Raw genomic sequence first — 57,259 nt, forward strand, 5'->3', positions numbered from 1 at the left:
CGCACCCCCTGACGGGGATGCGGGCCCTCGGCCGTACTCGCGTTCGCCGCTGCTCGCTGCAGTGCGGTGCGTTCGCCGTGCGCCTGCCTACTGGGCGCCGGAGGTCGCCGACAGCAGCTGCTCCAGCTCCTCCTCGCGCTCCTGCGCGGCCACGAAGAGCAGCTCGTCGCCGCCCTCCAGGGTGTCGTCCTTGGCGGGCACCAGCACCCGGCCCTCGCGGATGATGCTCACCAGCGCGGTGTCCGGCGGCCAGGTGACGTCGCCCACCCGGGTGCCGACCAGCTCGGCCTCGCCGGCCAGGGTCAGCTCGACCAGGTTGGCGTTGCCCTGGCTGAACCGCATCAGGCGGACCAGGTCGCCGACGCTGACGGCCTCCTCGACCAGTGCGGACATCAGGCGCGGGGTGGAGACGGCCACGTCCACGCCCCAGGACTCGTTGAAGAGCCACTCGTTCTTCGGGTTGTTCACCCGGGCGACCACCCGCGGCACCGCGTACTCGGTCTTGGCGAGCAGCGAGACGACCAGGTTGACCTTGTCGTCACCGGTCGCGGCGATCACCACGTGGCAGCGCTGCAGCGCCGCCTCGTCCAGCGAGGTGATCTCGCAGGCGTCGGCCAGCAGCCACTCCGCCATGGGCACCCGCTCCACCGAGATGGCGTTCGGGTTCTTGTCGATCAGAAGGACCTCGTGACCGTTCTCCAGCAGCTCGCCCGCGATCGAGCGACCCACGGCACCGGCCCCGGCAATGGCGACCCGCATCAGTGACCCTCCTCCTTCGGCCCCTGCGCGAACGCGGCCTCGACCGCCGTCAGGTCGGCCCGGCGCAGCATCACGTGCACTAGGTCGCCCTCCTGCACCACCATCTGCGGCGAGGGGAGCATCCCTTCGCCGAGCCGGGTGACGAACGACACCCGGGCGCCGGACGCCTCCTCCAGGCGGCCGATCCGCTGCCCCACCCAGTCCGGGTGGTACGCGACCTCGGCCAGCTGCACGCTGCCGCTCGGGTCCTGCCACAGCGGCTCGGCGCCGCTCGGCAGCAGTCGGCGCAGCATCTGGTCGGCGGTCCAGCGGACCGTCGCCACGGTCGGGATGCCCAGGCGCTGGTACACCTCGGCGCGGCGGGGGTCGTAGATCCGGGCCGCGACGTTCTCGACGCCGAAGGTCTCCCGGGCGACCCGGGCAGCGATGATGTTGGAGTTGTCGCCGCTGGAGACGGCGGCGAAGGCGCCGGCCTCCTCGATGCCCGCCTCGCGCAGGGTGTCCTGGTCGAAACCGACCCCGGTCACCCGGCGCCCGTTGAACCCGGCGCCCAGCCGGCGGAATGCGGTCGGATCCTGGTCGACCACGGCCACCGAGTGGCCCTGTTTCTCCAGCGTTCTCGCGAGGGCCGAGCCCACGCGGCCGCAGCCCATGATGACGATGTGCACCGGCGCTACCTCACCCGTCCCGAAGGGGTCTTGACCTGCGCAAACACCGTTCATCTCCCTTTCCCGCCCGGACGTTCCGGGGCGAGGGTTCTCGTGGGGCGTCGGCCGGACTCCGCTCGACAACCAGAGTGTTGCCCACCGACTCGTATCCGACACGCTAGCCGGTCCACCGAACACAGTCGCGACGAAGGGGGGGATAAACGGCGCAAGCCGCGTCGGGATACCCCTACGATTCCTTAACGTGCCTATGCCGACTGACCTTCCGAAACGCCTTCTGATCGGGCGCGCCCTGCGCAGTGACAAGTTGGGGGAGACGCTCCTCCCCAAGCGGATCGCGCTGCCCGTCTTCGCCTCGGACGCGCTCTCCTCGGTCGCGTACGCCCCTGAGGAGATCCTGCTCACGCTCTCCATCGCGGGCGTCTCGGCGATCCACTTCTCCTGGCAGATCGGCCTCGTGGTGGCGGTCGTGATGCTCGCCGTCGTCGCCTCCTACCGGCAGAACGTGCACGCCTACCCCAGCGGGGGCGGCGACTACGAGGTGGCGACCGTCAACCACGGCCCGGCGGCCGGACTGGTCGTCGCCGCGGCCCTGATGGTCGACTACGTGCTCACCGTCGCCGTGTCCACCACCTCCGGCGTCGCCAACGTGGTCTCCGCCGTCCCGGCGCTGCGCGGCCACGAGATGATCGTCTCGGTGGTCGTGGTCGTGGTGCTGATGGGCATGAACCTGCGAGGGGTGCGCGAATCCGGCTCCGCCTTCGCGGTGCCCACCTACGCCTTCATGGCGGGCGTGATCGGCATGGTCGGCTACGGGGTCTTCCGGCACTTCGTGCTCGGCCAGTCCATGCCCGCCGAGAGCTCCGGCTTCCACCTCGCCGCCATCCCCGGCAACGACTCGCTCGGCGGGATCGCGCTGGTCTTCCTGCTGCTCAAGTCCTTCTCCTCCGGCTGCGCCGCGCTCACCGGCGTGGAGGCGATCTCCAACGGCGTGCCCGCCTTCCGCAAGCCGAAGAGCAAGAACGCGGCCACCACGCTGCTGATGATGGCGAGCATCGCCGTGGTGATGTTCATGGGCATCATCTGGCTGGCCCGGCTCACCGGCGTGCAGATGGCCGAGAACCCGGCCGAGCAGCTGGTCGGCTCCGGCCCCGACTACCACCAGAAGACCGCGCTGGCGCAGATCAGCGAGGCCGTCTTCAACAACTTCACGCCCGGCTTCTACTTCGTCGCCGCCGTCACCGGCCTGATCCTGGTGCTGGCCGCCAACACCGCCTTCAACGGCTTCCCGGTGCTCGGCTCGATCCTCGCCCAGGACCGCTACCTGCCCCGCCAGCTGCACACCCGCGGCGACCGGCTGGCCTTCTCCAACGGCATCATCCTGCTGGCCATCGCCGCCATCCTGCTGATCATCGCCTTCGACGCGGACCCGACCCGGCTGATCCAGCTCTACATCGTCGGCGTCTTCGTCTCCTTCAACATGAGCCAGTCCGGCATGATCCGGCACTGGACCCGGCTGCTGCGCACCGAGACCGATCCGGCGAAGCGGCGCCACATGCAGCGCAGCCGGGCGATCAACGGCTTCGGCCTGGTGATGACGATGGCCGTGCTGATCGTCGTCCTGGTCACCAAGATCGGCCACGCCTGGATCGCGATCGCCGCGATGGCGGTGCTGTTCGTGATGATGAAGGGGATCCGGCGCCACTACGACCGGGTCTCCGCGGAGCTCATCGCGGCCGAGGAGCCGGACGACGTGGTGCTGCCCACCCGGGTGCACGCCATCGTGCTGGTCTCCAAGCTGCACAAGCCCGCGCTGCGCGCCCTCGCGTACGCCCGGCTGGCCCACGCCCACACCCTGGAGGCCGTCACCGTCAACGTCGACCCGGCGGACACGGCGGCGCTGCGGCGGGAGTGGGACGAGCGCGGCATCGAGGTGCCGCTCAAGGTGCTGGACTCGCCGTACCGCGAGATCACCGGGCCGGTCCTGGACTACGTGAAGAACCTGCGGCGCAGCAGCCCGCGGGACGTGGTCGCGGTCTACATCCCGGAGTACGTGGTCGGCCACTGGTACGAGCACCTGCTGCACAACCAGAGCGCGCTGCGGCTCAAGGGGCGGCTGCTGTTCAAGCCCGGGGTGATGGTCACCTCGGTGCCGTGGCAGCTGGAGTCCTCGGAGCGGCGCAGGCCGCAGAAGGCCTGGTCGGCGCCCGGATCCGTCCGTCGTGGCGAGCCGAGGGCGCCGAAGGCCGTAAAGTCGAAGGATTCCGCCCGTACCGGTGCCGACACCGGTGCCACTCCCGACCGCAGCAAGGACTCCTCCCAGTGACGCGCAACACTCCGCCCCGCTCCTCCGGCGCCTCCGGCAAGGGCAAGGGCGCCCGTCGGGGCGGCTCCCAGCCCGGGCAGGTGGCCCGGCCGCGCTGGGGCAAGCCGCACCGGCCGGAAGCCACCGACCGCGAGGGGCTGACGGCGCGCACCGCGCCGGTCGTGCCGGGGGAGGCCCCGGAGGAGAAGCCCGTGCGGGCCGCCAAGCCGGCCCAGGGTGAGAAGCCCGCCCGGGGTGAGAAGCCCGTCCGCGACGGGAAGCCCGCCCGGGGTGAGAAGCCGGCCCGCGACGGGAAGGGCGCCCAGGACGGGAAGGGCGCGGACGGGGCCGCCCGGAAGGCGCCGCGCAAGCAGGCGGTGCGGCCGCCGAAGGCGCTGCGCGGCGCGGCCGCGGCGCGACCGCAGCGGGCGCAGGCCCCGTCCGGGGACCCGCTGGTCGGTGAGCGCTACGAGGTCGAGGTCGGCCCGGTCGCGCACGGCGGCGGGCACTGCGTGGCCCGGCACGAGGGGCGGGTGCTGTTCGTCCGGCACGCGCTGCCCGGCGAGAAGGTGGTCGCGCAGGTGACCGAGGGCACCACCACCTCGCGCTTCCTGCGCGCGGACGCCGTGGAGGTGCTGGAGCCCGCCAAGGACCGGATCGAGGCCCCCTGCCCGTTCGCCGGTCCGGGCAAGTGCGGTGGCTGCGACTGGCAGCACGTCACCCCCGGCGGGCAGCGCAAGCTCAAGGCCGCGGTGCTGACCGAGCAGCTGGCGAAGCTCGCCGGGCTGACCCCGGCCGAGGCCGGCTGGGACGGCAGCGTCGAGCCGGTCGGCGGCAAGCTGCCGCCCGGGCAGGTGCCGGCCTGGCGCACCCGGGTGCAGTACACGGTGGACGCGGAGAGCGACAAGGTCGGTCTGCGCAAGCACCGCTCGCACGACGTCCAGGTGATCGACCGCTGCCTGATCGCCGCTGAGGGCGTCACCGAGCTCGGCATCGAGTCCCGGGACTGGCCGGGGGTGGCGAGCGTCGAGGCGATCGCCGCGAGCGGCTCCTCGGACCGCCAGGTGGTGCTGACCCCGCGCGACGGCGCCCAGCTGCCGCTGGTCGAGCTGGACAAGCCGGTGTCGATCGCCCGGATCGACGACCAGGGTGACGCGCACAAGGTCCACGGGCGCGGCTTCGTCCGCGAGCGGGCCGCCGGGCGCACCTGGCGGATCAGCAACGGCGGCTTCTGGCAGATCCACCCGGAGGCGCCGGACACCCTGGTCGACGCGGTGCTGGACGGTCTTGACCCGCAGTGGGGCGAGAGCGCGCTCGACCTGTACTGCGGCGTCGGGCTGTTCGCCGGCGCCTTGGCCGACCGGGTCGGCGAGGACGGCGCGGTGCTCGGCATCGAGTCGGCCAAGCAGGCCGTCGTCGACGCCCGGCACAACCTGGCCGCGCTGGACAACGTGCGGATCGAGTGCGACCGGGTCGAGACGCTGCTGCCGCGCACCGGCATCACCGCCACCGACCTGATCGTGCTGGACCCGCCGCGGGCCGGCGCCGGACGCGAGACCGTCGCGCACCTGGTCGGCCTGGAGGCCCGCCGGATCGCGTACGTCGCCTGCGACCCGGCGGCGCTCGCCCGGGACCTCGAGTTCTTCCGCGAGGGCGGCTACCGGCCGGTCTCGCTGCGGGCCTTCGATCTGTTCCCGATGACCCACCACTTCGAGTGCGTGGCCATCCTGGAGCCGGCCGGGGCCTGAGTCCGAGCCTGCCGTAACGACCGAGGAGGCGGCACCCCGTGACGCACGGGGTGCCGCCTCCTCGGCGTTGGGCGGGGCGGGCGGGTGGTGCCCCCGGGGCCGCTGCGGCGGCTGCTTCCGCGCCTGCGTCCGGGGCGCGCGCTACTCGTTGTGCTCCTCCTCGTCGGCGCTGTGCGGAAGGTCGATGCCGTGCTGGGCGGCGAGCCGTAGGAGCGAGGCGATCCGGCCCTCGTACGCCTGGACGCCGTCGGCGTCCCCTTCGGCCCGGGCCGCCGCGAGGTCCTGCCGGGCCTGGGCGAGCTGCTCGCGCAGCTCCTGGTCGAACATGGCTGTCATTGCCGGCCTCCACAAAACCGGTCGGTGCCGCTCGGGGAACGCTCAGGAGAGTTCAGAGTCCCGGATGGTGCAGGACTCTTCAAGTCAGGCCCGGTCGGGTCGGGGGTCCGTGCCGGGCCCGTGCGGGGGCGGGGTCTCTCGGCGGCGGGCACGGACGGGGCCGGGTGGCGGAGGGCGTGACGGGGTAGGGAGCGGATGGGTGAGCGGCTCGGCGGCCTCCGCCGGGCGGTTCGGTCGGTGGTCCGGGTGGCGCTTCGGTTGGCGCTTCGGTGACGGAGGGGTTGCGTGGGGGCGTGCGGCAGGTGTGCGGGCGGTGTGCGTGCGCCCTTGTTGTGCTAGCACTTCGGCGCTAGCTTGAACGGCATGGGCAAGAAGCAGCTGAACGTCCGAGTGGACGCCACGACCGCGGAGATGGCCCGGGAACGGGCGGAGCAGCAGGGGATCAGCATGAACCAGTACATCGAACGCCTGGTCCAGCAGGACATGGGTGAATCGGGACGGGCCTTCATCGACGCCGCCGCACAGTTCATGAAGGAGTACGAGACGGCGTTCCTCGCCGAGTTCGGGGAGTCGGGCGAGCTCCAGGACGTGCGCCGTTGAAACTGGAGGTCGACCTCTCGTGGCTGCTCATGACCGCCGAGCAGTACACGCCCGGTGACCCGCAGGTCACCGACTACGGCTCGCTGCTCGCGGCCGTCACCCGGCACCAGGCCGAGATCTTCGACATCTCCGTCTACCCCGAACCCCAGGACCGCGCGGCCGCGTTGATGCACCAGCTGATCCGGGTGCCGGCCCTGGAGAAGACCAACGAGCTCTTCGCGACCGCCGTCGCCTACGCCTACCTCGTCGCCAGCGGCTGCACCGTCGCCACCACCGCCCGCGAGGTGCGCAGCCTCTCCCGGGCCATCCGGGAAGGGCGGCTGGGGGTGTCCGGGGTCGCCGAACGGCTGTCGGCCTGGGTGGTCGACGAGGCCGAGGGGGAGGGCGTCACGGGGGCGGAGGAGGAGGACGAGGACGACGACTGAGCCGCGTCCCCGTCCGGTGCCGGTGCCGGTGCCTGGGCGGGTGCCTGGGCTGGTGCCGCGCGGGTCTAGGCCTGGGGGTCCGCGGCGACGGGCTCCGCGATGAGGGCCGTCGCGAACGGGCGGAAGCCGGCCCGGCGGTAGATCCGGGCGACGTCCTCGTCGGCGGCGGACAGGAACACCGTCCGCACGCCGTTGGCGCGGGCGTGCGCCACCAGGGCCGCGGTGACCGCCAGGGCCAGCCCGCGGCGCCGGGCGGAGGGCAGCGTCCCGACCCCGACCACCTCGGTGACCGAGCCCACCGGGTTGTGCTGGCCCGCGCAGAGCACGTCGCCGCCCTCCAGTGCGGCCGCCAGCACGCTGACCCCGTCGGTGATCCGCTGCGCGATCCGCGCCACCCCGCCCTCGGACGTCAACGTCGCGGCGCTCACGGCCAGTTCGGCCGCGCCCGCGCTGCCGGTGGCGGTGCCCGGGGCGCCGAAGGCCACGTGCGGGACGGCCACCGCGTCGGCCAGCTCGGGAGCGTCCGCGGCCAGCACCCGCACCTCCACCCGCTCCGGGAGCGCCGGCGCCGGGGCCGTCCCGTCCTGCGGGCCGAGCACCAGCAGCGGGTGCTCGTGCACCGCCAGGCCGGCCGCCTCCACCGCCGCGCGCAGCTCGGGGTTCTGCTCGGCCACCCACTCGAAGGCCTCCGGCAGGCCCAGCTCCCGCTGCCGCTCCAGCACCCGGCGGACGTCCTCGGCGGTGGCGGCCGGGCCGCCGTGGCCGGGGGTCGGGCGGGCGTAGTAGTGCCAGCCGGTCTCGCCGCGGCGGACGAAGAGGGTCAGCGGGCCGAAGTCCTCCGCGGTGGCGGCGCTGCGGGGCACGGCGTCGTAGTAACGCTCGATGCCGTCGAGCAGGGCGGGGTCCGGAACATGATCAGCAGAAGTCACGGCGTGCATCCAAGCAGGGGCCGGAGTGGAGCGCCACCGGTTTGTGCGGCGGACCGGCGTTCGATTGTTGCCGAACGCTTACCCGCTCGCGGCGATCTTGTGCGTGTACGCCGGGCAAGCTGATGCCTTCACAGCTCTGCCGAGGGGGACGGCGGACATCCGCACTCGGCGAGGCAAGGGGGAAGTCAGGCCCATGAGGCTCTGCTTTCTGGTGGAGGAGCACTACCGGCGGGACGGCATGCCGCTGGACGTCGCGCGTCAACTCACCTCCTGGGGGCACCGGGTGGACGTGCTGCGCCCCGGCGACTCGCTGCTGGCGATCTCCGAGGCGGTCCGGGCCGGCAGCCACGACGCCTGGGTGCTCAAGACCGTCTCCGGCGGCCCAGGGCTCACCCTGCTGGAGGCGGCCGCCGCGGTCGGCCTCACCACCGTCAACGACGTCCGCTCGATCCGCGGCGTCCGGGACAAGGCGCTCGCCTCGGTGATCGCCCGCACCCGCGGCCTGCCCGCCCCGGTCACCTACGCCGCAGCCCGCTGGGAGCGGCTCGCCGAGATCCCGGCCGCCGAGTACCCGCTGGTCGTCAAACCCGCGGACGGCAGCTCCGGTCGGGGCGTACGGCTGGTGGCCGGACCCGACGACCTGATCGGCCTCGGCCCCGAACTCGCCGGGGAGGGGCTGCTGATCGCGCAGCCGTACGTGCCCAACAACGGCACGGACCTCAAGGTGTACTGCGTCGACGGCGAGCTCTTTGCGACCGAACGGGAATCGCCGCTGCACCCGGGGCAGGGCGTGCGCGAGCGGCCGGTACCGCTGCCCGCGAGCGTCGCACGGATAGCCGCGCAGGTCGGCGAGGTGTTCGGCCTCGACCTGTACGGCGTCGACGTGCTGCTCGGGCCGGACGGGCCGGTGGTGGTGGACGTCAACGACTTCCCGAGCTTCCGGCAGGTGCCCGACGCGGTGGAGCGGGTCGCCCGGGCGGTGCTGCGGCTCGCGCGCAGCGGTACGGCCGTGTCGGTGCCCGCGCTGGTTCCGGCCGGTGGCGAGGAGTACGGCCGGGTCGGACTGGTGGACGGTGGGCTGCGGTGAGGGCCGGACCGGAGGGCGAGTTGAGGGGCGAATTGAGGGATGAGTTGAAGGGCGGGTCGAGGGGCGGACCGATGGGCGAGTTGAGGGTCGGGCTGATCACGGGCAATCCGGGGCACCCGCTGCTCGCGGCGGCCGCCGGAGTGCTGGAGCGGCGCGGCTGCCGGGTGGAGACCGTCCCGCTCGACGGTGGTGTTCCTCGGGGGGCGCTCGCCGATGTCTACCTGCTCAAGGCACGCACGCCGCAAGCGCTGGCGCTGGCCGGGGAGTTGGAGCGGCTCGGGGCCGCGGTGGTCAACTCGGCCACGGCGACCGGGCTTTGCCAGGACCGGGTGCGGATGGCCTCGCTCGCCCGGGGCGCCGGACTGCCGTTCGCGGCGACGGTCACGGCCGGCCCGCTGGGCGAACTCGCCGACCAGGTGTACCCGTTCGTGGTGAAGAGCCGGCACAGCCGGCGCCACGACCTGGTTGCGCTGGTCGACGGCGCGGAACGGCTGCGGGAACTCGCCGAACGTTGGCCGCAGGAGGAGGTCGTCACCCAGCCGTACCTCCGGAGCAGTGGCTGGGACCAGAAGCTCTGGGTGGTCGACGGGCAGGTCTTCGCGGCTCGGCGGCGGTCCGAACTCTCCGTCGGCGATGACGGGGTGGGGGCGGCGCAGGAGTGGGAGCCGTCCGCCCGGCGGGCCGCGCTCGCCCTGCGGGTGGGCGAGGTGTTCGGGCTGGAGGTGTACGGGGTCGACCTGCTGGACGGGGCCGACGAGCCGGTGATCGTCGACGTCAACGCCTTCCCCGGGGCGCGCGGGCGGGCCGGGGCGCCGGAGGCGCTCGCGGGGCTCGCCCTGCGGGTGGCGGCGGAGCGGGGGCGGGTTCCGGTGTAGGGCGGGTCGGGGCTGGGCTGGGTCCGGGCTTCGGTGTGGCTGGGCCGGTGTCGCTCCGGCGCGGCGGCCGACCACCGGCCCGGGTGGTTAGGCTGGCTGGCGCCCCCGACCGGCCGGGGCCGAACGGCGAGAGAAGACGGAACGTTGCTGCAGGACATCGAGCCCTACCTGGCCTGCCCCCACTGCGCGCAGGACCTCACCCGGCACGAGCGCAGCCTGCGCTGCCCCGCCGGGCACAGCTTCGACCTCGCCAAGCAGGGCTACGTCAGCCTCCTCGCCGGTGACGCCCACACCGGCACCGGCGACACGGCCGAGATGGTCGCCGCCCGCGCCGACTTCCTCGCCGCCGGCCACTACCGGCCGATCGCCGACGCCCTGGCTGCGGCGGCCGCCGCAGCCGTGGGCGATGGGGCGGACGCCGGGGCGGGCGGGGGAGCGGACGGCCCGGGGGGCCTCGTCGCCGACCTCGGCGCCGGCACCGGCCACTACCTCGCCCACGTCCTGGACACCCTGCCCGGCCGGGTCGGCGCCGCCCTCGACATCTCCAAGTACGCGCTGCGCCGCGCCGCCAAGGCCCACCCCCGGATCGGCGCGGTGGTCTGCGACGCCTGGCGCCCGCTGCCGCTGCGCGACGCCTGCGCCGACCTGGTCCTCAACGTCTTCGCCCCGCGCAACGGACCCGAGATCCGCCGCGTGCTGCGCCCCGGCGGCACCCTGCTGCTGGTCTCGCCCACCGCCCGCCACCTGCGCGAACTCGTCGCCGCCCTCGGCCTGCTGTCGGTCGACGAGGAGAAGCAGCGCCGGATCGACGAGAAGCTCGGCCCCTACCTCACGCCGGCCGGCCGGCAACCGGTCGAGTTCACCCTGCGGCTCTCCGCCCAGGACGTGCGGACCGTCGTCGGCATGGGGCCGAGCGCCTGGCACACCGACCCCGACCGGCTCGCCGCCGCCCTGGAGGAACTGCCCGACCCGGTCGAGGTGACCGCCTCGGTGACGGTGGCCGCGTACCGGCGGCCGTAACGTAGCTGCGGACCGCCGCGGGTCAGCGGCGCGGGACGGGCCCGCCCCGTAGGGATGAATCTGGCGAGCAGGGACGTTTCGCCCCGCCGGGCTGCGGCTAACGTCCGACGGGTGAACCGCGACGCCGCCGCGCCCGCCGGGCCGGCCCAACTGCGCCCGGGCGCCCCGGGCCCCGACCGGCCGCCAGTGCCACGCCCCACCGTCGAGGAGCTGCGGCTCACCGCCTTCAAGTCCTACCGGCGGGCCGTCCTGCAGCTCGCGCCGCTCACCGTGCTGCACGGGCCGGCCGGGGTCGGCAAGTCCAACGCCCTCGACGCGCTCGCCGTGCTGTCCCGGCTCGCCCTCGGCGAGGAGATCCCCGAATCCCTGGACGGGCTGCCCGACCGCACCGGCCCGCTCGCCACGCCCGTACGCGGCGGCCTCGGCGGATGCGTGCCGCACGGACGGGACGCCGTCATCCTCGGCTGCACCGTCCGCTCACCGCGCGGCCGGATCCGGCTCGACCTGGTGATCCGCACCGACGGCGCGGTCCGGATCGCCCGCGAGTCGCTCACCCTCGACGGCCGGACCCTGGTCGACACCGGCGAACAGGACGTCCGCAACGGGCGCGTCAACGTCTGCTGGCACAACGACACCCGGCAGGGGGACATCCGGGCGCCGTTCCCCAGCAGCACCATGATCACCGCCCAGCTGCCGCTCCGGGTGGCCGGCTCCTCCACCGGCGAACGGCTCGTCCTCGCCGCCGCCGAGGACCTGCTCACCGCACTGCGCGAGGTCTTCCCGCTGCACCCCGTCCCCGCCCTGATGCGCGGCTGGGCCAAGGCCGACCCGCAGGCCCGGCTGCGCAGCAACGCCGCCAACATCTCGGCCCTGATCAACCGGCTCGCCCACGAGTGCCCGCGCCGGTACGGGCAACTGCTGCGGGCCGTCCAGGAGGCCGCGCCCCACCCGCTGCTCGGCCTCACCCTCGCCGAGCGCGAGAGCCGGACCGGGCGCCGGGTACTGGCCGTCTTCGACGAAGGCGTGCTCGGGCGCACCGGCGCCGACCAGGCCTCCGACGGGATGCTGCGCCACCTCGCCTTCGCGGCGGTGCTGCTGACCGGGGCGGGGGTGCTCGACCTCGACGTGGCCGCCGAGGTGCCATGGGCGCACCGGCAGCTCACCGTGCTGGCCGAGGACCTCGGGGCCGGGCTCGCGACCGAGCAGACCGCCTCGCTGCTGCGGCTCGCGCGGGACATGGCGGGGCGCAACCAGCTGCGGGTGGTGGCCGCGCTCCAGGAGCCGGCGGCGGCGCGGGCGGCGTTCGGGGCGGGCGAGGAGCGGACGGGGGCGGTGGCGCTGGTGGAGTGCCGACGGGACCCGGCGACGGGGTCGACGGTGCTGCGGCCGGAGACGGCCAGGGTGCCGGTGCAGTACGGGCGCGGGCAGGGGGATCGGGAGGAGGGCTCGGCGGGTGCGGGGGGAGGCTCCGCTGTGACCGGGGGAGCGGATGCGGTAGACCTGGGGGCGTGAACGAACGAGTGACGAGGTCGGGGGAGTCGGCGGCGGACCTGGCGGCCGGGGCGGCAGGGGCGGCCGGGGCGGCCGGGGCCGATGTGGTGCCCGGGGTCGACGTGGTGTCCGGAGGTCCGGCGGAGCAGCCCGGGGAGCCGACGCTGGAGGGGCTGCGGCAGCGGCTGGTGGAGTTCGCGGCGGCCCGGCGGTGGGAGCCGTACCACACGCCGAAGAACCTGGCAGCGGCGCTGAGCGTGGAGGCCGGGGAACTGCTGGAGATCTTCCAGTGGCTCACGCCGGAGCAGGCCGCCGCGGTGATGACGGACCCGGAACGGGCCCACCGGGTACGCGACGAGGTCGCGGACGTGCTGGCGTACCTGGTGCAGTTCTGCACGGCGGTCGGGGTGGACCCGCTGGAGGCGCTCGCGGCCAAGATCGAGCGCAACGAGCACCGCTTCCCGGTGCCGGGCGAAAGGGCTGACGTCAATCCGAACAAGGGCTGATCACCCTTGTGAGGGACGGAAGTTATCCACAACCCCCGGGTTTTCCACAGCTTTCGAAAGGGCGGATGCGTCCCACCCCGCCCTCCCCGCACGCTCTCCCCGTGACCACCCCACCGCCCCGGCGGCGGTGCTGGTCGACGGCGACGACGAGCGGAAGGAGCGGGGGCCATGGAGGCACTGCGACTGATCAAGACGGCCCGGCACGCCCTGGCCGAGGCCAGGCACGTACCCGACGTGCTGGCCGAGGCGCGGCAGGCGGCGCTGCTCACCGAGGCGGTGGGTGCCCGGCTGGCGGAGTCGGACGGGGACGAGCTGACGGGCCTCGGCCAGCAGCTCTCCGAGGCGGGCGCCCACGCGGCGGTCTGCCTGGAGCGGTCCGTCGCCACGAACGCCCTGGTGAGCGGCGGTAGGGCCGGGCGGCTCACCGAACTCGGCGAAACGGCGGCGACGTTGGGGGCGCTGGAGGAACTCCTGCGGGAGGTCGGGGAGACGCTCGTGGTGCTGGCCTGCGGGGCGGACACCGAGAGCCTGTACTGGACGTGCATCGACGGGGTCGACGCGGTGTCGGAGTGCAAGGACGTGGCCGCGCGGTTGCGCGCGGCGAACGGGCGGGGCGAAGCGGTGGAGCGGTCGGTGCTCGGTGGCGCGGAACCGGAGCCGGAGCTGGGCGGTCAAGGGGCGCCGTTACTGGTGGTCCGGCTCGGCCCGCCGGGTGCGGGCGGGCCGACGGAGGAGGAGCGGGCGCCGGACTACCGGGTGCCGGACACGGAGTCGGAGGTGTCGTTGACGGCGGGATAGGCGGAAGCCGGGGCGATGTCCCGGGTGTCGGACTGGAGCGCGGCGAGGTCCGCGGTCACCGAGGCGAGCAGTTCCTGCATCTGCTCGAGCAGGGTCTTGGGGGTCGCGGGTCCGGCCGAGTCACCGGTGGCCGAGCCGGTGGGGCTGCTCGGGAACGGCGGCGTGGCAGAGGGTTCGGACATGACGGGGACCTCTTCGGATCGGTGGTGCGGTGTGCCGCACCGACCAACGAACCGTTCCCGCAGCCGGTCACCGCGCACCACCCGATGCGGTCCAACTCCGGTACGCCGTAAGCCTCTCGGGTGATCCGGGGTTGCCGCTGCAACACGGCCTCGGCTAGGGGCGCGAATTGAGGAGGGTGGAGGACGCCGGAGGCGGTGGGCGGTGGGCGGTGGGCGGGTGGAGGTGGGTGGGAGGGAGGGGGAGGGGGGAGGGGGCGGGCCCCAGAGAACCGGTAAGGAACAGGAGCAGGGCGCCCGGCGCGGCGCCGACGCCGCGCAGGGCGCCCGAAGAGCAACAGAGGGCCGCCGCGAGCGCCCGGAGAAGAGAGCGGAAGGGGGAGAACCCACCCCTTGCCACTCTCAACATATAGCGCAAGGGGGGTCTTGCGGCAAGGCCCCCTGGATGGCGCACAATCGCAGGCCTCAGATCGGAGCTGATGCCATGAACCCCCCGACCACCAGCGCTTTCGACCTCCCCGAGCGGTTGTCCGCCAAGGCCGACCCGGCGCTCGTCGCGGCCGACGAGCGGCACTTCGCGGCGATCGCGGAGAGCCTGGAACGGGTGATCGCCGAACTCTCCGACCAGCTCGACGTCGTGCGGCGCGCCCCGGGGGGCGCCGGGCAGGCGGCGATGGACCGCGACATCGAGGTGTACCGGCTGAGCGGCCGGCTGCGCGCCCTGCGCCGCTACGGTCTGGACCTGTGCCTGGGGCGCATCGTCGCCGAGGAGGGTGCCGAGCCGCTGTACATCGGCCGGCTCGGGCTGACCGACAGCGAGGGCCGGCGGCTGCTGGTCGACTGGCGCTCGCCCGCCGCCGAGCCGTTCTTCGCGGCGACCCACGCGGACCCGATGGGCCTGGCGAGCCGCCGTCGCTACCGCTGGACCCGCGGCCGGATCTCCGACTACTGGGACGAGGTGTTCACCGCGGAGGGCCTCGCCGGGCACGCCGCGCTGGACGACCAGTCCGCCTTCATCGCCAGCCTGGGCGGCAGCCGCTCGGCCCGGATGCGGGATGTGCTGGCCACCATCCAGGCCGACCAGGACGCGATCATCCGGGCCGGCTCGCGCGGCGCCCTGGTGGTCGACGGCGGCCCGGGCACCGGCAAGACCGTGGTGGCCCTGCACCGCTCCGCCTACCTGCTGTACGCCGACCCCCGCCTCGGCCACCGCCGCGGCGGAGTGCTGTTTGTCGGCCCGCACCAGCCCTACCTGAACTACGTCGCCGACGTCCTGCCCAGCCTCGGCGAGGAGGGTGTGCGCACCTGCACCCTGCGGGACCTGGTGCCCGAGGGCGCGGATGCGCCGGAGGAGGCGGACCGGGAGGTGGCGCGGCTCAAGTCCTCGGTGGAGCTGGTGCGGGCGATCGACAAGGCCGTCCGGATCTACGAGGAGCCGCCGGTCGAGGAGCTGCTGGTCGGCACTCCCTGGGCGGACCTGCGGCTGGGCGCCGCGGACTGGGCCGAGGCCTTCGACGCCCCGGATCCGGGCACCCCGCACAACGAGGCGCGCGAGCAGATCTGGGACGAGCTGGTGGCGATCCTGCTGGACAGGCTGGAGCAGGACGACGAGGAGGAGGTCTCGCCCGAGCAGTTCCGTCGCGCGCTGCGGCAGGACCGGGAGCTGGTCGGCACGCTCAACCGGGCGTGGCCGCTGCTGGAGGCGGCGGAGCTGGTCGGCGACCTCTGGTCGGTGCCCGCCTACCTGCGGATGTGCGCGCCGCACCTCACCCCGGAGGAGGTCCGTGCGCTCCAGCGCAAGCGCGCCCCGCAGGCATGGACGGTCTCCGACCTGCCGCTCCTGGACGCGGCCCGCCAGCGGCTCGGGGACCGCGAGGAGACCCTGCGCCGGCAGCGTCGGCGGGCCTCGGCGGCCGCCGAGCGCGAGCGGATGGCGGACGTGATCGGCGACTTGATCCAGGCCGACGACGACGGTGAGGGCGTGGTGACGATGCTGCGCGGCCGGGACCTCCAGGACACCCTGGTCGACGAGGACGCGCTGCCCGCCGCCGCCGCGGAGCCGCTGGCGGGCCCGTTCGCCCACATCGTGGTGGACGAGGCCCAGGAGCTGACCGACGCCCAGTGGCAGATGCTGCTGCAGCGCTGCCCGTCCCGGAGCTTCACCATCGTCGGGGACCGGGCCCAGGCCAGGCACGGCTTCGCCGAGTCGTGGCAGGAGCGGCTCGACCGGGTCGGCTTCGACCGCACCACGATGGCCTCGCTGAGCATCAACTACCGCACGCCGGCCGAGGTGATGGCGGAGGCCGAGCCGGTCGTCCGGGCGGCGCTGCCGGACGCCAACGTGCCGACCTCGGTGCGCAGCAGCGGCCTTCCGGTGCGGCACGGTGCGGTGGCGGAGCTGCCGGCCGTGGTGGATTCCTGGCTCGCCGAGCACGACGAGGGCGTCGCCTGCGTCATCGGCGATCCGGGGTTCCGGGAGCGGGCGCGGGTCCGTTCGCTCACCCCGGAGTTGGCCAAGGGGCTGGAGTTCGACTTGGTGGTCCTGGTCGACCCGGAGGCGTTCGGCGACGGTGTCGAGGGTGCGGTCGACCGCTACGTCGCGATGACCAGGGCGACCCGTGAGCTCGTCGTCCTCCGGAGCCGCCCCTAGCCTCCGGGGCCGCCCGTAGCCTCCGGGGCCGTACCGGCCGTACCGGCCGAAGGGGCCCGGCGCATCCGCGCCGGGCCCCTCGACGGCCTTGCCCCACAGGTCAGTTGTGGGCGTGCAGGTCCGCGTTCAGGCCGCCCCAGGAGCCGGAGCGGGCGATGACCTCGACCGCGCCGGTCTGCGAGTTGCGGCGGAACAGCAGGTTGTCCTGGCCGGACAGCTCGACGGCCTTGGCCACCGTGCCGTCCGGGGTGGTGACCCGGGTGCCGGCGGTGACGTACAGGCCGGCCTCGACGACGCAGTCGCTGCCGAGCGAGATGCCGATGCCCGCGTTGGCGCCGAGCAGGCAGCGCTCGCCGACGGAGACGACCTGCTTGCCGCCGCCGGACAGGGTGCCCATGATCGAGGCGCCGCCGCCGATGTCGCTGTGGTCGCCGACGACGACGCCCGCGCTGATCCGGCCCTCGACCATCGAGGTGCCGAGGGTGCCGGCGTTGAAGTTGACGAAGCCCTCGTGCATCACGGTGGTGCCGGCGGCGAGGTGGGCGCCGAGCCGGACGCGGTCGGCGTGGGCGATGCGCACACCGCCGGGGGCGACGTAGTCGGTCATCCGCGGGAACTTGTCGATCCCGTAGACGGCCAGCTGGCCGCCCTGGGCGCGGACGGCGAGGCGGGCCTGCTCGACCCGGTCGACCGGGACGGGGCCGATGCTGGTCCAGGCGACGTTGGCGAGCAGGCCGAAGATGCCGTCCAGGTTCTGGCCGTGCGGCCGGACCAGCCGGTGGCTGAGCAGGTGCAGGCGCAGGTACACGTCGTGGGTGTCGAGCGGCTTCTCGTCGAGCGAGGCGATGGTGGTGCGCACGGCGACCACCTCGACGCCGCGGCGGGCGTCGGCGCGCAGCGCTTCGGCGGCGCCGGCGCCGAGCTCGGCCTCGGCCTGCTCGGAGGTCAGGCGCACGGTGCCGGCCGGGCCGGGCTCGGCGGCCAGGGCGGGGGCGGGGTACCAGGTGTCGAGGACGGTGCCGTCGGCGGCGATGGTGGCCAGACCGGTGGCCACGGCGCCGGTCGCCGGGGTGGTGGATTCGGGCGAGGTGGATTCAGCAGTCACACCGTGCACGTTAACCAATGGGGGGCCCGGCTGCCGAACACGCCCATCGTCCGGACAGGCGGGCGGACCCGCAGGCCAGCGCCGCGCGGGGTGGGAAAACCCGGTGCCCGGACGTCTCCCGCTGGGCAATACTCGGCCGGGTGTTCATGTCGATTTCCACTACCGGCAGCGCCGAGAGCCCGGCGACGGATCTCGGGTTCCTGCTGCACAAGCATCCCGGCAAGGTCCAGCGGTTCACGACGTCGCACGGTGCGGCCCACGTCTTCTACCCCCGGGCGGACGACGAGGCCTGCACGGCGGCGCTGCTGCTGGACATCGACCCGATCGCGCTGGTCCGCAAGGGCCGGGGCGACGGCAGGGGGCGCGGCGGCTCGCCCGACTTCGCGCTCTCCCAGTACGTCAACGACCGCCCGTACGCGGCGTCCTCGCTGCTCGCGGTGGCGTTGCGGACGGTGTTTCGGTCGGCGATGAAGGGCGACTGCCCGGCCCGTCCGGAGCTGCCGGCGCTGGTCCGCCCGCTGCGGATCGAGCTGCCCGCGGTGCCCGCGAACGGTGCGGGCGAGGGCGGCGGTCCGGCGATGGTGGCCCGGCTGTTCGAGCCGCTGGGCTGGCGGGTGGAGGCGACGGCGGTCCCGCTGGACGAGGCCTTCCCGGAGTGGGGCGAGTCCCGCTACGTGCGGGTCGTGCTCGCCTCGGAGTCGGTGCGGCTGGCCGAGGCGCTCCAGCAGCTGTACGTGCTGCTGCCGGTGTTGGACGGTGCGAAGCACTACTGGGTCGCCCCGGACGAGGTGGACAAGCTGCTCGCGGCCGGTGAGGGCTGGCTGGCGGCGCACCCGGAGCGGGCGTTGATCGCCCGCCGCTACCTGTCCCGGCGCTGGTCGCTGACCCGGGCCGCGATGGAGCGGCTGGAGCTGGCCCGGCTGGCCGAGGCGGACGACCGCGAGGTCGAGGAGATCGACAACGCGGTCGACGACCGGCCCGAGGAGGAGGGGCGGGAGGCCGCCGGGCCCGCCCCGGACGGGCAGGAGGACCGGCACGAGCCCCGGCCGCCGTCCCTCGCCGAGCGGCGCCGCGCCGCGATCCTGGCCGCCCTGCGCGACGGCGGCGCCGCCCGGGTCGCCGATCTCGGCTGTGGCCAGGGCGAGTTGATCGGTGAGCTGATGAAGGACGCCCGGTTCACCGAGATCCTCGGGGTGGACGTGTCGGCGCGGGCGTTGCAGGCGGCGAAGCGCCGGCTGCACCTGGAGCGGTTGCCCGAGCGGCTGGCGGCGCGGGTGACGCTGGCGCAGGGTGCGCTGACGTACACCGATGCCCGGTTGAAGGGGTACGACGCGGCGGTGCTGTGCGAGGTGATCGAGCACCTGGACCTGCCGCGGCTGCCGGCCCTGGAGTACGCGGTGTTCGGGGCGGCCCGCCCGAGGACGGTGGTCGTCACCACGCCCAACGTCGAGTACAACGTCCGGTGGGAGAGCCTGCCGGCGGGCCGGGCCCGGCACGCCGACCACCGCTTCGAGTGGTCGCGCGCCGAGTTCGGCGCCTGGGCGGGGAAGGTCGCGGCGGCGTACGGCTACACGGTGGAGCTGCGCCCGGTCGGCCCGGAGGACCCGGAGGTCGGCCCGCCGACCCAGCTCGCCCTGTTCCGCACCGCCGCCGACGCCACCGATGCCGCCACGACCACCACCACGCCCGGAGGAGGCGAGACCCGATGACCGAGGACGCGACCCCCACCCCCGACGAGGCCCCCGCCCCCGACCAGGCCCTCGACCACACCCCCGACGAGGCCCCCACCCCCGACGAGGCCCACACCCCCGACCAGCCCCCCGCCCCCCGCCGCCTGCCCGTCACCGACGTCTCCCTCGTCGTCCTGATCGGCACCAGCGGCGCGGGCAAGTCCAGCTTCGCCCGCCGCCACTTCCTGCCCACCCAGGTGGTCTCCTCCGACTTCTGCCGCGGCCTGGTGTCCGACGACGAGAACGACCAGTCGGCGTCCGCCGAGGCCTTCGACCTCCTGCACTACATCGTCGGCAAGCGCCTGGCGGCCGGGCGCCTCACCGTGGTGGACGCGACCAACGTGCAGCCGGAGGCCCGCCGTCAGCTGGTGGCGATCGCCCGGGCGCACGACGTGCTGCCGATCGCGATCGTGCTGGACGTCCCGCCGGGGGTGTGCGCCGAGCGCAACCGCGCCCGCCCGGACCGGCAGTTGCCCGCACACGTCGTCCCGCGCCAGCACCGCGAGCTGCGCAGGTCCCTCAAGGGCCTGGAGCGCGAGGGTTTCCGCAAGGTGCACGTGCTGCGCGGCGAGGCCGAGGTGGCGGCCGCCGTGATCGAGCCGGAGAAGCGCTACAACGACCTGCGCCACCTCACCGGCCCGTTCGACGTCGTCGGCGACATCCACGGCTGCCGTTCCGAGCTGGAGACCCTGCTGACCCGCCTCGGCTACACGCTGGCCCGGGACGCCGGGGGCCGCCCGGTGGACGCCGTCCACCCGCGGGGCCGCACGGCCGTGTTCGTCGGCGACCTGGTCGACCGCGGCCCGGACACCCCGGGTGTGCTGCGCCTGGTGATGGGCATGGTGGCGGCCGGTCACGCGATCTGCGTGCCGGGCAACCACGAGAACAAGCTGGGCCGGGCGATGGACGGCAAGAAGGTCACCGTCTCGCACGGCCTCCAGGAGTCGCTGGACCAACTGGCGGGGGAGAGCGAGGAGTTCCGGGCCGAGGTGCGGGCCTTCATGCGCGGCCTGGTCAGCCACTACCTGCTGGACGGCGGCGCCCTGGTGGTCTGCCACGCCGGCCTGCCGGAGCGCTACCACGGCCGCGCCTCCGGCCGGGTGCGCTCGCACGCGCTGTACGGGGAGACCACCGGCGAGACCGACGAGTACGGCCTGCCGGTGCGCTACCCGTGGGCGGAGGAGTACCGGGGCCGGGCGCTGGTGGTCTACGGCCACACCCCGGTGCCGAGCGCGAGCTTCCTCAACAACACCATCTGCCTGGACACCGGCTGCGTCTTCGGCGGCAGCCTGACCGCGCTGCGCTACCCGGAGCGCGAGCTGGTGAGCGTCGACGCGGAGCGGGAGTGGTACGCCCCGGTGCGTCCGCTGCGGACCGACGCGCCGGGCGCCCGGGAGGGCCGTCCGCTGGACCTCGCCGACGTGGCGGGGCGCCGGGTGGTGGAGACCGCCCTGCACGGCCGGGTGGCGGTGCGGGAGGAGAACGCGGCGGCCGCGCTGGAGGTGATGAGCCGCTTCGCGCTGGACCCGCGGCTGCTCGCCTACCTGCCGCCGACCATGGCGCCGAGCCCGACCTCCCGCCGGGAGGGCTACCTGGAGCACCCGGAGGAGGCCTTCGCCGCCTACCGCGCGGACGGGGTCCGGCACCTGGTGTGCGAGGAGAAGCACATGGGCTCGCGCGCGGTGCTGCTGGTCGCCCGGGACACCGCCGCGCTGGAGCGGCGCTTCGGGGTGGCCGGTCCGGGGGCGATCTGGACCAGGACCGGGCGGGCCTTCCTCGACGACGAGGAGCTGACCGGCGCGGTGCTCGGCAGGGTCCGGGCGGCGGCCGAACGGTCGGGCCTGTTCGAGGAGTTGGGCAGTGACTGGCTGCTGCTGGACGCCGAGCTGATGCCGTGGTCGTTGAAGGCGGTGGAGCTGCTGCGCCGCCAGTACGCCGCGGTCGGCGCGGCGGCCGGCGCCGCCCTGCCGGAGGTGCTGTCGGCGCTGGGGCAGGCGGCCGCGCGCGGGCTGGAGCTCGGCGAGCTGACCGCCCGCCAGCGCCGCCGCGCCGCCGACGCCCGGGCGTTCACCGAGGCGTACCGGCGCTACTGCTGGCCGACCGAGGGCCTGTCGGGCATCCGGCTGGCGCCGTTCCAGCTGCTGGCCGCGGAGGGGGCGAACCTGGCGGTGCGCCCGCACGACGAGCACCTGGCCCTGATCGACCGCCTGGTCGCGGCCGACGCCGACGCGGCTGACCAGGCTGCCGGCGAGGCCGCCGACGGGGCCGCCGGCGACCGGGTGGCGCCGGTGCTGCACCGCACCGGCCGGGTCCTGGTGGACACCGGGGACGAGGCCTCGGTGGCGGCCGCCACCGCCTGGTGGGAGGAGCTGACGGCGGCGGGCGGTGAGGGCATGGTGGTCAAGCCGCTGGCCTCGGTGGTGCGGACGGTGCGGGGCGAGGGCCGTCCGGGCGGCCTGGTGCAGCCGGGTGTGAAGGTCCGCGGGCGGGAGTACCTGCGGATCGTCTACGGCCCGGACTACACCGAGCACCTGGAGCGGCTGCGGATGCGCTCGCTGGGCCACAAGCGGTCACTGGCGCTGCGTGAGTACGCGCTGGGCCTGGAGGCGCTGGACCGGCTGGCGGCGGGGGAGCCGCTGTGGCGGGTGCACGAGGCGGTGTTCGCGGTGCTGGCCCTGGAGTCCGAGCCGGTCGACCCGCGCCTGTAGGACCGCGCCGGTGGAACCGCCGGTAGGACCGCGCCGGTAGGGCCGCGGGACCGGGCGCGGAAGGGGAAGTCCCACCGGGGGCTTCCCCTCCTTCACCGCCAGTCTGTATAGAAATTCCGAGCATCGTATACACTTGCCACTTTCCCCCAAGCCCCGTCACCCCAGGAGCCCGGCATGGCCTTCAACCTCCGGAACAGGCACTTCCTCAAGGAGCTCGATTTCACGCCCCAGGAGTTCCGCTTCCTGGTGGACCTCGCGGCCGCGCTCAAGGCCGCCAAGTATGCGGGCACCGAGCAGCCCCGGCTGCGGGGGAAGAACATCGCGCTGATCTTCGAGAAGACCTCCACCCGCACCCGCTGCGCCTTCGAGGTGGCCGCGCACGACCAGGGTGCCACCACCACCTACCTGGACCCGTCCGGTTCGCAGATGGGCCACAAGGAGTCCGTCAAGGACACCGCCCGGGTGCTCGGCCGGATGTTCGACGGGATCGAGTACCGCGGCCACGGCCAGGAGATCGTCGAGGAGCTGGCCGAGCACGCCGGCGTCCCGGTCTGGAACGGTCTGACCGACGAGTGGCACCCCACCCAGATGCTGGCCGACGTGCTGACCGTCACCGAGCACACCGCGAAGCCGCTCACCGAGGTCGCCCTCGCCTACCTCGGCGACGCCCGCTCCAACATGGGCAACTCGCTGCTGGTCACCGGCGCCCTGCTGGGCATGGACGTCCGGATCGTCGCCCCGCGCGCCCTGTGGCCCGCCGAGGACGTGCAGAAGGCGGCGCAGGAGCTGGCCGGGCGCACCGGTGCCCGGATCACGCTGACCGAGGACGTGGCGGAGGGCGTGGCCGGCGCCGACTTCCTCTACACCGACGTCTGGGTCTCGATGGGCGAGCCCAAGGAGGTGTGGGCCGAGCGGATCGCGCTGCTCAGGCCGTACCAGGTGTCCATGGACACCGTCCGGGCCACCGGCAACCCGAACGTGAAGTTCCTGCACTGCCTGCCCGCCTTCCACGACCTCGGCACCGTGGTCGGGCGGCAGATGTACGAGGCGACCGGGATGACCGAGCTGGAGTGCACCGACGAGCTGTTCGAGTCGGCGCACTCCATCGTGTTCGACCAGGCCGAGAACCGCCTGCACACCATCAAGGCCGTCCTGGTCGCCACCCTGGGGTCGTGAGGGGCGGGCGCTACCGCTCCAGCTTGACGCAGCCCACCCGGTCGCCCGCCGCGTGCGGGCCGACCGGGGTGCCCGCGTGCAGCACCAGCGAGCGCGCCTCGCCGGGCCGCGGCTGCCAGTCGACGGCGGTCGTGGCGGTGCCCGCGCCCCCGGCGTCGGTGCGCAGCACCAGCCGCAGCTCGTTGCGCTCGTTGGCGTACGCCGGGTCGGTGGACGGCTGCACCGGGTCGACCGCGTCCTGGTAGTGCGGCCCGGAGGCGGCCGGGTCGGCCCCGCAGGTGCCGGTGTGCAGGTGCACCGGGAACGTGTGGTCGGGTGCGAGGCCGGTGGCCGTCAGGGTGAGCACCGTGCGCCCGGGCTCCGAGCGGTCGGTGACGATCCGGGCGTGCGAGCCGTACGGGACCAGGTCCTGGGCGTAGCTGATCGCGGCCGGCGGGACGAAGGCGGTCGCCGGGTCGAAGGCCGCCTCCACGACGGAGACCGGTGGGGCGGCGGGGGCGAGCAGGGCCAGCGGCAGCAGGGCGGCGGCGAGCGGAGCGGGCATCGGTCGGGGCCTTCCACGGGCAGGGCGACGGTCACCCTGCTAACGCGGCCGGGCCGCCGGGGACACCCACGGGGTTCGGCCGCGCGGGGGCCCGGTCGGTCGTGGGGCCGCTGACCGGGCGCTGACCTGCGTCGAAACGCACCGGGGCATGCCTGCGGTGGTGATCGCGGCGGCATGCACTATGGTTTATCTCGACATCGAGATAACTGCCCCTTACGATATATCTCGACATCAAGATACTTGCCGAGAGGCGCTCGCCGGCGATGCGGCAAGGTAAGCCTAAGTAAGGCTGACCTTACCAGCGTGGCGGCCGGATATCGCACGAAGCACCCAGAAGGAGTCAGTCGTGTCCGCGAACAGCTTCGACGCCCGCAGCTCGCTGCAGGTGGGCGACGAGTCGTACGAGATCTTCAAGCTCTCCGCCGTCGAGGGTTCCGAGCGGCTGCCCTACAGCCTCAAGGTGCTGCTGGAGAACCTGCTCCGCACGGAGGACGGCGCGAACATCACCGCCGACCACATCCGCGCGCTCGGCGCCTGGGACGAGAACGCCCAGCCGAGCCAGGAGATCCAGTTCACGCCCGCGCGCGTGATCATGCAGGACTTCACCGGCGTCCCCTGCGTGGTCGACCTGGCCACCATGCGCGAGGCCGTCAAGGAGCTGGGTGGCGACCCGGCCAAGATCAACCCGCTGGCCCCGGCCGAGCTGGTCATCGACCACTCGGTCATCGCCGACAAGTTCGGCACCAAGGACGCGTTCACCCAGAACGTCGAGATCGAGTACGGCCGCAACAAGGAGCGCTACCAGTTCCTGCGCTGGGGCCAGACCGCCTTCGACGAGTTCAAGGTCGTCCCGCCGGGCACCGGCATCGTCCACCAGGTGAACATCGAGCACCTGGCCCGCACCGTCATGGTCCGCGGCGGCCAGGCCTACCCGGACACCTGCGTCGGCACCGACTCGCACACCACCATGGTCAACGGCCTGGGCGTGCTGGGCTGGGGCGTCGGCGGCATCGAGGCCGAGGCCGCGATGCTCGGCCAGCCGGTCTCCATGCTGATCCCGCGCGTCGTCGGCTTCAAGCTGACCGGCGAGCTGCCGGCCGGCACCACCGCCACCGACCTGGTGCTCACCATCACCGAGATGCTGCGCAAGCACGGTGTGGTCGGCAAGTTCGTCGAGTTCTACGGCGACGGCATCGGCTCCATCCCGCTGGCCAACCGCGCCACCATCGGCAACATGTCGCCGGAGTTCGGCTCGACCTGCGCGATCTTCCCGATCGACGCCGAGACCATCAACTACCTCAAGCTCACCGGCCGCGACGAGCAGCAGCTCGCCCTGGTCGAGGCGTACGCCAAGGAGCAGGGTCTCTGGCACAACCCGGCGCACGAGCCGGCCTACTCGGAGTACCTGGAGCTGGACGTCTCCACCGTCGTCCCGTCGATCTCCGGCCCGAAGCGCCCGCAGGACCGCGTGATCCTGGCCGAGGCCGCCGAGCGGTTCGCCGAGGCGCTGCCGACCTACTCCGCCGAGGCCTCGAAGCCGACCGCCGTCACCGCCCCCGACGGCTCGACCTACGAGATCGACAACGGCGCGGTCGTGATCGCCTCGATCACCTCCTGCACCAACACCTCCAACCCCTCCGTCATGCTGGGCGCCGCCCTGCTGGCGAAGAAGGCCGTGGAGAAGGGCCTGTCGGTCAAGCCCTGGGTCAAGACCACCCTGGCGCCCGGCTCCAAGGTCGTCATGGACTACTACGAGAAGGCCGGCCTGCTCCCGTACATGGAGAAGCTGGGCTTCAACCTGGTCGGCTACGGCTGCGTCACCTGCATCGGCAACTCGGGCCCGCTGCCCGAGGAGGTCTCGGCCGCCGTCAACGAGTCCGACCTCGCGGTCGTCTCGGTGCTCTCCGGCAACCGCAACTTCGAGGGCCGGATCAACCCCGACGTCAAGATGAACTACCTGGCCTCCCCGCCGCTGGTGGTCGCCTACGCCCTCGCCGGCAACATGAACATCGACATCACCAAGGACGCCCTGGGCCAGGACGCCGACGGCAACGACGTCTTCCTCGCCGACATCTGGCCGACCGAGCAGGAGGTCGCCGACACCGTCGCCGGCTCCATCGACGAGGCGATGTTCGACAAGGGCTACCAGGACGTCTTCGCCGGTGACCACCGCTGGCAGTCGCTCCCGGTCCCGACCGGCAACACCTTCGAGTGGGACGCCGAGTCCACCTACGTCCGCAAGCCCCCGTACTTCGAGGGCATGGCCAAGACCCCGAGCCCGGTGACCGACATCGCCGGCGCCCGCGTCCTGGCCAAGCTGGGCGACTCGGTCACCACCGACCACATCTCCCCGGCCGGCAACATCAAGCCGGGCACCCCGGCGGCGCAGTACCTGACCGCCAACGGCGTCGAGAAGCGTGACTTCAACTCCTACGGCTCGCGCCGTGGCAACCACGAGGTCATGATCCGCGGCACCTTCGCCAACATCCGTCTGCGCAACCAGATCGCGCCGGGCACCGAGGGCGGCTACACCCGCGACTTCACCCAGGCCGACGCCCCGGTGTCGTTCATCTACGACGCCTCGCAGAACTACCAGGCCGCCGGCGTCCCGCTGGTCGTCCTGGCGGGCAAGGAGTACGGCTCCGGCTCGTCCCGCGACTGGGCCGCCAAGGGCACCGCGCTGCTCGGCGTCAAGGCCGTCATCGCCGAGTCCTACGAGCGCATCCACCGCTCGAACCTGATCGGCATGGGCGTCCTGCCGCTGCAGTTCCCGGAGGGCGAGAACGCCGAGTCCCTCGGCCTGACCGGCGAGGAGACCTTCTCCTTCACCGGCGTGACCGAGCTCAACGAGGGCCGCACCCCGAAGACCGTCAAGGTCAAGGCGGTCGGCGCGGACGGGACCGGCAAGGAGTTCGACGCGGTCGTCCGCATCGACACCCCCGGCGAGGCGGACTACTACCGCAACGGCGGCATCCTGCAGTACGTGCTGCGCTCGCTCATCGGCTGAGCCCGGGTGAGTGACTGAGGGGGCCGGACCGCACACCGCGGTCCGGCCCCTTTTGCATACCGCGCCGGAAGCGGACGTCCTCTTGTGCGTTCCCCGGTCCATGGACTAAACCTCTGTGCCATCTGGTCCAGACCATTTGACGCCGCCTCAGAGAACGGGTCCGGTATGCCCACTCGCGCCTCAGCGCTGCTCGCCGCCACCACCGTCGCCGCCCTGCTCGTCGCCCCCACCGCCGCGAACGCCGCGGAGAGCGGCCACCACGGGCCCGCCCTGAAGGGCCAGCGGGTCGGCTACTTCACCCAGTGGGGCGCCGACAGCTCCGCCAAGCGCGTCCAGGACTCCGGCCAGGCCGCCAGGCTGACCGTGATCAACTACGCCTTCGGGAACGTCTCCGCGGACGGCACCTGCTTCGAGAGCAACGACTCCGGCCAGGGCGACGCCCACAACGACTACCAACGCGCCTTCTCCGCCGCCGAGTCGGTGGACGGCGTCGCCGACGCCCCCGGCCAGCGGCTCAAGGGCCACCTCAACCAGCTGCGCAAGCTCAAGGCGAAGAACCCGCAGCTGCGCACCGTCATCTCGCTGGGCGGCTGGAGCTGGTCCAAGTACTTCTCGGACGCGGCCGCCACCGACGCCGCCCGCAAGAAGTTCGTCTCCTCCTGCATCGACCTCTACCTCAAGGGCGACCTGCCGGTCCTGCCCGGCTCCCCGGAGGGCGGCGCGGGCGCGGCCGCCGGCGTCTTCGACGGCATCGACATCGACTGGGAGTATCCGGGCGGCGGCGGGGACGCCGGCAACGTGGTCCGCCCCGAGGACGGCCGCAACTACACCCTGCTGATGGCCGAGTTCCGCCGCCAGCTCGACGCGCTGAGCGGCCGGAAGGGCAAGCACTACCTGCTCACCGCCGCGGTCGCCGCCAACGAGACGGTCGCGGACCGGCTCGAACTGCCCGAGCTGAGCCGGTCGGTGGACTGGCTCAACCTGATGGCCTACGACCTGCACGGCCCCTGGGAGGGCAAGGGCCCGACCGACCACCAGGCCAACCTCTACTCGGACCCCGCCGACCCGGACGCCCGGCAGCGCAGCGCGGACGCCGCCGCCACCCACTACCAGGAGCGCGGCCTGCCCTCCCGGCAGCTCGTCCTCGGCGCCCCGCTGTACGGCCACGGCTGGACGGGCGTCGCCCCGGGCAAGCGCGGCGGCCTCCACCAGAGCGCCACCGCCGCCGCCCCGGACCACTCCTACGCCGAGCTCAACGCGCTGCCCGGCAAGGTGTACGTGGACCGCGACCACGGCGCGTCCTGGAAGTACGACGGCTCCACCTTCTACAGCTACGACACCGCCGAGGTGCTCACCGAGAAGGCCCGCTACGCGCGCTGGAACGACCTGGCCGGGGTGATGGTCTGGTCCCTGGACGGCGACGACGCCAAGGGCAGCGCGATCGCCGCCCTCGACCGCGGCCTGCGCCGGGACTGACCCCCGGAGGTCGGAGGGGCCCGCCGACACGCGGTAGGCGGGCCCCTCCGCAGTGGTGTCAGGCCCGGTCGCAGGCCTGGGCGCGCAGGGCGCGGGCCAGGTCGTCCCGGCGCTCCAGCACCAGCCGGCGCAGCGCCGGCGCGGCCTGCGGGTGGCCGTCCAGCCAGGTGTCCGCCTCGGCCAGGGTGTGCTCGTCGGTCTGGGCGATCGGGAAGAAGCCGCCGACGATCCGCATCGCGATCTCGATGGTCCGCTCCGCCCAGACCTTCTCCAGCAGCTTGAAGTACGGCGCCGCGTAGAGGGCGGTCAGGTCGCGCTGGGCGGGGATCGCGAAGCCCGCGCTGTTGGCCTCGACCAGGGCGCTCGGCAGCTCGTCCGAGTCGATCACCGCCGACCAGGCGGCGGCCTTGGCCTCCGGGGTGGGCCGGGCGGCCAGGCACTGGGTGTACTGGCGCTTGCCGCCGGCGGTGTTGTCGGCGGCCAGCTCCCCGGCGAGCTCCTCGTCGCCGGCCTGTCCGGCGGCGGCCAGGGCCAGCCACAGCGCCCAGCGCAGCTCCTGGTCGACCTCCAGGCCGTCGATCCGGGCGCTGCCGGCCAGCAGCCCGCGGACCAGGCCGAGGTGCTCGGCGCCGCCCGCGGTCTGGGCCAGGAAGCGGGCCCAGGCGAGCTGGTGGTCGCTGCCGGGGACGGCCCCGCGCAGCTCGCGCAGGGCGCCGTCGGCGAGCCGGCGGGCGCCCTCGGCGCGCCACTCGGGGGCGGCGTACAGGTCGACGGCGGTCTTGGCCTGGGCGTGCAGCGACTGCAGCACGCCGATGTTGCCCTCCTGGCCGGCGAAGCGCAGCACCAGGGCGACGTAGTCGCGGGCCGGCATCAGGCCGTCCCGGGTGAGGTTCCAGACCGCGGACCAGGCGAGCGCCCGGGCCAGCTCGTCGCGGATGTCGCCGAGGCCGGTGCGCAGGGCCTCCAGCGAGTCGGCGTCGAAGCGGATCTTGCAGTAGGTGAGGTCCTCGTCGTTGAGCAGGACCAGGTCGGGGCGCTGACGGCCGACGGCCTCGGCGACGACGGTGCGGGCGCCGGTGACGTCCAGCTCGATCCGCTCGGTGCGCAGCAGGGCGCCGTCGGCGTCCCGGTCGTACAGGCCGACGGCGATCCGGTGCGGGCGCAGGACATCGCCGTCCTGGAGGACGGCGAGTTCGGTGATCCGGCCCTCGGCGTCGGTGGTGACCTGCGGGGTGAGCGCGTTGACGCCGGCGGTCTGCAGCCAGGCGGCGGCCCAGCTCTTGAGGTCGCGGCCGCTGGTCTCCTCCAGCACGCCCAGCAGGTCGCCGAGTTCGGTGTTGCCGAAGGCGTGCCGCTTGAAGTAGCGGCGGGCGCCCTCGAAGAAGGCCTCCGAGCCGACGTAGGCGACCAGCTGCTTGAGGACGGAGGCGCCCTTGGCGTAGGTGATGCCGTCGAAGTTGAGCTTGGCGTCCTCGAGGTCGCGGATGTCGGCGGTGATCGGGTGGGTGGTGGGGAACTGGTCCTGCCGGTAGGCCCAGGCCTTGCGCTGGTTGGCGAAGGTGACCCAGGCGGAGGAGTAGCGGGTGCGGGCGCCGATCAGGCCGTAGGAGCCCATGAAGTCGGCGAAGGACTCCTTGAGCCACAGGTCGTCCCACCAGCGCGGGGTGACCAGGTCGCCGAACCACATGTGCGCCATCTCGTGCAGGACGACGTTGGCGCGGGACTCGTAGGCGGCGTCGGTGACCTTCGAGCGGAAGACGAACTCCTCCTTGAAGGTCACGCAGCCCGGGTTCTCCATCGCGCCGATGTTGTACTCGGGGACGAAGGCCTGGTCGTACTTGCCGAAGGGGTACGGGTAGTCGAACTCCTCGTGGAAGAAGTCGAGTCCGAGCTTGGTGACGCCGAGGATCTCCTCCGCGTCGAAGTGCGGGGCGAGCGAGCGGCGGCAGAGCGCGGAGAGCGGGATCTCCAGGGTGGTGCCGTCGGCGAGTTCGCGGCTGTAGTGGTCGGTGACCACGTGGTACGGGCCGGCCACCACGGCGGTGAGGTAGGTGGAGATCGGCTTGGTCGGCGCGAACTCCCAGGTGCGGGTGTCGCCCTGGGCGGTGACGTTCTCGTGCACGGCGTTGGAGCGCACGTCCCAGGCGGCGGGGGCGGTCACCGTGAAGGTGAACGGGGCCTTGAGGTCGGGCTGTTCGAAGGTCGCGAACACCCGGCGGGCGTCGGCCGGCTCGTAGTGGGTGTAGAGGTAGGTCTCGCCGTCGGCGGGGTCGACGAAGCGGTGCAGGCCCTCGCCGGTGCGGCTGTAGGCGCAGTCGGCCTCGACGGTGAGGACGTTCTCGGCGGCCAGCCCGTCGATGTGCACCCGGGCGCCGTCGTAGGCGGTGGCCGGGTCCAGGGCGCGGCCGTTGAGGGTGACCGAGCGGACGGCGGGGGCCAGCAGGTCGAGGAAGGTGGCGGCGCCGGGCCGGTCGCAGCGGAAGGCGACGGTGGTGGTGGAGCGGAAGGTGGCGGCCGCCGGGTCGGGGGCCGAGCTCACGTCCAGCCGGACGCTGTAGCCGTCGACGGCCAGGACGCCGGCTCGCTGCTGTGCTTCCTCGCGGCTCAGGTTCTTGCCCGGCACGGCGGTACTCCTTTGTCCGGCCCGCACGGTGGTGCGTGCGTGGATGGTGCGGATCGGTGCGCGGTGTGCATCGCGCACGCAGGGGCATCCTTTCACGCCCGCCCCGGCCGGTACCATTGCACAGCCCGTCGCGTCCGGGGCCGGAATCAGCGGCGGCGCGCGGGTGTTGGGGTCCGGGTGGGGGCGACACCCCCTGCCTCGGAACACCTCACGAAGGACGAGACCCAGTGACGACTGCCGCTGAGCGCAAGACCGCCGACTTCTGGTTCGACCCGGCCTGCCCGTGGGCGTGGATGACGTCCCGCTGGCTGATCGAGGTCCAGCAGCTGCGTCCGGTCGACGTGCGCTGGCACGTGATGAGCCTGTCGGTGCTCAACGAGCACCGCGACCTGCCGCAGAGCTACCGCGAGCTGCTGGACAACGCCTGGGGCGCGGTGCGGGTCTGCATCGCGGCCGCCCAGGAGCACGGCGACGAGGTGCTGGGCCGGCTGTACACCGAGCTGGGCCTGCGCTTCCACAACCAGGGCCTGCCGCAGAACCGGGAGACCGTCGAGGCCGCCCTGGTGGCCGCGGGCCTGCCCGTCGAGCTGGCGGACGCGGCCGGCACCGACGCGTACGACGAGGCCTTGCGCGCCTCCCACAAGGAGGGCATCACCCTGGTCGGCGAGGACGTCGGCACCCCGGTGATCGCGGTGGAGGGCGCGGACGGCGACCGGGTCGCCTTCTTCGGCCCGGTGGTCACCCCGGCCCCCAAGGGCGAGGCCGCGGCCCGGCTGTGGGACGGCACCCTGCTGGTGGCCTCCACCCCGGGTTTCTACGAGATCAAGCGCACCCGCACGGCCGGCCCGTCCTTCGAGTAGGCCCGGGCGGGCACGGCGAAGGCCCGGTACCCCGTGGGTACCGGGCCTTCGCCGTACGGGGCCTTCGCCGTCGTCCGTCAGCCGTCCGTCAGCGGGCCGCGGCCGCGTCCCGGCGCTGCTTGAGCAGCCCGGCCCCGCTCAGCAGGACGACCAGCACCCCGGCCGCGTACAGCTGCTGGCGGTTGCCCTCGGTGGTGGTCATCAGGGCGAGGATGCCGGCCACGGCGGCCGTCGCGACCCAGGTCAGGTACGGGTAGCCCCACATCTTCACGGTGAGCAGCTCGGGCGCCTCGCGCTCCAGCCGGCGGCGCATCCGCAGCTGGACGACGCAGATGAACAGCCAGACCACCAGGATGGCGACGCCGGTGGTGTTCATCAGCCAGGTGAACACGGTGTCCGGCCAGAACTTGGCGGCCAGCACGGCGCCGAAGCCGAACAGGCAGGAGGCCAGCACGGCCCGGCGCGGCACCCCGCCGGACACCTTGGCCAGCGCCTTGGGGCCCTGGCCGCGGCCGACCAGCGAGTACGCCATCCGGGAGGCGCCGTAGATGTTGGCGTTCATCGCGGACAGCAGCGCGATCAGCACCACCACCTCCATGATCGTCCCGGCCCCGGGCACCCCGAGGTGGCGCAGCACCGTGACGTACGGGCCGTCGGCGACGACCGACGGGTCCTTCCAGGAGACCAGGGTGACCACCAGGGCCATCGAGCCGATGTAGAAGATCGCGATCCGCCACACCGCGGTGCGCACCGCGTTGGCGACGTTCTTCTTGGGGTCGTCCGACTCGGCCGCGGCGATGGTGACCGTCTCCAGGCCGCCGTACGCGAAGACCGAGGCGAGCAGGCCGACGATCAGTCCGCTGACGCCGGTGGGCAGGAAGCCGCCCTGGCCGGTGAGGTTGGTGCTGCCGGGGGCGCCGGGGCCGATCACGCCGGCGACGCCGAGCCCGCCGATGACCAGGAAGGCGATGATCGCGGCGACCTTGACGGTGGCGAACCAGAACTCGAACTCGCCGAAGTTCTTCACCGCGGTGAGGTTGCTGGCGCAGAAGAAGACCATGAACAGGGCGACCCAGACCCAGGCGGAGACCCCGGGGACCCAGCCGTTGACGATCTTCCCGGCGGCGGTGGCCTCGGCGGCGACGCCGCAGCAGAGCATCACCCAGTACATCCAGCCGGCCGTGATCCCGGCCCAGGGGCCGATCTCCTTCTCGGCGTGCACCGAGAAGGAGCCGGAGGCCGGGCGGGCGGCGGACATCTCGCCGAGCATCCGCATGATCAGCATGACCAGCAGGCCGGAGAGGGTGAAGGCGAGGATGATCGCCGGCCCGGCGGCCGCGATGCCGGCGCCGGAGCCCACGAACAGGCCGGCGCCGATGACGCCGCCGAGGGCGATCATCGACAGGTGGCGCTGCTTGAGTCCGTGGCTGAGCTGCTGGCCACCGGACGGCGGGGGAGCCTCGGTGGTCCCGGGCGCCTGGGGCGCGGAGGTGGGGGCCATAGGGGTGGATCCAGACTGTGCGGAATGCGGCATGAGCTGTCCAATATCCGGGGACCCCGCTGTTCCTGCCAACGATGTCCGCCGCGGGCCCACCATGCGGACCGGGCGGTCACCGTGCGTGGCGACCGGTTCGCCGAGAGTCGCCCGGAGCCGGTTCCGACAAGCTTCGTGGGCGGTGCTTTGTCCGAAACCGTGGCATCGGCGCAGTGGATCACCGCGTAGGTTCACAGGTGTTCACTCACCTGGACCTCACGGAGGAACCCCGATGGCCACTGCCACCACCCCGATAGCGCGTCGCGCCGTCCTCGCCGACCTGCTGCCCGCCGCCTCGACCCGCCTCGGCACCCAGGTCCGCGACCTCGCCCTGGTGGTCGGCGGCGCCGCGCTGACCGGTGTGGCCGCCCAGCTGTCGGTCAACGTGCCCGGCTCGCCGGTGCCGGTCACCGGCCAGACCTTCGCCGCCCTGCTGGTCGGCACCGCGCTGGGCGCCCGCCGCGGCGTCGCCTCGCTCACGCTCTACCTGCTGGCCGGCGCGGCCGGCCTGCCCTGGTTCGCCGAGGGCACCTCCGGCTGGGCCATGCCGTCCTTCGGCTACGTGCTCGGCTTCGTCCTCGCCGCCGCCCTGACCGGCGCGCTGGCCCGCCGCGGCGCCGACCGCTCCCCGCTGAACACCGCGGTGACGATGGCGCTGGGCAGCCTGGCCATCTACGCCGTCGGCGTCCCGTACCTGGCGTTCAGCCTGCACGTCCCGCTGGCCCGCGCCGCCGAACTGGGCCTCTACCCGTACCTGGTCGGCGACGCGCTCAAGGCCGCCTTCGCCGCCGGCGCGCTGCCGCTCGCCTGGAAGCTGCTCGGCCGCCGCTGAGACCCGGACCCCCCGTTGTCGGGCCCGGGCGCACCCGCATGCCACACTCATGGCATGCGCGTGTACCTGGGCTCCGACCATGCCGGATACGAACTGAAGAACCACCTCGTGGAGTGGCTCAAGGGGGCCGGCCACGAGCCGGTCGACTGCGGGCCGCACATCTACGACGCCGAGGACGACTACCCGCCGTTCTGCCTGCGCGCCGCCGAGCGCACCGCCGCCGACGCGGACGCCCTCGGCATCGTGATCGGCGGCTCGGGCAACGGTGAGGCGATCGCCGCCAACAAGGTCAAGGGCGTCCGTGCGGCGCTGGCCTGGAGCGTGCAGACCGCCGAGCTCGGCCGTCAGCACAACAACGCCAACGTCATCTCCATCGGCGGCCGGATGCACACCGAGGACGAGGCCACCGAGTTCGTCGAGGTCTTCCTCAAGACCCCCTACAGCGGCGAGGCCCGGCACACCCGCCGGATCGAGATGCTGAGCGAGTACGAGACCACCGGCGAGCTCCCGCCGATCCCGGCCCACCACCCCCAGGGCTGATCCACCCGCCACCGACGGCCGGCCGCACCCTCCCGTGCGGCCGGCCGTCGCCGTCCGCGCGGCCCCCGGCGGCTGTGTCGTCGGCCACAGGCGCCCGCGCGCCCACGGCTGCGCACGCGGGGCGCACGCGCCGCCCGCCGGCGCCGTACGCCCAACCGGCGCACGCCTCCTGACGGCGTGCCCGCCACCGGCCCGATCGGCCGAAACCCGCTGAGCGGCCCGCGCGCCGGGGCCGCCGCCCGCCCCCGGACCGTCGACGCCGGGCCGCACCCGTGGATAGGGTCGGACCCCATGGCTGGCAGACCGCCGGGCGCACCGCCCCAGACGACTGCGACGAGGCCCGGCGCCGCCCCGGCGTCCGAGCCCGTGACGGCCCGGCTGCGCAAGAGGCTCCGCCGGGCCCGCCGAAGGCTGCGCACGGCCGGTGTCGACTACTTCCGCGGCGGCGCCGCCGACTGGCCGGTGCTCTGCGCGCTGGCCCTGCTCGTCCCGCTGATGATCCTGCTCAACATCTGGATCCCGGACTGGGCCCCGCCCACCACCCTGGTCCTGCCGATCCTGGCCGGCGCGCTGCTGCTGCGCCCCGGCTCCCTGGTGGTGCTGTACGCGCTGGCCGCCCTCGGGCTGTCCGCCGAGTCCGTGATCCACACCGGCCAGCGGGTCGCCAGCGACAACCCGGAGGCCTACGTCTACGGCGTCACCCCCGGCGCGGCCCTGGTGGTCGGCGCCGCCGGGGTCGGCGGCCTGCTGCTGGCCCAGTTCCGGGCCCGGGTCGGCGTCCCCTGGTGGGGCGGCTCCACCATGCTGTTCGACCTGCGCGAGCGGCTGCGGGTGCAGAGCCGGGTGCCCGAGCTGCCGGCCGGCTGGCACGCCGACATGGCGCTGCGCCCGGCCGGCGGCCAGTCCTTCTCCGGCGACTTCGTGGTGGCCGCCCGCACCGGCCCCGGCCAGCGGCTGCTGGAGGTGGTCCTCGCGGACGTCTCCGGCAAGGGCATGGACGCGGGCTCGCGGGCCCTGCTGCTGTCCGGCGCCTTCGGCGGCCTGGTCGGCTCGCTGCCCGCGCACGACTTCCTGCCCGCCGCCAACGGCTACCTGCTGCGCCAGTCCTGGGAGGAGGGCTTCGCCACCGCCGTCCACCTGGTGCTGGACCTGGACAGCGGCGAGTACGAACTGCTCTCGGCCGGGCACCTGCCGGGCATGCAGCGGCTGGCCGGCGAGGGGCGCTGGGAGATCAAGGAGGCCGAGGGCCCGCTGCTCGGGATCTACGACGGCGCCAAGTTCGACGGCGTGCGCGGCCGGCTGAACCGGGGCGACGTGCTGATGCTGTGCACCGACGGCATGGTCGAGGAGCCCGGCCGGGACCTCGCCGAGGGCATGGACCGGCTGATGGGGGAGGCCGACCGGCTGGTCCCCGGCGGCGCCCCGGGCAGCGGTGCGGGCGCGGCGGGCGCGCTGATCGAGACGGTCGCCCGGGACATCAACGACGACCGGGCCGTACTGCTGCTCTGGCGCGACTGAGGCGGCTGTCCGCGTCATGTGCCACCGGCAGGGCCGTCGTGTCAAGCCTGGCAGCTGATCTTCGGCCATATCGGACGGCCCGTCGGCTGAGCGGATCCGCGACCTCCGCTCCACGTCCCCGGGCGTTTCCCGGCCGCTCAGCAGCGCCCCGCCGACGATTCGTCAGAACGGCTCCGCTATCGTCCCGGTCGGCGGAAACTCGTCCCGCAGCGCAGAATGTCGACGTCGGGCCGACTGTCAGACCTTTACGCAATCGGCACGGTCGACCACACTGAGTCCGGGCGGGACTGTTCAGGATTCGGGGGATGGGGGGCGACACGTGCGGCACACCAGACAGCGGGCCGGTGCGCGTTCCTCGGCCGGCGCTGTGCCGGACGGTCCGCGATTCCGCCTCGGGACCGTCGGACAGGCCGGGGTCCGGCTTCGCAGGTGCCGCCGGGCGGCGGCGCCACGCTATGAAACGAGGAAGTGAGTCCGGGTGGCACTCTCCGTCTCCGCGCTGGTCCTGTTCGCGATCCTGTGCATCATCTTCATCCGGAACAAGCAGCTGAAGATCCCGCACGCGATCGTCGCCGCCCTGTTCGGCTTCATGCTGCACGAGACCACGATGGCGACCTCCATCAACTCCCTGCTGGCCAACCTGGCGCACAGCATCTCCAGCATCACGGGGGGCTGACCCGGCCGGGCCGGACGGATCCCTCGCGCCCCGGAGGCGAGCGGGCGAGCAGCAGCTACCGGCCGGCCCTCCGGGCCTCCCGCCAGCGGGCGAACAGTCCCCGGGGGCGCGTCGCCGCCGGGGCCGGGGCACGCGCCGGCACGGGTGCCGGGGCGCCCGTCGGCGCGGCCGGGGCCGGTGCCGCCCGCTCCGCCGTCAGCAGCACGAACAGCCGCGCCCAGCAAAGCCGTTCGCCGCGCGGCCAGTCCAGCGCGCGCAGCGCCGCGGAGGCCGCCTCCGACACCTCGCCGCCCACCCGGACCTCGGCGACGTCGTCGCCCGCCTTCCCGCCCAGGAAGAGCTTCACCCCGACCGGTCCCGGCCCGGTCAGCTCCCGCTCCAGGGCCGGCGCCAGCGCGGGCAGCACCCGGTGCTCGGCGAGCCAGGCCGCCAGGTGCTCGTTGCCGAAGCCGAACACCGCCGCCGGCCCCTGCACCGCCCGCCAGCCCGGGAGTTCGGGCAGGTTCGGGCGGTCGGCGTGGATCCCGCGCCCGTCGGCCAGCTCGACCAGCACCGAGGCGGTGGTGGTCGCCCACATCTTCACCGCGTTGGCGAGCTTCTCCTCCTCGGTCTTGCCGAGGCCGGGTGCGCAGTCCCACACCACCGGGGCGTCCGCCCGGCCCAGGTGGAGCACGAAGCCGAGGTCCACGTGCCCGGCGCCGCCGTCCTCCCCGGGGTGCTCGCGCACCGCCACCGCGGTGGTCCCGGGGCCGCGCACCACCTCGCCGTCCGGGTGGAAGTCCTGGCCCAGTCGTGCCATCTCCCGGACCACACAGCGCTGTATGACCGCCAGTCGCTCCTGCGGACCCACGGGACTCCTCCACTCCGGGAGCGCGGCGCCACGGGTCGCGCTCGAACTGCGCTCGAACGCCGCCGAGGCTATCGGCCCGACCGCCGTGCGGGAAACCGTGCGGACGCCTTCTCCCTGCGGTCGCGGAATTGTCCGGGATGCCCCACTTTGGGGAGCGGAACCCGACAGCCGCCCGCCTGGAGAGCCCGCATGGCCCGCACCGCCCCGACGCCCCCCGTGCCCCACCCGGCCGCCCTGGCGGACCTGCTCGCGGGCCCGGACGGCTCCGGCCTGGTCGCCGAGGTGGAGGCCTACCTCGCCTCGCTGCCCGCCCCCGCGCGCACCCCCGGACCGTACGTCTGCCGCTACGGGAGCGTCCTGCGCCCCTGGCACGCCGGCCACCCGGAGCCCCGGGCCACCCTGCTCGACCGGGCGCTGCGCCGCCCCGCCCGGCCCGTCCCGGTCACCGCCGCCGACCACCTGCGGCTCACCTCCCGCTACATCGGCGCCCACGGCTGGCTGCAGGGCGCGATGTGGGACGCCACCGGGCGGGTCTGCCTGCTCGGCGCCCAGGCCGCCGTCCTGGCGTACGGCTACGGCACTCCGGCGACCGTGCGGGCCGGCCGGGTCCAGCTGATGGAGGTGCTGCACGCCACCGGCCGCCCGGCGCGCTCCCCGGACGAGTACAACGACCGCCCCGCCACCCGGGAGGGCGACGTCCACCTGCTGCTCGACCGGGCCGCCGCCCGGGCCGCCCGGCTGGGGCTCTGAGGCGCCGCACGGGCCCGGGAACGCCGACGGCCCCGGTGCGCTGGGCGCACCGGGGCCGGGCCGGAAGAGCGGGTGACGAGAATCGAACTCGCGTGACTAGTTTGGAAGACTAGGGCTCTACCATTGAGCTACACCCGCGCGAAGCCGCCGACCGTTCCCGGTCGGAAGTTCGGGGGACAGCTTACCCGCTCCGGTCCCTCCCGTGCACACCGCACTCCGCGCGCACCCCCTTCCGCGATGCTCCCGCCGTGCCCCGAATAAGTCGACGAGCCGTACAGGCCCGGCGTGTACGCTTCCTCTCGGCACCACGGGGTGTGGCGCAGTTTGGTAGCGCGTCCGCTTTGGGAGCGGAAGGCCGTCGGTTCGAATCCGGTCACCCCGACAGTGCGGCAGGGTCTCGCCCACCGGGGCGGGGCCCTGTTCTGTTCGGGCGGTACGGTGGCGCCTGGCGTCCGCCTTTCGTGGTACCGGTAGGATGGGGCGCTGGCGGTAGTCCCTGTGGCGTCAACCCAGGTCAACCGCCCGAGGGCGAGGAGTCAAGCTCACCGTCCACCCACACGGGAGATGCAGCTCCAACCGCCCATCGCCCGTCTCGTCCGACCCACCCGTACCGGCTCCGGCCGGGCGTGCGGGCCGGGCGGAGACAACCTGACCGCAAGCCCCTAGGAGACCTAACCGTGAAGAGCGCCGTCGAGACTCTGAACCCGACCCGGGTTCGACTCACCGTCGAGGTGCCCTTCGAGGAGCTCAAGCCCAGCCTCGACGCGGCGTACAAGAAGATCAACCAGCAGGTCACGGTTCCGGGCTTCCGCAAGGGCAAGATCCCGGCTCGCGTCATCGACCAGCGCTTCGGCCGCGGTGCCGTGCTGGAGGAGGCCGTCAACGACGCCCTGCCGCGCTTCTACACGCAGGCCGTCGACGAGGGCAAGATCGAGGTCCTCGGCCAGCCCGACATCACCAACATCGAGGGTGTCGAGAAGATCGCCGACGGTGGTGACCTCAAGTTCACCGCCGAGGTGGACATCCGCCCGGAGATCACCCTGCCGGAGTTCTCCTCCATCGAGGTGACCGTCGACCCGATCGTCGTCTCCGACGAGGACATCGAGAAGTCCCTCGAGCAGCTGCGCGAGCGCTTCTCCTCGGTCAAGGACGTCGAGCGCGCCGCCGCCGAGGGCGACATCGTGGTCGTCGACCTGATCGCCAAGGTCGACGGCGAGGTGCCGGACGACGGCACCGCCACGGGCGTCAGCTACGAGATCGGCTCGGGCCGCCTCATCGACGGCATCGACGAGGCCGTGATCGGCCTGTCGGCCGGCGCGGAGAAGACCTTCGAGACCGAGCTCAAGGGTGGCACCCAGGCCGGCAAGACCTCCGAGGTCACCGTCACCGTCACGGCCGTCCAGGAGAAGGAGCTGCCGGAGCTGGACGACGAGTTCGCCCAGCTGGCCAGCGAGTTCGACAGCCTGGAGGACCTGCGTGCCGACTCCCGCAAGCGCCTGGAGCGCATGAAGGAGTACGACCAGGCCACCCAGGCCCAGGAGAAGGTCCTCGACGCGCTGCTCACGCTGGTTGAGATCGAGTACCCCGAGAAGCTCCTGAAGGACGAGATCGAGACCCGCAAGCACAACCTCGAGCACCACCAGCTCGAGCCGATGGGTCTGAACATCGACACCTACCTGGAGACCCAGGGCAAGTCCCGCGAGGAGTGGGAGGCGGAGATCGAGGAGCAGGCGAAGAAGGGCATCAAGACCCAGTTCGTCCTGGACCAGATCGTCGCCAACGAGGAGCTGGGGGTCAACCAGGAGGAGCTCACCGAGCACCTCATCCGCCGTGCGGCCGGCTCCGGCCTCACCCCGGACCAGTTCGCCCAGCAGGTCGTCCAGGGCGGTCAGGTTCCGCTGCTGGTCGGCGAGGTCGCCCGCGGCAAGGCGCTGGCCACCGTGGTCGAGGCCGCCAAGGTCGTCGACACCGAGGGCAACGAGATCAACTTCGACGACGAGGACGAGACGGCCGAGACCGTCGAGGCCGCCGCCGAGGAGAAGACCGAGGAGAGCACCGAGGCCTGAGTGCCCCGGTAGCACCCTGAGGCGCTGCAACGGGCCCGGACGCCGCTACGGCGTCCGGGCCCGTCGTCGTCCCACCGCGCACCCGGGTGCCCCCGCGACCCTGCGCTCACAGCGAACAGTTCTGCGTGAGGGATTCTGCGGCCGGGCCTGCGCGTTAGGGTCCTTGGACAGCAACAATCACGACGTGATACCCGGAAGCTGTGCGACACCGTGACGGCCGCCCGGCGACCGTCCACATCGACTGAGCAGGTGGCTAAGTGACGTTCCCGCAGATGCAGATGGGCCCGATGGCGCCGCACGCCGCCTCTGGTGACGTGCTCGGCGGCCTGGGTGACCAGGTCTACAACCGGCTGCTCAACGAGCGGATCATCTTCCTCGGCCAGCAGGTCGACGACGACATCGCCAACAAGATCACCGCGCAGCTGCTGCTGCTGGCCGCGGACCCCGAGAAGGACATCTTCCTCTACATCAACTCCCCGGGCGGCTCGATCTCGGCGGGCATGGCGATCTACGACACCATGCAGTACATCAAGAACGACGTCGTCACCATCGCCATGGGCATGGCCGCCTCGATGGGTCAGTTCCTGCTGACCGCCGGCGCCAAGGGCAAGCGCTTCTCGCTGCCGAACGCCAACATCCTGATGCACCAGCCCTCCGCGGGCCTCGGCGGCTCCGCCACGGACATCCGCATCCAGGCCGAGCAGCTGCTCCGCACCAAGAAGCGGATGTCCGAGCTGATCGCCTTCCACAGCGGCCAGTCCTTCGAGCAGATCACCCGGGACTCCGACCGCGACCGCTGGTTCACCCCGGAGGAGGCCCTGGAGTACGGCCTCATCGACGCGATCATGCACAGCGCCGCGGACGTCCCCGGCGGCGGCGGCACGGGCGCCTGAGCCTCGGCCCGGCCCACGAGACCACAGCCACAACGCCCCGGAGGACAAGAACCCCCATGAACATCCCCAGCCTGTCGGCCGCCAAGGCCCGCGTCGAGGACATGCGCGCCGAGGGTCGCTACATCGTCCCGCGCTTCGTCGAGCGCACCACGCAGGGCATCCGCGAGTACGACCCGTACGCCAAGCTGTTCGAGGAGCGCATCATCTTCCTCGGCTCGCAGGTCGACGACGTCTCGGCGAACGACATCATGGCGCAGCTGCTGTGCCTGGAGTCGATGGACCCGGACCGCGAGATCCAGATGTACATCAACTCGCCCGGCGGCTCGTTCACGGCCCTGACGGCCATCTACGACACCATGCAGTACGTCAAGCCGGACATCACCACGGTCTGCATGGGCCAGGCGGCCTCCGCCGCGGCCGTGCTGCTCGCCGCCGGCACCCCCGGCAAGCGGATGGCGCTGCCGAACGCCCGCATCCTGATCCACCAGCCGTACACCGAGACCGGCCGCGGCCAGGTGTCCGACCTGGAGATCCAGGCCAAGGAGATCTTCCGGATGCGCGAGCAGCTGGAGCAGATGCTCTCCAAGCACTCCAACAAGCCGGTGGAGCAGGTGCGCGAGGACATCGAGCGCGACAAGATCCTGACCGCCGAGGAGGCCCTGGAGTACGGCCTGGTGGACCAGATCATCTCGACCCGCAAGACCTCGCTGACCTCCTGAGGCCGGTTCCGTCGGCGGGCGCTGTCACGGCATCTGTTCGGTATCAATTCGCCCAGGGCGTAGGGCAGACCCGGCGAAGAGGACGGAATCACGGGCCCGGCAGAGTACCGTCGGATAGCGAGACCGAGCGCCGTCGGCGCGGACGGTCCACAGCACCAGGCCCCGGAACCCCCGCGGGGCCCCTGGCGAAGGGGAAGCACCTCGTGGCACGCATCGGAGACGGTGGCGACCTGCTCAAGTGCTCGTTCTGCGGCAAGTCGCAGAAGCAGGTGAAGAAGCTGATCGCCGGCCCAGGCGTGTACATCTGCGACGAGTGCATCGACCTGTGCAACGAGATCATCGAGGAGGAACTCGCCGAGACCTCCGAGGTCCGCTTCGAGGAGCTCCCGAAGCCGCGTGAGATCTACGAGTTCCTGGACCAGTACGTGGTCGGCCAGGACCTCGCCAAGAAGGCGCTGTCGGTCGCGGTCTACAACCACTACAAGCGGGTCCAGGCGGGCGAGGCCGGCCGTAGCGGCGGCAACGGCCGCGAGGACGCGATCGAGCTGGCCAAGTCGAACATCCTGCTGCTGGGCCCCACCGGCTCCGGCAAGACCCTGCTGGCGCAGACCCTGGCCCGGATGCTGAACGTCCCCTTCGCGATCGCGGACGCCACCGCGCTGACCGAGGCCGGCTACGTCGGCGAGGACGTCGAGAACATCCTGCTCAAGCTGATCCAGGCGGCCGACTACGACGTCAAGAAGGCCGAGACCGGGATCATCTACATCGACGAGATCGACAAGGTCGCGCGCAAGAGCGAGAACCCGTCGATCACCCGCGACGTCTCCGGCGAGGGCGTTCAGCAGGCGCTGTTGAAGATCCTGGAGGGCACCACCGCCTCGGTGCCGCCGCAGGGCGGGCGCAAGCACCCGCACCAGGAGTTCATCCAGATCGACACCACCAACGTGCTGTTCATCGTCGGCGGTGCCTTCGCCGGCCTGGAGCGGATCATCGAGGGCCGCGCGGGTGCCAAGGGCATCGGCTTCGGCGCCAACATCCGCTCCAAGCGCGAGTCGGACGCCAGCGACCACTTCCGCCAGGTGATGCCCGAGGACCTGGTGAAGTTCGGCATGATCCCCGAGTTCATCGGCCGTCTGCCGGTGATCACCAGCGTGCACAACCTGGACCGCGAGGCGCTGCTGCAGATCCTCACCGAGCCGAAGAACGCGCTGGTCAAGCAGTACCGCAAGCTCTTCGAACTGGACGGCGTGGAGCTGGAGTTCTCCCGGGACGCGCTGGAGGCGATCGCCGACCAGGCGATCCTGCGCGGCACCGGCGCGCGCGGTCTGCGGGCCATCATGGAGGAGGTGCTGATGTCCGTGATGTACGAGGTCCCCTCGCGTCAGGACGTCGCCCGCGTGGTGGTCACCGGGGACGTCGTCTCCAAGCACGCCATCCCCACCCTCGTCCCGCGCGACATGATCAAGCGCGAGCGCCGCGACAAGAGCGCCTGAGTCCGGGCCGACGGCCTTCGGCCGGAGGCAGCGAAGGGGCCCCGCACCGGAATCCGGTGCGGGGCCCCTTCGTCACCGCGGGCCCGGGCGGGCCTACTTGGGCACCTCGGCGACCGCGCGCAGGTCGCGGGTGTCGACGGCGAGCTTGTCGATGTCGGGCTGGGTGCCGTCGTCGGAGCCCTTGAGCACCATGACGACGGTGCTCTTGTCGGCCCAGGCGCAGAGGGCCAGCTTGCTCTCGCCGCTCTGCGAGGTGGCGCACTCCATCTGGCCGCCCTTGGGGCCCGGGTCCACCGCGTGCCGGCCGCTGATCGTGCCGCCCGCGCCGGAGAAGCCGGCGAACATCTGGTCCAGCTCCTGCTTGGGCAGCAGCACCTTGCCGTAGACGCCGACCGCGATCAGCTGCGGGGTGGAGTCCGCGTCCTGGTAGACCCCGGCGACGCCGGTGGGCTTCCAATTGCCGTCACCCTGGCCGATCTTGGAGGTCAGCTCGTCCTGCAGCTTCCCGGTCACCGCCGGGTCGTCGTTGGCCTTGAGGTCCTTGAAGGTCGCCGGCATCACGAGCTTCTCGGTGCCGGTGCCGCTGGTCACGTTCCAGGCGAGGTAGCCGAACACGCCGATCAGGACGACCAGGACGGCGCCGACGGTGCCGAGCACGATCCACAGCGTGCGGCGCGACTTGCGCGGCGGCACCGGCGCGTACCCGCCGTAACCGGGGTAGGCCCCGGGCGCGCCCTCCGGGGTGCCCGGGTAGCCCGGGTAGCCGCCGGCCTCCGGCCCGCCGGGTGCGGGGTAGCCGGGCGGCGGGGCCTGCGGCGGGACACCGCCGTAGCCGGGGGCGGCCGGCGGCGGGGTCGCCGGGTACCCGGGCTGCGGCGGGGGCCCGTACGGGTTCTGGTCGGACATGCGGGACCCTTTCTGGGACGTCGCGCGTGGAGACCGCCGGGGGTACCGGCGGAGTGGTGCTGCTGCGGGGGCGGCCAGGCGGGGCCGCGGGTCAGCGGGCGACCTTCATGGCGTCGCGGATGGTGCGGGTCTTCTCCGCGGCCTGGTCGGGGGTGAGGCCCGAGTCGCTGCCGCCCGTGCTGCCGGTGGTGCCCAGGCTGAGGTGGCTGAACGTGACCCGGCCGTAGGTGGACTTGTCCGCCCAGACGCAGACCGTCGGGCCGGGCTTGCCGATGATGCTGGCGACGCCGCAGCTGAGCTTGCCGTCGGAGGCGTGGCCGTCCTTGGCGGGGAAGTCGGTCATCGGGGTGGACCAGGTCAGGCCGCCGCTGTCCTTCTTGGAGTCGGCGATGATCTGCGCGGGGTCGTTGAGGGAGCCGTAGATGCCGACGACCGACAGCGAGTCCATGTTCTTGACGTCGGCGCCCTTGCTGTAGCTGGCCACCAGCGCGTGCAGGTCGGTGCCGACCTTGGCGACCTCGGGCTTGCTCATGTCGGCGGCCTCCTCCTTCGCCGACTTCTGGACGTAGCCGTCGAGCAGCGTCTGCGGCGCGCTGAGCTTGTAGCGGCCGCCCGAGTCGCTGCCGGCGCCGAGGAACTTCCAGGCGGCGAAGCCGCCGCCGCCGAGCACCAGGGCGCCGACGACGAGGCCGACCACCAGGCCGCCCTTGCCCTTGCGCGGCGGCGCCGGGTAGCCCGGCTGGCCGTACGGGCCCTGCGGGGGCACGCCGTACTGCGGTTGCGGGGCGCCGTAGGGCTGCTGCGGCGGGTACCCGTACTGGGGCTGCGGGGCGCCGTAGGGCTGCTGCGGCGGCGGTGCGCCGTAGGGCTGGCCGCCGTAGGGCTGGCCCTGCGGCGGCGGATACTGCTGTCCCTGTCCCTGGCCGTACATGTGTCCTCGTGCTCCCCCGCCGCACTCGCGGCCGATCTTCGTATGGGTATGTCCGTGCACGCCCGGTCACCCGGACGAGTGCCCGGGCACGCTACCGCACGGCACCGGCGGCGGGAGCGCCCGGACCGGCCGAGTCCGCGGACCGAAAGCGGTTCGTAACCAGCGCCCACGGTTACGTAAACTGTGCGTCGTGACCGACACGACGAACCAGCGCCCCGTGAGCACCACCGGGGACGATGCGGCAACCCTCCCGACGACCTACACCCCCGCGGACGTAGAGGGCGAGCTGTACGAGCGCTGGGTGGACCGTGGCTACTTCACCGCGGACGCGAAGAGCGACAAGCCCGCGTACACGATCGTCATCCCCCCGCCGAACGTCACCGGCGTCCTGCACCTCGGTCACGCCTTCCAGCACACGCTGATGGACGCGCTGACCCGCCGCAAGCGCATGCAGGGCTTCGAGACGCTCTGGCTGCCCGGCATGGACCACGCGGGCATCGCGACCCAGAACAAGGTCGAGCAGCAGCTCGCCGAGGCCGGTCTCTCCCGCCACGACCTGGGCCGCGAGGCCTTCGTGGAGAAGGTCTGGGAGTGGAAGCAGAGCTACGGCGGCCGCATCCTCGGCCAGATGCGCCGCCTCGGCGACGGCGTGGACTGGTCGCGCGAGCGCTTCACCATGGACGAGGGCCTGTCCCAGGCCGTCCAGACCATCTTCAAGCGCCTGTTCGACGACGGCCTGATCTACCGCGCCGAGCGCATCATCAACTGGTGCCCGCGCTGCCTCACCGCGCTGTCCGACATCGAGGTGGAGCACGAGGACACGCCGGGCGAGCTGGTCTCGATCCGCTACGGCGACGGTGACGACTCGATCGTCGTCGCCACCACCCGGGCCGAGACGATGCTGGGCGACACCGCGGTGGCCGTCCACCCGGACGACGAGCGCTACCGGCACCTGGTCGGCCGGACCATCAAGCTGCCGCTGACCGACCGGGAGATCCCGGTCGTCGCCGACGAGCACGTCGACCCGGAGTTCGGCACCGGCGCCGTCAAGGTGACGCCCGCGCACGACCCGAACGACTTCGCCATCGGCCAGCGCCACGGCCTGCCGAACCTGACGGTGATGGACGAGCGCGGTGCGATCACCGTGCACGGCCCCTTCCTCGGCCTGGACCGGATGGAGGCCCGTTCGGCCGTCGTCGGCGCGCTGCGCGAGCAGGGCCGGATCGTCGCCGAGAAGCGCCCGTACATGCACGCCGTCGGCCACTGCTCGCGCTGCCACACCGTGGTCGAGCCGCGGCTGTCGCTGCAGTGGTGGGTCAAGGTCGAGCCGCTGGCCAAGGCCGCCGGCGACGCCGTCCGCGACGGCAAGGTGGAGATCCACCCGAAGGAGCTGGAGCGCCGCTACTTCGACTGGGTCGACAACATGTACGACTGGTGCATCTCGCGCCAGCTCTGGTGGGGCCACCGGATCCCGGTCTGGTACGGCCCCGAGGGCGAGGTCGTCTGCGTCGGACCGGACGAGCAGCCGCCGACCGGCGAGGGCTGGGTCCAGGACCCGGACGTCCTGGACACCTGGTTCTCCTCCGGCCTGTGGCCGTTCTCCACGCTGGGCTGGCCGGAGAAGACCGCCGACCTGGAGAAGTTCTACCCGACCGACGTCCTGCTGACGGGCCACGACATCATCTTCTTCTGGGTCGCCCGGATGATGATGTTCGGCCTGTACGCGATGGACGGCGAGGCGCCGTTCAAGACCGTCGCGCTGACCGGTCTGGTCCGCGACGAGTTCGGCAAGAAGATGTCGAAGTCCTCCGGCACCGCGGTGGACCCGCTGGACTGGATGGACGCCTACGGCGCCGACGCCGTCCGCTTCACCCTGGCCGGCGGCGCCAACCCGGGCGCCGACGTGCCGATCGGCGAGGACTGGGTCAAGGGCTCGCGCAACTTCTGCAACAAGATCTGGAACGCGACCCGCTTCGCGCTGATGAACGGCGCCACCACCGAGGGCCCGCTGCCGGCGCCCGAGGAGATGACCGCGGTCGACCGCTGGATCCTGTCGCGGCTGAACGCCACCGTCGCCAAGGTGGACGGGCTGTACGAGGACTACCAGTTCGCCAAGCTCTCGGACGCGCTGTACCACTTCGCCTGGGACGAGGTCTTCGACTGGTACGTCGAGCTCTCCAAGACCACCCTGGCCAAGGGCGGCCCGCAGGCCGACGCCTCGCGCCGGGTCCTGGGCGAGGTCCTGGACGTCACCCTGCGGCTGCTGCACCCGGTCGTCCCGTTCGTCACCGAGGCGCTGTGGACCACCCTCACCGGCGCCGAGTCGCTGGTCGTCGCCGAGTGGCCGAAGGACAGCGGCTACCGCGACGCGGCCGCCGAGTCGGAGGTCGCCACGCTGCAGCAGGTGGTCACCGAGGTCCGCCGGTTCCGCTCGGACCAGGGCCTGCAGCCCGCGCAGCGCGTCCCGGCCCAGCTGGAGCTGGCCGGCACCGTGCTGGCCGTCCACGAGGACGCGATCCGCTCGCTGCTGCGGCTGACCGTCCCCGAGGAGGGCTTCGCGGCCACCGCCTCGCTGCCGGTGGCCGGTGCCACCGTCGCCCTGGACCTCTCCGGCACCATCGACGTCGCGGCGGAGCGCAAGCGCCTCGCCAAGGACCTCGCGGCCGCCGAGAAGGAGAAGACCCAGACCACCGCCAAGCTCGGCAACGAGGCCTTCCTGGCCAAGGCGCCGGACGAGGTGGTCGCCAAGATCCGGGGCCGTCAGGAGGCCGCCGAGGCCGACATCGCCCGGATCACCGCCCAGCTCGCGGCGCTGCCGCAGGGCTGAGCCCGCACCGCCCCTGGGGGGCCGCATTCCGCGACGCGCGGGGTGCGGCCCCTCGGCGTTCCCCGGCGTGCCCGATTCTCGGCGTGCTCCTTCCGGCGTGCTCCTTCGGGCGCGCTGGTTGCGGCGCGTTCGTTTGCGGCGCGCCGTTTTCGGCGGGCCCGGCGGGACGGTCACTACGCCTAATAGAGCAGCAACATTGCTCCCTTCCGGCGAATATTCATCCTGGACCGGGTGAGGTCCTATTCCGAGCGAATTGATTCCGGTCTTGCCCGCGCGCGTTCGCGGAAGTTTTCAGGTCGGATGTGTACGGTGTGCTCGGAGTTTCCGAAGGTGTTTCTGCTGAGCGTTCCTGCTGAGCGACGGACGGGAGGCATGGCGTGGTGGTGACCGAGGAGTTGGCCCAGGAACTGCCTGCCGAGGCGGTCGAGGAGGCCAAGGCCAGGGCGGCGACCCTGCTGCTCGCCTTCCGCCACGGCAACCAGCTCGCGTTCGACCACGAGTTGGACCTGCTGCTGGCGGAGAACGCCGAGCGGGAGGTGACCGCCCTGCTCACCTGGATCGCCGCCGAGGCCGTCCGCAAGGCGTACGCCCCCGAGGTCGGCGACCGGGTGCTGCGGGCGATGGCCCGCCGGGCCCCTCTGGACGGCGGCGCCGTCCAGGTGGACGAGGAGAGCGCGAACGCCGCCCAGCTGATCGAGGCGGTCGCGGACGGCCGGGTGGCCGAGGTCCGCGGCCTGGTCGCGGCGACGGCGGACACCACCTTCCTGCTCGGCGGTCTGCTGCAGGGCGTCGCGATGATGCTGCCGCTGCTGCCCGAGGGCGAACTGGCCGAGATCACGGCCGAGTTGCGCCGCCGGCACGGCGGCTGCGCGCACGTCCCGGAGGCCCGGGCCGGGGTCTGACCCCGGCCCGGGGGCGGCTCACGGCATGGCGTGCAGGTGGGCGCCGATGGTGGCGGAGACCGGATTGCCCGCCCTGGCGTCCCAGTTGGTCGACCAGGTCATCGCCCCGCCGATGCCGGGCCAGGCGGTGTCCGGCCGGTAGCTGCCGCAGCCGGTGCCGGAGGCCAGGCAGTCCAGCGCCTTGTTCACCGTGCCGGGGTCGGTGTAGCCGCCGCCGGCGGCGCTGGTGGAGGCCGGCACCCCGAGCCCGACCTGGTCGGGCCGCAGTCCGCCCTTGAGCTGGATGCAGGCCAGGGCGGTGAGGAAGTCCTCGGTGCCCTGGGAGTAGACGTTGCCGTCGCAGCCGTTCATCGCACCGGAGTTGTAGTACTGCATGTTGACGATGGTGAGGACGTCCTTCACGTTCAGCGCCAGCTTGAAGTACTCCATCCCGGTCGACTGCATGTCGATGGTCTGCGGCGCCATGGTGAGGACGAACCCGCTGCCGGCCCGCGCCGCCAGGGAGTGCAGCGCCTGGCCCATGTAGGTGGAGTCGATGCCGTTCTCCAGGTCGATGTCGATCCCGTCGAAGCCGTAGTTCTGCAACAGGGCCCAGGCGGTGTCGGCGAAGGTCGCGGCGGAGGCGGAGTCGCCCACCCAGACCGTGCCGTTCTGGCCGCCGACGGAGAGCACCACCCGCTTCCCGGCCGCCCGCTTGGCCGCGATGTCGGCCTTGAACTGGGCGTCGGTGTAGCCGCCGAGCTTGGTGGACAGGGCCGGGTCCAGGGTGAAGCCCAGGCCGCCGCGGGTGGCGGTGGCGTCGGCGAAGGCGACCGCGATGATGTCGTAGGCGGCCGGGACGTCGCTGATCCGCTGCACCGTGGCGCCGTTGTCGAAGTTCTGCCAGTACCCGGTGAGGACGTGCTTGGGCAGGCCGGGCGGCCTGGTCGGGGTGGACGTGCCGGTGGGGGTGGGCGTGCCGGTGCCCGTGCCGGTGGCCGTCGGGCTCGGTGAGGCGGTGCCGGTGGCGGTCGCCGTGGCCGTCGGGCTGGGGGAGGGCTGCGGCCCGCCGGGCCCGAGCAGGGTGACGTCGTCGGCGAGGAAGGCAGGCTGGGCGTACCAGCCGTGCAGGTAGACGGTGACGCTGGTGGTGCCCGGGCCGGTGGTGAAGCTCGTGCTCAGCTGGCTCCAGCCGGTGCCGCCGGGGGTCCAGGTGCTCGGATCGCCGCCGCCGGTGCCGCGGGCGCCCAGGTAGACGTACGAGCCCTGGACCCAGGAGCTCAGGGTGTACGAGGAGGAGGGCTTCACCGACACGGTCTGGGTGCACTCGCCGGTGTCCGAGCCGGCGGGGGTGGACTGCAGGGCGTACCGGCCGGAGTGGGCGCCGGCGCTCCGGACCGTGCCGTTGGAGCAGGTCCAGCCGGAGAGGTCGCCGGTCTCGAAGCCGCCGTTGGTGATCAGGTCGGTGTCGGCGGCGTGTGCGCCGGTGCCGTCGGCCAGGACGAGCCCGCCGAGGCCGAGGACGAGGGCGCAGGTGCCGGCGAGCAGCGGGTGGAGGGCGCGCGGGCGCCGGTGTCGGGCAGGTGGCATGACTCCATCTCCAGTGGGGGAGGCCCGGCGGCGCTGGGTGGGGTCAGTGCCGTCCGGGGTGTCGATGGTGCGCGTGCGGGAGCTACCGACAACTCAAGTCCCGGTCGGGAACGGAGACTTGCCTCACAAGGTGGAGTAGACCAATCCGGCTGTCAAGAGGCCCTACGCGGCCAGCGGGGCGTCCTGGGCGGCGTCGCTCCCGGTGCTCCCGGTGCTCCCGGCGGGTCCGGCCAGGGCGGCGGTCAGCGCGGCGATCCGGGCCGAGGCGCGGCCGTCGCCGTACGGGCTCGGGGTGGCGGCCAGTCGGGCCAGCCGCTCGGGGGTGTCGGACAGCCAGCCGCGGGCCAGCTCGCCGAGCTCCTCGCCGGGCCGCACCAGCGCGGCGAAGCCGGCGTCGACCGCCTCCGGGCGCTCGGTGGAGCGGCGCACCACCAGCAGCGGACGGCCGAGCACGGTGCACTCCTCCTGCACGCCGCCGGAGTCGGAGACCAGCAGCGCCGCGTGGCTCGCCAGGCCGAGGAAGTCGCCGTAGCCGACCGGCTCGGTGACGGCCAGGCGCTCCAGCAGGGCGTCCAGTGCGAAGCGCTCGACGGCGGCCCGGGTGCGCGGGTGCATCGGGAACAGCACCGGGGTGCCGGCCCGGGCGATCCGGTCCAGCTCGGCGAGCACGGCGCCGAGCGCCTCGGCGGTGTCGGTGTTCTCCGGGCGGTGCACGGTGGCCAGCACGTACCCGTCCGGGCGCAGCCCGTGCGCGGCGAGCAGCGCGGCGCGGGTGGCGGCGTCGGGCAGCTGACGGCGGACCACCTCGACCACGGTGTTGCCGGTGAGTTCGATCCGCCCCCGGTCGAGGGACTCGGCGCGCAGGTTGGCGACGTTGTCCTCGGTGGCGGCGCAGAGCAGGTCGGAGACGTGGTCGACCATCACCCGGTTGTGCTCCTCGGGCATCGCCCGGTCGTAGCTGCGCAGCCCGGCCTCGACGTGCACCAGCGGGATCTCCCGGGCGTTGGCGGCCAGCGCTCCGGCGAGGGTGGCGTTGGTGTCGCCCTGGACGACGACGGCGGCGGGGCGGTCCTCGGCGAAGGCGGCGTCCAGCTGGCCGAGGGACTGGGCGATCTGGCCGGCCCGGGGGCGGCCCCCGACGCCGGTGAGCAGCTCGGGCTCCGGCAGGTCGAGGTCGCGCAGGAAGCGGCCGGACATCGCCTCGTCCCAGTGCTGGCCGGTGTGCACCAGCCGGGTGGCGTCGCCGAGTTCGTGGATCAGCGGGGCGAGCTTGACCAGCTCGGGGCGGGTGCCGAGGACGACGGCGACGCTGTTCGGGGGCAGGCACGTGCTCATGCGGGGGCTCCGGGAGGACGACGCGGGGTGGGGGAGTGGGGGCTCAGGACTCGAGCGCGGTGGGGGCGCCGACGGCGACCTTCTCGGCGTTGCGCCGGGTCTTGGCCCAGCCGTTGCGGCCGAGCAGCAGTCGGACGGCGGCCCGGGCGGCGACCACGAAGAGGTGGTAGGCGTACAGCCACACCAGGACGCCCCAGAGCAGTCCGGTGAGCCGGCTGCGGTCCGGGTGGACGGCCCTGCGGTAGGCGAGGCCCCAGAACACCATCGGCAGGGTGGCGAGCACGAAGGCGAGCAGCATCCACGGGCCGAACCGGAGCTGGAAGTCGGCGGTCTCGGCGGGGAAGAGCACCAGCCCGGCGGTGGTGATGACGAGCGAGAGCGGGAAGAGCAGCACCAGCAGGACGCAGACCACCGGCTGGAGGAAGGTGTAGAGCACCTCGGCCTTGCCGGCGGCCGGGTAGTGCGGGGAGCGCAGCACCCGGCCGGTGTAGCGCAGGCACTGCATGTTGCCCTGGGCCCAGCGGGTGCGCTGGGTGAGGAAGCGGCGCAGCGAGACCAGGCCCTCCTGGGAGACCTGGGCCTCGGTGACGTGGGTGAGCCGCCAGCCGGCCAGGCGCAGGTCGAGGCCGGACTCGTAGTCCTCCAGCAGGGCGCGCTCGGGCCAGGGGCGGCCGGCCCGGCCCTCCTCGGCGGTGAGCGAGTCGAGGGCGGTGAGCCGGACGAACTGGCCGTTGCCGCCGAGGCCGACGCTGCCGGTGCGGCGGCGCAGCAGCTGCATGCCGGCGTTGTTGGCCTGGAACTCGACGTCCTGCATCCGGACCAGGGCGCGGGCGAGGGCGTTGGCGGTGCGGCCGCGGCCGGGCAGCGGGCGTTCGTCGTCGGCGTTGCGCATCCGGACGCCGATCTGGACGGCGCCGGTGTCGGGGCGGCCGAGGGCCTTGGGGTTGCAGACCTGGCCGAGGGTGCCGGGGTCGAGCTGTCCGTCGGCGTCGACCACGCCGATGACCACCCGGGAGCGGTCGGTGGACTCGGGGAGCCAGGCGGAGATCTCGCGGTAGGCGGCGTTGAGCGCGGCGCCCTTGCCGATCCGGGCGTGCGGGCGGCGGCGCTGGACGAGGTGGATCCGCGGGTCGCGGGCCGCGGCGGCGAGGACGAGTTCGCGGGTGGCGTCCTCGCTGTCGTCGTCGATCACCCAGAGGTGGGCCTCGGGTGCGCTGGTCCGCAGGCCGTCCAGGGTCTGGGTGACCACGGCCTCCTCGTCGCGGCAGGGGATGACCAGGTGCCACTGGAGGGCGGCGGGGTCGCCGGGCGGGGCGGGGCGGCTGTGCCGGAAGGCGTGGCGGGAGCCGGCCCAGTACACGAGGAAGCGTCCGAAGACGAGGGCCATGTAGCCGACGAGGGCCAGGGAGATCAGTCCGGCGAACCAGACGACGGCATCCTGGCGGAGCACGATCCAGTCGTGCAGGGCGTCGGGCATGGCGCAGTGCTCCTCGTGATCAAAGGCTGTCAGCTCCTGTGGGTTGCGAATCGATGCTCCATTGCCGTACAAACTCACTGAATCGATAGTAAAGGGAGCAAACTCAAGAAGCCGGGCAAAGACGGGGCAAAGTGGCCGTTCTCACCCCGCGCCCACCCCGCCGCGATCCCGTCGGCGCCGTTCCCCTCGCCCTGTGAGGACGGGCCGCCGCCGCTCCGTAGACTGTGGACGTGAGCGACAAGGCCGACCCGAATCCGTACACCCTCCGCCCCTCCGACGACAGCACCGGCGACGCCCTGCGCGACGTCGAACTGGAGCTCTCCAAGCGCTGGCCGGAGAACAAGCTGGAGCCCTCGCTCGACCGGATCGAGGCGCTGATGGACATCCTGGGCCAGCCCCAGCGGTCCTTCCCCTCCATCCACATCACCGGCACCAACGGCAAGACCTCCACCGCCCGGATGATCGAGCAGCTGCTCAACACCTTCGAACTGCGCACGGGCCGCTACACCAGCCCGCACGTGGAGAGCGTCACCGAGCGGATCACCCTGGACGGCGCCCCGATCAGCCCGGAGCGCTTCGTCGAGGTCTACCGCGACATCGAGCCCTACGTGCAGATGGTCGACGCCGCGCAGCCCGTCCCGATGTCCTTCTTCGAGGTGCTCACCGGCATGGCCTACGCGGCCTTCGCCGACGCCCCGGTGGACGTCGGGGTGGTCGAGGTCGGCATGGGCGGTTCCTGGGACGCCACCAACGTCATCGACTCCGCCGTCGCCGTGATCACCCCGATCGGGCTGGACCACACCGACAAGCTCGGCAACACCACCGGCGAGATCGCGGTCGAGAAGTCCGGGATCATCAAGTCCGGCGCCGTCGCCGTGGTCGCCCAGCAGCAGCTGGACGCCGCCCAGGTCATCCTGCGCCGGGCCGTCGAGGTGGACGCCACGGTCGCCCGCGAGGGCATGGAGTTCGGCGTGATCCGCCGTGAGCTCGCCGTCGGCGGCCAGCTGGTGACGCTGCGCGGGCTCGGCGGCGAGGAGTACGAGGACGTCTTCATCCCGCTGCACGGCGAGTACCAGGCGCACAACGCGGCGCTGGCGCTGGCCGCGGTCGAGGCCTTCTTCGGCGTCGGCGGTGCCCGCGGCGGCCAGCTGGACGTCGACAAGGTCCGCCAGGGCTTCTCCGGCGTCTCCTCGCCGGGCCGCCTGGAGATCGTCCGCCGCAGCCCCACGATCATCCTGGACGCCGCGCACAACCCGCACGGCGCCCGGGCCACCGTCGCCGCGATCAACGAGTCCTTCGGCTTCACCCGCCTGGTCGGCGTGATCGGCACCTCGGGGGACAAGGACGTGGCCGGCGTGCTGGAGGCCTTCGAGCCGATCCTGGCCGAGGTCGTCATCACCCAGAACTCCACCCACCGCGCCATGGACGTGGACGCCCTCGCGGCCCTGGCCGTCGAGATCTTCGGCGACGACCGCGTCCAGGTCGAGCCCCGCCTCGACGACGCCATCACCGCGGCCGTCACCCTGGCCGAGGAGGAGGGCGACCTCGGCGGCGCCGGGGTCCTGGTCACCGGTTCGGTCATCACGGTGGGCGAGGCCCGCCTGCTGCTCGGGAGGAAGTGACATGAGGACGCTCTGCTCCTCGACGCTGATCGGCGAGGCGCTGCTGGTGCTCTTCGCGGCGCTGGTCGCGATGCAGCTCTCCAGCGTCTCGACGGCCACCGTGTGGATCGTCAGCGGCATCGCGATGGCGCTCTGCATCGCGCTCTGCGGCATGATCAACCGCCCCGGCGCGGTGCAGATCGGCTGGGCGCTGCAGATCGGCCTGATCGCCAGCGGCTTCGTCCTGCCGACCATGTTCGGCCTCGGCGTGGTCTTCGCCGGCCTGTGGTGGTGCTCGGTGCACTACGGCCGCAAGGTCGACGAGTTCAAGGCCGCCCGCGCCGCCGCCACCGAGGCGCAGGCCCAGGCCGCCTGACCCCGGCCGGGTGGGCGCAACCGACCGGTCGTTCACGCAAGGTAACCTCTGCCCCGTACCGCATGTCGTACCAGATCACCAGGAGACGCACCGTGTCCCAGCGCACTCTCGTCCTGCTCAAGCCCGACGCCGTCCGCCGCGGCCTGGCGGGCGAGATCATCAGCCGCATCGAGCGCAAGGCCGGCTGGCAGCTGACCGCGGTCGAGCTGCGCACCTTCGACCGGGAGACCCTGGAGACCCACTACGCCGAGCACGTCGGCCGCCCGTTCTACGAGCCGCTGCTGGAGTTCATGACCTCCGGTCCGTCGATCGCGCTGATCGTCGAGGGCGAGGAGGTCGTCAAGGGCATCCGGATGCTGGCCGGCGCCACCAACCCGCTGGAGGCCGGCTCCGGCACCATCCGCGGCGACTACGCGACGATCACCCGCGAGAACCTGATCCACGCCTCCGACTCCCCGGAGTCCGCCGAGCGCGAGATCAAGATCTTCTTCCCCGCGAACGCCTGACGCGGAGTCCGTCTTCGGATGCCACGCCCCGGCAGGGACGTTGGTACCGCCCCGGTCGGGACCATTGGCCCGGCCGGGGCATTCTTATCGTGAAATAGGGAACTGGGAACGCCGACACGGCGTCCCAATGCTCGGAGAAGCGATCACGCTCCGGACAATGGACGGTATGCCCCGCGTCGATGTCCGTGCCGTGCGGCGTGACTACGATGGACGCGACTCAAGGGCCCGGTACGGCAGCTCAGCCGGTCTCCGCCCAAGCGTGGGCGCGCATCCGTCCACCCCCCAAGAACTCCGAGCCCGGGAAGGCACCCACACCCCATGGCGAGCAACCTGTCCTTCATCGGCCGCGACTTGGCGATCGACCTCGGAACAGCCAACACGCTGGTGTACGTCAGGGGCAAGGGGATCGTCCTCAACGAGCCGTCCGTCGTCGCGGTCAACACCAACACCGGCGGCATCCTGGCGGTCGGCGCCGAGGCCAAGAAGATGATCGGCCGCACGCCCGGCAACATCGTCGCCATCCGCCCGCTCAAGGACGGCGTGATCGCCGACTTCGAGATCACCGAGCGGATGCTGCGCTACTTCATCCTCAAGATCCACCGCCGCCGCTACCTGGCCCGCCCGCGGGTCGTGGTCTGCGTGCCCTCCGGCATCACCGGCGTCGAGCGCCGCGCCGTCATCGAGGCCTCCTCGCAGGCCGGCGCCCGCCAGGTGCACATCATCGAGGAGCCGATGGCCGCCGCGATCGGCGCCGGCCTGCCCGTCCACGAGGCCACCGGCAACATGGTCGTCGACATCGGCGGCGGCACCACCGAGGTCGCCGTCATCTCCCTCGGCGGCATCGTCACCGCCCAGTCCATCCGGGTGGCCGGCGACGAGCTGGACAACGCGATCGTCCAGCACATCAAGAAGGAGTACTCGCTCCTCCTCGGCGAGCGCAGCGCCGAACAGATCAAGATGAGCATCGGCAGCGCCTTCGGCATGGAGGGCGAGAAGGACGAGCACGCCGAGATCCGCGGCCGCGACCTGGTCAGCGGACTGCCCAAGACCGTCGTCATCTCCGCCGCCGAGGTCCGCGCCGCCATCGACGAGCCGGTCAACTCGATCATCGACGCGGTCAAGACCACCCTCGACCAGTGCCCGCCCGAACTGGCCGGCGACGTCATGGACCGCGGCATCGTGCTCACCGGCGGCGGCGCCCTGCTGCGCGGCCTGGACGAGCGGCTGCGCCGCGAGACCGGCATGCCGATCCACATCGCCGAGAACCCGCTCGACTCCGTCGCGCTCGGCTCCGGCAAGTGCGTCGAGGAGTTCGAGGCGCTCCAGCAGGTACTGGACGCCTCGCCGCGCCGTTAG

The 57,259-nt window shown here is 72.8% G+C and carries 47 protein-coding genes and 2 tRNA genes; 33 read left to right on the top strand and 16 right to left on the bottom strand.

Annotated elements, in window-relative coordinates; translation table 11 throughout:
- Positions 1-87 precede the first annotated feature (87 nt).
- Together ACFC1T_RS28540 and ACFC1T_RS28545 are read right to left on the bottom strand one after the other, a co-directional pair.
- On the bottom strand, positions 88-759 hold the full coding sequence (locus tag ACFC1T_RS28540) for a potassium channel family protein (protein WP_375893042.1): 672 nt from the start codon (positions 757-759) through the stop codon (positions 88-90).
- Positions 759-1,427 (bottom strand): potassium channel family protein, encoded by a 669-nt coding sequence (locus ACFC1T_RS28545; protein WP_375893044.1) that lies wholly within the window; start codon positions 1,425-1,427, stop codon positions 759-761. The genes ACFC1T_RS28540 and ACFC1T_RS28545 overlap by 1 nt, the downstream gene beginning before the upstream one ends.
- Positions 1,428-1,668: 241 nt before the next feature.
- Between ACFC1T_RS28545 and ACFC1T_RS28550 the strand changes: the two genes are divergently transcribed.
- On the top strand, positions 1,669-3,750 hold the full coding sequence (locus ACFC1T_RS28550; protein ID WP_375893046.1) for an APC family permease: 2,082 nt from the start codon (positions 1,669-1,671) through the stop codon (positions 3,748-3,750).
- 374 nt (positions 3,751-4,124) lie between these two features.
- On the top strand, positions 4,125-5,477 hold the full coding sequence (locus ACFC1T_RS28555) for a class I SAM-dependent RNA methyltransferase (protein ID WP_375893134.1): 1,353 nt from the start codon (positions 4,125-4,127) through the stop codon (positions 5,475-5,477).
- Positions 5,478-5,618: 141 nt separating this feature from the next.
- Here the strand turns inward: ACFC1T_RS28555 and ACFC1T_RS28560 are convergent, their stop codons facing one another.
- A complete protein-coding gene (locus ACFC1T_RS28560) occupies positions 5,619-5,813 on the bottom strand; it encodes a hypothetical protein (RefSeq protein ID WP_375893047.1) in 195 nt (64 codons plus the stop codon).
- A gap of 363 nt (positions 5,814-6,176) precedes the next feature.
- Here ACFC1T_RS28560 and ACFC1T_RS28565 point away from each other — a divergent pair, with 363 nt between their 5' ends.
- Both ACFC1T_RS28565 and ACFC1T_RS28570 read left to right on the top strand, forming a co-directional pair.
- Complete coding sequence (locus ACFC1T_RS28565) at positions 6,177-6,413, top strand: toxin-antitoxin system HicB family antitoxin (RefSeq protein WP_270146936.1); 237 nt, start codon at positions 6,177-6,179, stop codon at positions 6,411-6,413.
- Complete coding sequence (locus ACFC1T_RS28570) at positions 6,410-6,838, top strand: fic family toxin-antitoxin system, toxin component (RefSeq protein WP_375893049.1); 429 nt, start codon at positions 6,410-6,412, stop codon at positions 6,836-6,838. Before ACFC1T_RS28565 ends, ACFC1T_RS28570 begins: the two co-directional genes overlap by 4 nt.
- 65 nt (positions 6,839-6,903) lie before the next feature.
- Here ACFC1T_RS28570 and ACFC1T_RS28575 read toward each other — a convergent pair whose 3' ends face one another.
- The gene (locus ACFC1T_RS28575) at positions 6,904-7,776 is read right to left on the bottom strand and encodes a GNAT family N-acetyltransferase (RefSeq protein ID WP_375893051.1); all 873 of its coding nucleotides are present in this window, start codon (positions 7,774-7,776) and stop codon (positions 6,904-6,906) included.
- A 184-nt stretch (positions 7,777-7,960) separates the two neighbouring features.
- On the opposite strand from ACFC1T_RS28575, the gene ACFC1T_RS28580 reads away from it, so the two are divergent.
- The 6 genes from ACFC1T_RS28580 to ACFC1T_RS28605 all read left to right on the top strand — a co-directional run bounded on the left by ACFC1T_RS28580 (position 7,961) and on the right by ACFC1T_RS28605 (position 13,544).
- Positions 7,961-8,854, top strand: a complete 894-nt coding sequence (locus ACFC1T_RS28580) for a RimK family alpha-L-glutamate ligase (RefSeq protein WP_375893052.1) — start codon at positions 7,961-7,963, stop codon at positions 8,852-8,854.
- Positions 8,855-8,925: 71 nt separating this feature from the next.
- Positions 8,926-9,729 carry a RimK family alpha-L-glutamate ligase gene (locus ACFC1T_RS28585; RefSeq protein ID WP_375893053.1) on the top strand — a complete coding sequence of 268 codons (804 nt, stop codon included), beginning with the start codon at positions 8,926-8,928 and terminating at the stop codon, positions 9,727-9,729.
- A 144-nt stretch (positions 9,730-9,873) separates the two neighbouring features.
- Complete coding sequence (locus tag ACFC1T_RS28590; RefSeq protein ID WP_375893055.1) at positions 9,874-10,749, top strand: putative RNA methyltransferase; 876 nt, start codon at positions 9,874-9,876, stop codon at positions 10,747-10,749.
- Positions 10,750-10,860: 111 nt separating this feature from the next.
- Positions 10,861-12,261, top strand: a complete 1,401-nt coding sequence (locus ACFC1T_RS28595) for an AAA family ATPase (protein WP_375893056.1) — start codon at positions 10,861-10,863, stop codon at positions 12,259-12,261.
- A gap of 143 nt (positions 12,262-12,404) precedes the next feature.
- Positions 12,405-12,746 (top strand): nucleotide pyrophosphohydrolase, encoded by a 342-nt coding sequence (locus ACFC1T_RS28600; RefSeq protein ID WP_375893136.1) that lies wholly within the window; start codon positions 12,405-12,407, stop codon positions 12,744-12,746.
- A gap of 168 nt (positions 12,747-12,914) precedes the next feature.
- Positions 12,915-13,544 (top strand): DUF6099 family protein, encoded by a 630-nt coding sequence (locus ACFC1T_RS28605; protein ID WP_375893057.1) that lies wholly within the window; start codon positions 12,915-12,917, stop codon positions 13,542-13,544.
- Here the strand turns inward: ACFC1T_RS28605 and ACFC1T_RS28610 are convergent.
- Complete coding sequence (locus tag ACFC1T_RS28610) at positions 13,496-13,726, bottom strand: hypothetical protein (protein WP_375893058.1); 231 nt, start codon at positions 13,724-13,726, stop codon at positions 13,496-13,498. The two genes, ACFC1T_RS28605 and ACFC1T_RS28610, sit on opposite strands and share 49 nt — an antisense overlap.
- A 481-nt stretch (positions 13,727-14,207) precedes the next feature.
- Here ACFC1T_RS28610 and helR point away from each other — a divergent pair, with 481 nt between their 5' ends.
- The gene (gene helR, locus ACFC1T_RS28615) at positions 14,208-16,373 is read left to right on the top strand and encodes an RNA polymerase recycling motor ATPase HelR (protein ID WP_375893059.1); all 2,166 of its coding nucleotides are present in this window, start codon (positions 14,208-14,210) and stop codon (positions 16,371-16,373) included.
- Between the two features lie 100 nt (positions 16,374-16,473).
- On the opposite strand, the gene dapD is transcribed toward helR, so the two are convergent.
- Positions 16,474-17,478, bottom strand: a complete 1,005-nt coding sequence (dapD, locus tag ACFC1T_RS28620; RefSeq protein ID WP_375893061.1) for a 2,3,4,5-tetrahydropyridine-2,6-dicarboxylate N-succinyltransferase — start codon at positions 17,476-17,478, stop codon at positions 16,474-16,476.
- Positions 17,479-17,618: 140 nt separating this feature from the next.
- Between dapD and ACFC1T_RS28625 the strand changes: the two genes are divergently transcribed.
- The 3 genes from ACFC1T_RS28625 to argF all read left to right on the top strand — a co-directional run bounded on the left by ACFC1T_RS28625 (position 17,619) and on the right by argF (position 23,092).
- Entirely contained in the window at positions 17,619-19,187 is a 1,569-nt protein-coding gene (locus ACFC1T_RS28625) for a 3' terminal RNA ribose 2'-O-methyltransferase Hen1 (RefSeq protein WP_375893063.1), read from the top strand.
- Positions 19,184-21,916: a polynucleotide kinase-phosphatase gene (locus tag ACFC1T_RS28630; protein ID WP_375893064.1), complete on the top strand. Its 2,733-nt coding sequence runs from the start codon at positions 19,184-19,186 to the stop codon at positions 21,914-21,916. Before ACFC1T_RS28625 ends, ACFC1T_RS28630 begins: the two co-directional genes overlap by 4 nt.
- A 174-nt stretch (positions 21,917-22,090) precedes the next feature.
- The gene (gene argF, locus ACFC1T_RS28635; protein WP_375893066.1) at positions 22,091-23,092 is read left to right on the top strand and encodes an ornithine carbamoyltransferase; all 1,002 of its coding nucleotides are present in this window, start codon (positions 22,091-22,093) and stop codon (positions 23,090-23,092) included.
- A 10-nt stretch (positions 23,093-23,102) separates the two neighbouring features.
- On the opposite strand, the gene ACFC1T_RS28640 is transcribed toward argF, so the two are convergent.
- Positions 23,103-23,636: a superoxide dismutase family protein gene (locus tag ACFC1T_RS28640; RefSeq protein WP_375893068.1), complete on the bottom strand. Its 534-nt coding sequence runs from the start codon at positions 23,634-23,636 to the stop codon at positions 23,103-23,105.
- Between the two features lie 346 nt (positions 23,637-23,982).
- Here ACFC1T_RS28640 and acnA point away from each other — a divergent pair, with 346 nt between their 5' ends.
- Positions 23,983-26,643: an aconitate hydratase AcnA gene (acnA, locus tag ACFC1T_RS28645; protein ID WP_375893070.1), complete on the top strand. Its 2,661-nt coding sequence runs from the start codon at positions 23,983-23,985 to the stop codon at positions 26,641-26,643.
- A 165-nt stretch (positions 26,644-26,808) separates the two neighbouring features.
- Positions 26,809-28,119 (top strand): glycoside hydrolase family 18 protein, encoded by a 1,311-nt coding sequence (locus tag ACFC1T_RS28650; RefSeq protein ID WP_375893072.1) that lies wholly within the window; start codon positions 26,809-26,811, stop codon positions 28,117-28,119.
- 58 nt (positions 28,120-28,177) lie between these two features.
- Here ACFC1T_RS28650 and pepN read toward each other — a convergent pair whose 3' ends face one another.
- On the bottom strand, positions 28,178-30,742 hold the full coding sequence (pepN, locus tag ACFC1T_RS28655; protein WP_375893137.1) for an aminopeptidase N: 2,565 nt from the start codon (positions 30,740-30,742) through the stop codon (positions 28,178-28,180).
- A gap of 227 nt (positions 30,743-30,969) precedes the next feature.
- Between pepN and ACFC1T_RS28660 the strand changes: the two genes are divergently transcribed.
- Positions 30,970-31,602 (top strand): DsbA family protein, encoded by a 633-nt coding sequence (locus ACFC1T_RS28660; protein ID WP_375893074.1) that lies wholly within the window; start codon positions 30,970-30,972, stop codon positions 31,600-31,602.
- Positions 31,603-31,690: 88 nt separating this feature from the next.
- On the opposite strand, the gene ACFC1T_RS28665 is transcribed toward ACFC1T_RS28660, so the two are convergent.
- Complete coding sequence (locus tag ACFC1T_RS28665; RefSeq protein WP_375893076.1) at positions 31,691-33,103, bottom strand: amino acid permease; 1,413 nt, start codon at positions 33,101-33,103, stop codon at positions 31,691-31,693.
- 265 nt (positions 33,104-33,368) lie between these two features.
- Here ACFC1T_RS28665 and ACFC1T_RS28670 point away from each other — a divergent pair, with 265 nt between their 5' ends.
- The 4 genes from ACFC1T_RS28670 to ACFC1T_RS28685 all read left to right on the top strand — a co-directional run bounded on the left by ACFC1T_RS28670 (position 33,369) and on the right by ACFC1T_RS28685 (position 36,702).
- Complete coding sequence (locus ACFC1T_RS28670; RefSeq protein ID WP_375893078.1) at positions 33,369-33,968, top strand: biotin transporter BioY; 600 nt, start codon at positions 33,369-33,371, stop codon at positions 33,966-33,968.
- A gap of 54 nt (positions 33,969-34,022) precedes the next feature.
- Positions 34,023-34,508: a ribose-5-phosphate isomerase gene (locus ACFC1T_RS28675; RefSeq protein ID WP_375893080.1), complete on the top strand. Its 486-nt coding sequence runs from the start codon at positions 34,023-34,025 to the stop codon at positions 34,506-34,508.
- Positions 34,509-34,799: 291 nt separating this feature from the next.
- Positions 34,800-36,026 (top strand): PP2C family protein-serine/threonine phosphatase, encoded by a 1,227-nt coding sequence (locus ACFC1T_RS28680; RefSeq protein WP_375893082.1) that lies wholly within the window; start codon positions 34,800-34,802, stop codon positions 36,024-36,026.
- Between the two features lie 478 nt (positions 36,027-36,504).
- Positions 36,505-36,702, top strand: a complete 198-nt coding sequence (locus tag ACFC1T_RS28685) for a hypothetical protein (RefSeq protein WP_188304780.1) — start codon at positions 36,505-36,507, stop codon at positions 36,700-36,702.
- 55 nt (positions 36,703-36,757) lie between these two features.
- On the opposite strand, the gene ACFC1T_RS28690 is transcribed toward ACFC1T_RS28685, so the two are convergent.
- Positions 36,758-37,501, bottom strand: coding sequence for a DUF6348 family protein (locus ACFC1T_RS28690; RefSeq protein WP_375893084.1), 744 nt, complete (start codon positions 37,499-37,501; stop codon positions 36,758-36,760).
- A gap of 240 nt (positions 37,502-37,741) precedes the next feature.
- Here ACFC1T_RS28690 and ACFC1T_RS28695 point away from each other — a divergent pair, with 240 nt between their 5' ends.
- A complete protein-coding gene (locus ACFC1T_RS28695) occupies positions 37,742-38,302 on the top strand; it encodes a hypothetical protein (protein ID WP_375893086.1) in 561 nt (186 codons plus the stop codon).
- 67 nt (positions 38,303-38,369) lie between these two features.
- On the opposite strand, the gene ACFC1T_RS28700 is transcribed toward ACFC1T_RS28695, so the two are convergent.
- Positions 38,370-38,440, bottom strand: a tRNA-Gly gene (locus ACFC1T_RS28700).
- A gap of 170 nt (positions 38,441-38,610) precedes the next feature.
- Here ACFC1T_RS28700 and ACFC1T_RS28705 point away from each other — a divergent pair.
- The 5 genes from ACFC1T_RS28705 to clpX all read left to right on the top strand — a co-directional run bounded on the left by ACFC1T_RS28705 (position 38,611) and on the right by clpX (position 43,473).
- A tRNA-Pro gene (locus ACFC1T_RS28705) sits at positions 38,611-38,684 on the top strand.
- A 295-nt stretch (positions 38,685-38,979) separates the two neighbouring features.
- Positions 38,980-40,368, top strand: coding sequence for a trigger factor (gene tig, locus ACFC1T_RS28710; protein WP_375893088.1), 1,389 nt, complete (start codon positions 38,980-38,982; stop codon positions 40,366-40,368).
- A 278-nt stretch (positions 40,369-40,646) separates the two neighbouring features.
- Complete coding sequence (locus ACFC1T_RS28715) at positions 40,647-41,261, top strand: ATP-dependent Clp protease proteolytic subunit (protein WP_329931219.1); 615 nt, start codon at positions 40,647-40,649, stop codon at positions 41,259-41,261.
- A gap of 56 nt (positions 41,262-41,317) precedes the next feature.
- A complete protein-coding gene (locus ACFC1T_RS28720; RefSeq protein WP_375893090.1) occupies positions 41,318-41,980 on the top strand; it encodes an ATP-dependent Clp protease proteolytic subunit in 663 nt (220 codons plus the stop codon).
- Between the two features lie 203 nt (positions 41,981-42,183).
- On the top strand, positions 42,184-43,473 hold the full coding sequence (gene clpX / locus ACFC1T_RS28725) for an ATP-dependent Clp protease ATP-binding subunit ClpX (RefSeq protein WP_030283761.1): 1,290 nt from the start codon (positions 42,184-42,186) through the stop codon (positions 43,471-43,473).
- 93 nt (positions 43,474-43,566) lie between these two features.
- Here the strand turns inward: clpX and ACFC1T_RS28730 are convergent, their stop codons facing one another.
- Both ACFC1T_RS28730 and ACFC1T_RS28735 read right to left on the bottom strand, forming a co-directional pair.
- A complete protein-coding gene (locus ACFC1T_RS28730) occupies positions 43,567-44,379 on the bottom strand; it encodes a hypothetical protein (protein ID WP_375893091.1) in 813 nt (270 codons plus the stop codon).
- 91 nt (positions 44,380-44,470) lie between these two features.
- Entirely contained in the window at positions 44,471-45,310 is an 840-nt protein-coding gene (locus tag ACFC1T_RS28735; protein ID WP_375893093.1) for a hypothetical protein, read from the bottom strand.
- 190 nt (positions 45,311-45,500) lie between these two features.
- Here ACFC1T_RS28735 and ACFC1T_RS28740 point away from each other — a divergent pair, with 190 nt between their 5' ends.
- Positions 45,501-48,137 carry a valine--tRNA ligase gene (locus ACFC1T_RS28740; RefSeq protein ID WP_375893094.1) on the top strand — a complete coding sequence of 879 codons (2,637 nt, stop codon included), beginning with the start codon at positions 45,501-45,503 and terminating at the stop codon, positions 48,135-48,137.
- Between the two features lie 377 nt (positions 48,138-48,514).
- A complete protein-coding gene (locus tag ACFC1T_RS28745; RefSeq protein WP_375893096.1) occupies positions 48,515-49,039 on the top strand; it encodes a hypothetical protein in 525 nt (174 codons plus the stop codon).
- 18 nt (positions 49,040-49,057) lie between these two features.
- Here the strand turns inward: ACFC1T_RS28745 and ACFC1T_RS28750 are convergent, their stop codons facing one another.
- The 3 genes from ACFC1T_RS28750 to ACFC1T_RS28760 all read right to left on the bottom strand — a co-directional run bounded on the left by ACFC1T_RS28750 (position 49,058) and on the right by ACFC1T_RS28760 (position 53,420).
- Complete coding sequence (locus ACFC1T_RS28750; protein WP_375893098.1) at positions 49,058-50,608, bottom strand: chitinase; 1,551 nt, start codon at positions 50,606-50,608, stop codon at positions 49,058-49,060.
- 162 nt (positions 50,609-50,770) lie between these two features.
- Positions 50,771-51,943 carry a non-hydrolyzing UDP-N-acetylglucosamine 2-epimerase gene (gene wecB / locus ACFC1T_RS28755; RefSeq protein ID WP_375893100.1) on the bottom strand — a complete coding sequence of 391 codons (1,173 nt, stop codon included), beginning with the start codon at positions 51,941-51,943 and terminating at the stop codon, positions 50,771-50,773.
- Positions 51,944-51,986: 43 nt separating this feature from the next.
- Positions 51,987-53,420, bottom strand: coding sequence for a glycosyltransferase family 2 protein (locus ACFC1T_RS28760; RefSeq protein ID WP_375893101.1), 1,434 nt, complete (start codon positions 53,418-53,420; stop codon positions 51,987-51,989).
- Positions 53,421-53,650: 230 nt separating this feature from the next.
- On the opposite strand from ACFC1T_RS28760, the gene ACFC1T_RS28765 reads away from it, so the two are divergent.
- The 4 genes from ACFC1T_RS28765 (at position 53,651) to ACFC1T_RS28780 (ending at position 57,259) form a co-directional block, all read left to right on the top strand.
- Positions 53,651-55,042 carry a bifunctional folylpolyglutamate synthase/dihydrofolate synthase gene (locus ACFC1T_RS28765; protein WP_375893102.1) on the top strand — a complete coding sequence of 464 codons (1,392 nt, stop codon included), beginning with the start codon at positions 53,651-53,653 and terminating at the stop codon, positions 55,040-55,042.
- Between the two features lies 1 nt (position 55,043).
- Positions 55,044-55,397, top strand: a complete 354-nt coding sequence (locus ACFC1T_RS28770) for a DUF4233 domain-containing protein (protein WP_375893104.1) — start codon at positions 55,044-55,046, stop codon at positions 55,395-55,397.
- A 92-nt stretch (positions 55,398-55,489) separates the two neighbouring features.
- Positions 55,490-55,903 (top strand): nucleoside-diphosphate kinase, encoded by a 414-nt coding sequence (gene ndk / locus ACFC1T_RS28775; protein WP_375893106.1) that lies wholly within the window; start codon positions 55,490-55,492, stop codon positions 55,901-55,903.
- Between the two features lie 330 nt (positions 55,904-56,233).
- Entirely contained in the window at positions 56,234-57,259 is a 1,026-nt protein-coding gene (locus tag ACFC1T_RS28780) for a rod shape-determining protein (protein WP_317621116.1), read from the top strand.

It is taken from the genome of Kitasatospora sp. NPDC056076 (assembly GCF_042266305.1).
Lineage (GTDB): Bacteria > Actinomycetota > Actinomycetes > Streptomycetales > Streptomycetaceae > Kitasatospora.

Excerpts from the sequence above, each read along its gene's own strand:
- ACFC1T_RS28540 (WP_375893042.1), bottom strand. The coding sequence starts at position 759 with ATGCGGGTCGCCATTGCCGGGGCCGGTGCCGTGGGTCGCTCGATCGCG.
- ACFC1T_RS28560 (WP_375893047.1), bottom strand. The coding sequence starts at position 5,813 with ATGACAGCCATGTTCGACCAGGAGCTGCGCGAGCAGCTCGCCCAGGCC.
- ACFC1T_RS28565 (WP_270146936.1), top strand. The coding sequence starts at position 6,177 with ATGGGCAAGAAGCAGCTGAACGTCCGAGTGGACGCCACGACCGCGGAG.
- ACFC1T_RS28575 (WP_375893051.1), bottom strand. The coding sequence starts at position 7,776 with ATGCACGCCGTGACTTCTGCTGATCATGTTCCGGACCCCGCCCTGCTC.
- ACFC1T_RS28580 (WP_375893052.1), top strand. The coding sequence starts at position 7,961 with ATGAGGCTCTGCTTTCTGGTGGAGGAGCACTACCGGCGGGACGGCATG.
- ACFC1T_RS28585 (WP_375893053.1), top strand. The coding sequence starts at position 8,926 with ATGGGCGAGTTGAGGGTCGGGCTGATCACGGGCAATCCGGGGCACCCG.
- ACFC1T_RS28605 (WP_375893057.1), top strand. The coding sequence starts at position 12,915 with ATGGAGGCACTGCGACTGATCAAGACGGCCCGGCACGCCCTGGCCGAG.
- ACFC1T_RS28610 (WP_375893058.1), bottom strand. The coding sequence starts at position 13,726 with ATGTCCGAACCCTCTGCCACGCCGCCGTTCCCGAGCAGCCCCACCGGC.
- helR (WP_375893059.1), top strand. The coding sequence starts at position 14,208 with ATGAACCCCCCGACCACCAGCGCTTTCGACCTCCCCGAGCGGTTGTCC.
- ACFC1T_RS28630 (WP_375893064.1), top strand. The coding sequence starts at position 19,184 with ATGACCGAGGACGCGACCCCCACCCCCGACGAGGCCCCCGCCCCCGAC.
- argF (WP_375893066.1), top strand. The coding sequence starts at position 22,091 with ATGGCCTTCAACCTCCGGAACAGGCACTTCCTCAAGGAGCTCGATTTC.
- ACFC1T_RS28640 (WP_375893068.1), bottom strand. The coding sequence starts at position 23,636 with ATGCCCGCTCCGCTCGCCGCCGCCCTGCTGCCGCTGGCCCTGCTCGCC.
- ACFC1T_RS28650 (WP_375893072.1), top strand. The coding sequence starts at position 26,809 with ATGCCCACTCGCGCCTCAGCGCTGCTCGCCGCCACCACCGTCGCCGCC.
- ACFC1T_RS28665 (WP_375893076.1), bottom strand. The coding sequence starts at position 33,103 with ATGGCCCCCACCTCCGCGCCCCAGGCGCCCGGGACCACCGAGGCTCCC.
- ACFC1T_RS28670 (WP_375893078.1), top strand. The coding sequence starts at position 33,369 with ATGGCCACTGCCACCACCCCGATAGCGCGTCGCGCCGTCCTCGCCGAC.
- ACFC1T_RS28675 (WP_375893080.1), top strand. The coding sequence starts at position 34,023 with ATGCGCGTGTACCTGGGCTCCGACCATGCCGGATACGAACTGAAGAAC.
- ACFC1T_RS28680 (WP_375893082.1), top strand. The coding sequence starts at position 34,800 with ATGGCTGGCAGACCGCCGGGCGCACCGCCCCAGACGACTGCGACGAGG.
- ACFC1T_RS28690 (WP_375893084.1), bottom strand. The coding sequence starts at position 37,501 with ATGGCACGACTGGGCCAGGACTTCCACCCGGACGGCGAGGTGGTGCGC.
- ACFC1T_RS28695 (WP_375893086.1), top strand. The coding sequence starts at position 37,742 with ATGGCCCGCACCGCCCCGACGCCCCCCGTGCCCCACCCGGCCGCCCTG.
- ACFC1T_RS28715 (WP_329931219.1), top strand. The coding sequence starts at position 40,647 with ATGGGCCCGATGGCGCCGCACGCCGCCTCTGGTGACGTGCTCGGCGGC.
- ACFC1T_RS28720 (WP_375893090.1), top strand. The coding sequence starts at position 41,318 with ATGAACATCCCCAGCCTGTCGGCCGCCAAGGCCCGCGTCGAGGACATG.
- ACFC1T_RS28730 (WP_375893091.1), bottom strand. The coding sequence starts at position 44,379 with ATGTCCGACCAGAACCCGTACGGGCCCCCGCCGCAGCCCGGGTACCCG.
- ACFC1T_RS28735 (WP_375893093.1), bottom strand. The coding sequence starts at position 45,310 with ATGTACGGCCAGGGACAGGGACAGCAGTATCCGCCGCCGCAGGGCCAG.
- ACFC1T_RS28750 (WP_375893098.1), bottom strand. The coding sequence starts at position 50,608 with ATGCCACCTGCCCGACACCGGCGCCCGCGCGCCCTCCACCCGCTGCTC.
- wecB (WP_375893100.1), bottom strand. The coding sequence starts at position 51,943 with ATGAGCACGTGCCTGCCCCCGAACAGCGTCGCCGTCGTCCTCGGCACC.
- ACFC1T_RS28760 (WP_375893101.1), bottom strand. The coding sequence starts at position 53,420 with ATGCCCGACGCCCTGCACGACTGGATCGTGCTCCGCCAGGATGCCGTC.
- ACFC1T_RS28770 (WP_375893104.1), top strand. The coding sequence starts at position 55,044 with ATGAGGACGCTCTGCTCCTCGACGCTGATCGGCGAGGCGCTGCTGGTG.